The sequence below is a fragment of the Ralstonia sp. Ralssp135 genome, from assembly GCF_047304345.1.
GTDB lineage: Bacteria > Pseudomonadota > Gammaproteobacteria > Burkholderiales > Burkholderiaceae > Ralstonia > Ralstonia chuxiongensis.
Genome location: NZ_JBGLYZ010000016.1, coordinates 56,896 through 107,107, shown reverse-complemented (window position 1 = coordinate 107,107; position 50,212 = coordinate 56,896). Strand labels below are relative to the sequence as shown.

35 protein-coding genes and 3 tRNA genes are annotated in these 50,212 nt (G+C 63.2%); 10 read left to right on the top strand and 28 right to left on the bottom strand.

The window, feature by feature from the left end:
- Positions 1–264 precede the first annotated feature (264 nt).
- Positions 265–1,029 (bottom strand): SDR family NAD(P)-dependent oxidoreductase, encoded by a 765-nt coding sequence (locus ACCD03_RS13305; protein ID WP_413411939.1) that lies wholly within the window; start codon positions 1,027–1,029, stop codon positions 265–267.
- Between the two features lie 131 nt (positions 1,030–1,160).
- On the opposite strand from ACCD03_RS13305, the gene ACCD03_RS13300 reads away from it, so the two are divergent.
- Complete coding sequence (locus ACCD03_RS13300; protein WP_413411938.1) at positions 1,161–2,087, top strand: LysR family transcriptional regulator; 927 nt, start codon at positions 1,161–1,163, stop codon at positions 2,085–2,087.
- Here the strand turns inward: ACCD03_RS13300 and ACCD03_RS13295 are convergent, their stop codons facing one another.
- The 4 genes from ACCD03_RS13295 to ACCD03_RS13280 all read right to left on the bottom strand — a co-directional run bounded on the left by ACCD03_RS13295 (position 2,088) and on the right by ACCD03_RS13280 (position 12,205).
- Positions 2,088–2,981 (bottom strand): transporter substrate-binding domain-containing protein, encoded by an 894-nt coding sequence (locus ACCD03_RS13295; protein WP_413411937.1) that lies wholly within the window; start codon positions 2,979–2,981, stop codon positions 2,088–2,090. It lies immediately after the preceding gene.
- A gap of 222 nt (positions 2,982–3,203) precedes the next feature.
- Complete coding sequence (locus ACCD03_RS13290; RefSeq protein WP_413411934.1) at positions 3,204–7,097, bottom strand: autotransporter domain-containing protein; 3,894 nt, start codon at positions 7,095–7,097, stop codon at positions 3,204–3,206.
- Between the two features lie 290 nt (positions 7,098–7,387).
- Entirely contained in the window at positions 7,388–11,488 is a 4,101-nt protein-coding gene (gene purL / locus ACCD03_RS13285) for a phosphoribosylformylglycinamidine synthase (RefSeq protein WP_413411932.1), read from the bottom strand.
- A 147-nt stretch (positions 11,489–11,635) separates the two neighbouring features.
- The gene (locus tag ACCD03_RS13280; RefSeq protein ID WP_009238068.1) at positions 11,636–12,205 is read right to left on the bottom strand and encodes a winged helix DNA-binding protein; all 570 of its coding nucleotides are present in this window, start codon (positions 12,203–12,205) and stop codon (positions 11,636–11,638) included.
- A gap of 85 nt (positions 12,206–12,290) precedes the next feature.
- Here ACCD03_RS13280 and ACCD03_RS13275 point away from each other — a divergent pair, with 85 nt between their 5' ends.
- Both ACCD03_RS13275 and pgi read left to right on the top strand, forming a co-directional pair.
- The gene (locus ACCD03_RS13275) at positions 12,291–13,886 is read left to right on the top strand and encodes an NAD(P)H-hydrate dehydratase (RefSeq protein WP_413411929.1); all 1,596 of its coding nucleotides are present in this window, start codon (positions 12,291–12,293) and stop codon (positions 13,884–13,886) included.
- Between the two features lie 72 nt (positions 13,887–13,958).
- Positions 13,959–15,578, top strand: a complete 1,620-nt coding sequence (gene pgi, locus ACCD03_RS13270; protein ID WP_413411927.1) for a glucose-6-phosphate isomerase — start codon at positions 13,959–13,961, stop codon at positions 15,576–15,578.
- Between the two features lie 9 nt (positions 15,579–15,587).
- On the opposite strand, the gene ACCD03_RS13265 is transcribed toward pgi, so the two are convergent.
- Positions 15,588–16,298 (bottom strand): ABC transporter ATP-binding protein, encoded by a 711-nt coding sequence (locus tag ACCD03_RS13265; RefSeq protein ID WP_232042879.1) that lies wholly within the window; start codon positions 16,296–16,298, stop codon positions 15,588–15,590.
- Between the two features lie 73 nt (positions 16,299–16,371).
- Here ACCD03_RS13265 and ACCD03_RS13260 point away from each other — a divergent pair, with 73 nt between their 5' ends.
- Positions 16,372–16,980: an arylesterase gene (locus tag ACCD03_RS13260; RefSeq protein ID WP_413411940.1), complete on the top strand. Its 609-nt coding sequence runs from the start codon at positions 16,372–16,374 to the stop codon at positions 16,978–16,980.
- 84 nt (positions 16,981–17,064) lie between these two features.
- Entirely contained in the window at positions 17,065–17,757 is a 693-nt protein-coding gene (gene lepB / locus ACCD03_RS13255; protein ID WP_413411925.1) for a signal peptidase I, read from the top strand.
- A gap of 84 nt (positions 17,758–17,841) precedes the next feature.
- Here lepB and ACCD03_RS13250 read toward each other — a convergent pair whose 3' ends face one another.
- The 13 genes from ACCD03_RS13250 to ACCD03_RS13190 all read right to left on the bottom strand — a co-directional run bounded on the left by ACCD03_RS13250 (position 17,842) and on the right by ACCD03_RS13190 (position 34,008).
- Complete coding sequence (locus ACCD03_RS13250) at positions 17,842–19,782, bottom strand: SurA N-terminal domain-containing protein (protein ID WP_413411923.1); 1,941 nt, start codon at positions 19,780–19,782, stop codon at positions 17,842–17,844.
- Positions 19,783–19,939: 157 nt separating this feature from the next.
- Positions 19,940–20,016, bottom strand: a tRNA-Asp gene (locus ACCD03_RS13245).
- Positions 20,017–20,060: 44 nt separating this feature from the next.
- Positions 20,061–20,136 (bottom strand) — tRNA-Val (locus tag ACCD03_RS13240).
- A 67-nt stretch (positions 20,137–20,203) separates the two neighbouring features.
- Positions 20,204–20,530, bottom strand: a complete 327-nt coding sequence (locus tag ACCD03_RS13235; protein ID WP_394373637.1) for an HU family DNA-binding protein — start codon at positions 20,528–20,530, stop codon at positions 20,204–20,206.
- 103 nt (positions 20,531–20,633) lie between these two features.
- A complete protein-coding gene (lon, locus tag ACCD03_RS13230; protein WP_045206284.1) occupies positions 20,634–23,048 on the bottom strand; it encodes an endopeptidase La in 2,415 nt (804 codons plus the stop codon).
- Between the two features lie 170 nt (positions 23,049–23,218).
- A complete protein-coding gene (gene clpX, locus ACCD03_RS13225) occupies positions 23,219–24,493 on the bottom strand; it encodes an ATP-dependent Clp protease ATP-binding subunit ClpX (protein WP_009238059.1) in 1,275 nt (424 codons plus the stop codon).
- 197 nt (positions 24,494–24,690) lie between these two features.
- A complete protein-coding gene (gene clpP / locus ACCD03_RS13220) occupies positions 24,691–25,338 on the bottom strand; it encodes an ATP-dependent Clp endopeptidase proteolytic subunit ClpP (RefSeq protein WP_024975598.1) in 648 nt (215 codons plus the stop codon).
- A 41-nt stretch (positions 25,339–25,379) separates the two neighbouring features.
- A complete protein-coding gene (gene tig, locus ACCD03_RS13215; protein WP_092970246.1) occupies positions 25,380–26,723 on the bottom strand; it encodes a trigger factor in 1,344 nt (447 codons plus the stop codon).
- Positions 26,724–26,967: 244 nt separating this feature from the next.
- Complete coding sequence (gene mnmC / locus ACCD03_RS13210; RefSeq protein WP_413411920.1) at positions 26,968–28,986, bottom strand: bifunctional tRNA (5-methylaminomethyl-2-thiouridine)(34)-methyltransferase MnmD/FAD-dependent 5-carboxymethylaminomethyl-2-thiouridine(34) oxidoreductase MnmC; 2,019 nt, start codon at positions 28,984–28,986, stop codon at positions 26,968–26,970.
- A 292-nt stretch (positions 28,987–29,278) separates the two neighbouring features.
- Positions 29,279–29,473 carry a hypothetical protein gene (locus tag ACCD03_RS13205; protein WP_253539582.1) on the bottom strand — a complete coding sequence of 65 codons (195 nt, stop codon included), beginning with the start codon at positions 29,471–29,473 and terminating at the stop codon, positions 29,279–29,281.
- Between the two features lie 101 nt (positions 29,474–29,574).
- Positions 29,575–30,981, bottom strand: coding sequence for an MFS transporter (locus tag ACCD03_RS13200; protein ID WP_413411918.1), 1,407 nt, complete (start codon positions 30,979–30,981; stop codon positions 29,575–29,577).
- A 79-nt stretch (positions 30,982–31,060) separates the two neighbouring features.
- Entirely contained in the window at positions 31,061–32,248 is a 1,188-nt protein-coding gene (locus tag ACCD03_RS13195) for a CaiB/BaiF CoA transferase family protein (RefSeq protein ID WP_413411916.1), read from the bottom strand.
- Entirely contained in the window at positions 32,245–34,008 is a 1,764-nt protein-coding gene (locus tag ACCD03_RS13190; protein WP_413411914.1) for an acyl-CoA dehydrogenase family protein, read from the bottom strand. The genes ACCD03_RS13195 and ACCD03_RS13190 overlap by 4 nt, the downstream gene beginning before the upstream one ends.
- A 117-nt stretch (positions 34,009–34,125) precedes the next feature.
- Between ACCD03_RS13190 and ACCD03_RS13185 the strand changes: the two genes are divergently transcribed.
- Complete coding sequence (locus ACCD03_RS13185) at positions 34,126–35,022, top strand: LysR family transcriptional regulator (protein ID WP_413411912.1); 897 nt, start codon at positions 34,126–34,128, stop codon at positions 35,020–35,022.
- Positions 35,023–35,031: 9 nt separating this feature from the next.
- Here the strand turns inward: ACCD03_RS13185 and ACCD03_RS13180 are convergent, their stop codons facing one another.
- The 5 genes from ACCD03_RS13180 to cyoA all read right to left on the bottom strand — a co-directional run bounded on the left by ACCD03_RS13180 (position 35,032) and on the right by cyoA (position 39,719).
- Positions 35,032–35,457 carry a GNAT family N-acetyltransferase gene (locus ACCD03_RS13180; RefSeq protein ID WP_413411910.1) on the bottom strand — a complete coding sequence of 142 codons (426 nt, stop codon included), beginning with the start codon at positions 35,455–35,457 and terminating at the stop codon, positions 35,032–35,034.
- Positions 35,458–35,464: 7 nt separating this feature from the next.
- The gene (gene cyoD / locus ACCD03_RS13175) at positions 35,465–35,893 is read right to left on the bottom strand and encodes a cytochrome o ubiquinol oxidase subunit IV (protein ID WP_413411908.1); all 429 of its coding nucleotides are present in this window, start codon (positions 35,891–35,893) and stop codon (positions 35,465–35,467) included.
- On the bottom strand, positions 35,890–36,555 hold the full coding sequence (gene cyoC, locus ACCD03_RS13170) for a cytochrome o ubiquinol oxidase subunit III (RefSeq protein ID WP_045206275.1): 666 nt from the start codon (positions 36,553–36,555) through the stop codon (positions 35,890–35,892). Before cyoC ends, cyoD begins: the two co-directional genes overlap by 4 nt.
- Positions 36,548–38,551 carry a cytochrome o ubiquinol oxidase subunit I gene (cyoB, locus tag ACCD03_RS13165; RefSeq protein WP_045206274.1) on the bottom strand — a complete coding sequence of 668 codons (2,004 nt, stop codon included), beginning with the start codon at positions 38,549–38,551 and terminating at the stop codon, positions 36,548–36,550. The genes cyoC and cyoB overlap by 8 nt, the downstream gene beginning before the upstream one ends.
- 115 nt (positions 38,552–38,666) lie before the next feature.
- Positions 38,667–39,719, bottom strand: coding sequence for a ubiquinol oxidase subunit II (cyoA, locus tag ACCD03_RS13160; RefSeq protein WP_413411906.1), 1,053 nt, complete (start codon positions 39,717–39,719; stop codon positions 38,667–38,669).
- Positions 39,720–39,878: 159 nt separating this feature from the next.
- On the opposite strand from cyoA, the gene ACCD03_RS13155 reads away from it, so the two are divergent.
- The 3 genes from ACCD03_RS13155 to ACCD03_RS13145 all read left to right on the top strand — a co-directional run bounded on the left by ACCD03_RS13155 (position 39,879) and on the right by ACCD03_RS13145 (position 42,041).
- Positions 39,879–41,198: an MFS transporter gene (locus ACCD03_RS13155; protein ID WP_045206272.1), complete on the top strand. Its 1,320-nt coding sequence runs from the start codon at positions 39,879–39,881 to the stop codon at positions 41,196–41,198.
- Positions 41,199–41,338: 140 nt separating this feature from the next.
- On the top strand, positions 41,339–41,779 hold the full coding sequence (locus ACCD03_RS13150; RefSeq protein WP_413411904.1) for a VOC family protein: 441 nt from the start codon (positions 41,339–41,341) through the stop codon (positions 41,777–41,779).
- Between the two features lie 73 nt (positions 41,780–41,852).
- A complete protein-coding gene (locus tag ACCD03_RS13145) occupies positions 41,853–42,041 on the top strand; it encodes a CsbD family protein (protein WP_027681365.1) in 189 nt (62 codons plus the stop codon).
- Between the two features lie 235 nt (positions 42,042–42,276).
- Here ACCD03_RS13145 and ACCD03_RS13140 read toward each other — a convergent pair.
- The 3 genes from ACCD03_RS13140 to ACCD03_RS13130 all read right to left on the bottom strand — a co-directional run bounded on the left by ACCD03_RS13140 (position 42,277) and on the right by ACCD03_RS13130 (position 46,884).
- Positions 42,277–42,363 (bottom strand) — tRNA-Leu (locus ACCD03_RS13140).
- Between the two features lie 150 nt (positions 42,364–42,513).
- Positions 42,514–45,633, bottom strand: a complete 3,120-nt coding sequence (locus ACCD03_RS13135; RefSeq protein WP_413411902.1) for an efflux RND transporter permease subunit — start codon at positions 45,631–45,633, stop codon at positions 42,514–42,516.
- A 42-nt stretch (positions 45,634–45,675) separates the two neighbouring features.
- Positions 45,676–46,884 carry an efflux RND transporter periplasmic adaptor subunit gene (locus ACCD03_RS13130; protein WP_253539598.1) on the bottom strand — a complete coding sequence of 403 codons (1,209 nt, stop codon included), beginning with the start codon at positions 46,882–46,884 and terminating at the stop codon, positions 45,676–45,678.
- A gap of 186 nt (positions 46,885–47,070) precedes the next feature.
- Between ACCD03_RS13130 and hpnD the strand changes: the two genes are divergently transcribed.
- Positions 47,071–47,904, top strand: a complete 834-nt coding sequence (gene hpnD / locus ACCD03_RS13125; protein WP_413411900.1) for a presqualene diphosphate synthase HpnD — start codon at positions 47,071–47,073, stop codon at positions 47,902–47,904.
- A 6-nt stretch (positions 47,905–47,910) separates the two neighbouring features.
- On the opposite strand, the gene ACCD03_RS13120 is transcribed toward hpnD, so the two are convergent.
- Complete coding sequence (locus tag ACCD03_RS13120) at positions 47,911–50,007, bottom strand: glycoside hydrolase family 28 protein (protein WP_413411898.1); 2,097 nt, start codon at positions 50,005–50,007, stop codon at positions 47,911–47,913.
- Positions 50,008–50,212 lie beyond the last annotated feature (205 nt).

Genomic DNA, 50,212 nt, shown 5'->3' with positions numbered 1-50,212 from the left:
GCTTTTTGCTCGGCGTCCCGAGCTCGGAGCTCGACGCATGGAGCTTTTTGCTCGACGTCCCGAGCTCGGAGCTCGACACACGGAGCTTTTTGCTCGGCGTCCCGAGCTCGGAGCTCGACGCATGGAGCTTTTTGCTCGACGTCCCGAGCTCGGAGCTCGACGCATGGAGCTTTTTGCTCGACGTCCCGAGCTCGGAGCTCGACGCATGGGGTTCAGAACTCCACAGTTGGCGTTCTGAACCCCATGCGCGGGGAGGCGCGCCGCTTACAGGAACATTCCACCCGATGCCTCAATCCGCTGGGCGTTGATCCACCGGTTGTCCGGCGACAGCAGCGAGGCCACCACGCCGCCAATGTCATCCGGCACACCAGCGCGCCCCAGCGCCGTATTGGAAGCCACCATCGCATTCAGATTGGCGTTGTCGCGCACTGCACCGCCGCCAAAGTCCGTCTCGATTGCGCCCGGCGCCACCACGTTCACGGCAATGCCGCGCGGCCCGAGTTCCTTGGCCAGATAACGCGTGAGCACCTCCACTGCACCCTTCATTGCCGCATACGCGCCGTAGCCCGGCATCGCAAAACGCGCCAGCCCCGACGAGATATTCACGATGCGTCCACCGTCCGCCATGAGCGGCAGCAGGATCTGCGTGAGGAAGAACACGCCTTTGAAGTGCACGTTCATCAGTTCGTCGAACTGGGCTTCGGTGGTTTCAGCCACTGCGGCATGCACGCCAACGCCAGCGTTGTTGACCAGGAAGTCGAAGCGCTCGGCCTTCCACCGCGCCAGCACACCGCGCACGGCATCAGCAAAGGCGGGGAACGTAGCGATCTTGCCGGCGTCGAGCTGCAAGGCGGCGGCGCGGCGGCCCTGGGCAGTCAGTTCCGCGACGAGGGCATCGGCTTCAGCACGGTTGCTGCGGTACGTAAAGATGACGTCGGTGCCGCGCTGGGCCAGCTTCTGCACCATATTCTTGCCAAGGCCGCGGCTGCCGCCGGTGACGATCGCGATGGGGGTGTGGGTCTGCGTCATGTTTGCTCTCCGGTTGGATTTGAGATGGGTGTCGAACACCGTGAGAGCATGGTATTGGGCGATAAACAAAGAATAAATCTCGCTTATCCTATCGCTGTGTTTGTCCACAGATAACAATCCACCCGCCCGCCATGTCCGCCAATCGACTCGAAGCCATGCAGATCTTTGTGCGCGTGGCCGAACTTGCCAGCTTCACGCGTGCGGCAGAAGCCCTGAGCATTCCCAAACCGGCCGCCTCGGTGGCGGTGCAACAGTTGGAAACGATGCTCGGCACGCGCCTGCTCCACCGGACCACCCGCAAGGTGCAGCTCACGCAAGACGGCCAGACCTTCTACGAGCGCTGCCAGGACCTGCTGGCCGACATGGACGAGCTGCAGACGATGTTCCGCCAGAGCCCGCAGGCGCTGCGCGGCCGCCTGCGCGTCGACATGCCTGTCGGTGTCGCACGCCGCATCGTCATCCCCGCCCTGCCCGCGCTGCTCGATGCGCACCCCGAGCTGGAAATCGAACTCTCCAGCACAGACCGCCGTGTTGACCCGGTGCGTGAAGGCTTCGACTGCGTATTGCGCATCGGCAACCTGACCGACAGCAGCCTCATCGCGCGCCCGCTGGGCCAGTTGCATCAGGTCAACTGCGCGAGCCCCAGTTACCTCGCACGCCATGGCATGCCGAAAACGCTCGAAGACCTCGACCACCATCGCATCGTCCATTACGTGCAGACGCTGGGCACGAAGTCGCCCGGGTGGGAATACACGGTGGATGGCCGCTCCGCGTTCCGGCCGATGAAGGGTGCGGTGACCGTCAGCTCGGCGGAGAGCTACGACGCTGCGTGCCGCGCGGGGCTGGGGATGATCCAGGCGCCGGTGTATGCGGGGCTGTCATCGGCGATTGCGGACGGAACGCTGGTGGAGGTGATGCCCGACTTTCGGCCGCCGCCGATGCCGGTGTCACTGGTGTACCCGAACCGGCGGAATCTGCCGGTGCGGGCGCAGGTGTTCATGAACTGGATGGCAGAACTGCTGGCGCCGAACCTGGAAACGGCATCGAGCGGGCGATAGTCACTGTACCGGCTTGTCGCTGCGCTTCTTCAGATTGGCGCGCAGCGCGTCGCTCATCGGCATGTCGAGGTTTGCACCGGCGGGCGGGATGGGCGACTCGAACCATTTCTTGTACAGCGCTGTGAACTCGCCGGATTTCATGAGTCGCGTGATGGTTGCATCCACGAGCCGCTTGAAGGCGGGGTCGTCCTTGCGGACCATGCAGGCGTACGGCTCAACCTGCAGCGTCTCCGCCACAACTTCCAGCGCCGCCGGATTGGCCGAATTGGCCCGCAGGCCGTATAGCAGCACGTCATCCAGCGCCAATGCCGACGCTCGGCCGGTTTCGACCAGCTTCAGCCCGTCTGCATAGTCCTTGCCGGAGATGATCTGGACGTCGATGTTGTGGTCGACGGCAAATTTCTTCAGCACCTTCTCGTTCGTGCTGCCGGCAGTGCTGGCGACAGTCTTGTTCGCCAAGTCCGTGTAGTTCTTGATGCCCGAATCGCGCTTGGTCAAAAGGCGCGTTCCCGCGTAGAAGAAGTTGATCGAGAAGGCCACCTCCTTGCCCCGCGCGCTGGTGTTGGTGGTCGATCCGCATTCGAGGTCGTACGTGCCATTGACCAGCAGCGGAATCCGGTTCGTGCCAGTGACCGGAATCGCGTCGACCTGGAGAGACGGCTTTTTCAACCGGGCGCGTACATCGTCGACGATGGCTTGCGTCAGATCGACGGAGAATCCCACGGCCTTGTTCGGGCCCAGCAAGTAGCTGAACGGAACCGCCGCTTCACGATAACCAACCGTGATCTTGTCTGCCGCCGCGATCTTCTCGAGCGTCTGCGCGTGGATGCTTCCGGCAGCAACCGTTAGGCCGGCCACGACAAGCGTGGAAGCAAGTGTGCGAATCGTCTTCATTTGCGTCTCCATGGATGCGCCCCGCGTTCTGTTGCTCTGTTGCTCTGTCGGCTTTGGCTGCTACAGCGCCCTCTCTACGGAAATCTAGGCGTCAGGCCGTTTTTGCCATTGATGCAGGTCAACATGCCGGACACGCGTGGTTCAGCAAAAAAAACGCGCCGAGTTGCCCCGGCGCGTTATTCGTCGATCGGCGCAGCGTGCGCATCGGCACGCCCTGCTCCGTCAGAACCTGTGGTTGACCCGCACGTAGGCGGACTGCGCAGACACATGGCTCGTGTTGATGGTCGCATCAACGCCCAAGGACACCGTGGTTGCCTTGGCAGCCTGCAGCATGACGCTCGCCCCAGTTGTCAGGAACGAACGCGGCAGGTCGGTGCCAGGGGCGGCGAACACGGTGCCGTCCTGGCTCTGGACCTGGACGACGCGGCCGGCGTTCATCAGCTCGTGCGCGTAGCCCACGCGAAGCTGCACGTTGACGGGGCGCACGGCATCGCCGAATGCCTTGTCGAGCGTGACACCCACATACGGTTGGAGACTGCGCGCGCTGTCCGGGCCGACTTGTAGGTTCTGGCCGTTGGCACCGTTCTCGCCGAAGCCGCTGCCGCGCACGTAGGCATATCGGAGGCCCACATGCGGCGCGAGCCGGATGCCGCCTGCTTCCATCGGCAAGCTGGCTTGCGTGGCGGCGGTGAATTCGTGCGCGAGATGGTCGCCCTCGGCGGTACCAACGCTGCCGAACGGCCGCTTCTGCGAGAAGAAATCGAGCCCGTAGCCGACCGTGGCCGACAGATTGACGGCGCCCATCGGCTGCGCCCCGTAAAGCGCGATGCGCAGGGTGTCGATGGCGCCCGATGCGCCGGTGGTGTCTTCGCCGAGCGTGGTGTGCGTGTAGCCGCTCGCCGCACCCAGAGTGGCAGCGCCAAGGCGGCCCTCCGCGCCCGCGAGGAAGCCATAGGCGTGCGTGAGGAAGCCCGGCGCATTGCCCGTACCGCCCACCTTTGTGCTGGAACCGCTGGCCGTGACCCACACATCCTTGGAACCACCCGGGGCATCCTGCGGCCCCGACAACCGGCCGAGCAGCGTTGAGTTGACGCCCTGTGCCTGCAGCAGTGCTGTCGTACCCAGCGCCGTATAGATGGAGGTCTTTGTTGGCGCCACGACGGTCGGGCTGCCGGGGGTGCCGGGCCCTGTTGCTTCAGCGAGCAGCACGTCGACCGTATTCGTTCCGTAGTCCACCGATGTCTGCAGCGTGCCGAGGTTGGCTCCCGCCGTTGCTGTGCTGACGTTTGCGAAGCGCCCTGTCAGGCCACTGGCTGCGCTCAGGACGGTGTAGCGGCGGGCGGTATAGGTACCCGGATCGAACATGATGGCGAGCGAGCCGCCAAGCGCTGCAGCACCGCCCACACGCAGTTGCGATGCCTCCGTCGGGCTGACTTCGATGGCGAGCGCACCAGTCGAGCCTTGCGTGTAATTGCCGCCCACTGAGAGCGTTCCGATGGAGCCGCCCGGCGCGACCACCCCGCTGCTGCTGATATCGCCGGAAACCGTGCCATGGCCGCGCAGGGTGCCAAGCGCGTTCACCAGGACATTGCCGCCAAGCACGGCGCTGGCGTTTGCCGCATCGCCGACCGCCAGCGTGCCGCCCGCTACCGTGGTCGACCCGGCGAAGCCGCTGCTAACGCCATTGAGCGTGAGCGTGCCCGTGCCTTGCTTGATCACCGCGCCGTTGCCGCTCACGCTGCCGCTGAAGGTTTGAGAGGAATCGTCAGCCAGCGTGAGCGCGCCGCCCAGCACCACGCGGCTACCCGTGACGCCGGAGAGATGCGCCACGGTCTGGTTCACGCCAGCAGACAGATCGAGTGCCGACGTTGCCCCTGCGAGCGCGACGGTCGTAACCGACGCCAGGCGGCCGACGCCCGTCAACGCCAGCGTCCCGGCGTTGACGGTCGTTGCCCCGCTATACGTATTCACGCCGGACAGCGTTTGTGTGCCGCCATCCAGCGTGAGGCCGCCCGTACCGCCAATGGCGCCACTGAACGTGCCAGAGGCATTCGCCAAGGTGAGCGTCCGGCTGCCCAGGGCGACGGCGCCGGAGCCCGTCAGGGCATTGATGGTTGCGCCGGACGTCGTACCGGAGATGTCAAACGTGCCGTTGTTGACCACGCCCGAGGACGCAGCAATGCTGCCGGCACCTGACAGCGCGAGTGTCCCTGCATTGATGGTTGTTGCCCCGGAGAACCCATTCGCTGCCGACAGCGTTTGCGTGCCACCGCCGACCGTGAGGCCGCCCGTCCCGCCGATCGCACCGCTGAACGTCCCGGCCGCATTCGCCAAAGTCAGCGTCCGGCCGCCCAGCACGACTGCACCAGAGCCCGTCAGGGTGCTGATGGTGGCGCCGGACGTCGTCCCAGAAATATCAAACGTGCCGTTGTTGACCACCCCGCCGGAGGTCGCAATGCTGCCTGCACCCGATAGTGCTAGCGTGCCCGCGTTGATGGTCGTTGCGCCGGTAAAGACGTTTGTGTTCGACAGCGTTTGCGTGCCACCCGCCACGGTCAGCCCACCTGCGCCGCCGATAACGCCGCTGAACGTGCCGGCGGCGTTGGACAAGGTTAGCGTCTGGCCACCCAGGGCCACCGCGCCGGTGCCGGTCAGTGCGTTAATGGTGGCGCCCGAGGTCGTCCCAGAAATATCGAGCGTGCCGTTGTTGACCACGCCCGAGGACGCCGCAATGCTTCCGGCACCGGACAGCGCGAGCGTGCCAGTGGTGATGGTGGTAGCGCCCGTATACGTGTTGTTGCCCGTCAGCGTGATCGTGCGACTGCCGGTAACGGCCGCGCTGCCCGCGCCCGATATGACGCCCGACACCACGAGGTTCGTCGTGGTCGCATCGAGCGTGACGCGCGACGTGGCATCGCCCAGCGTGATGTTGTTGGACAGCGCGAGGCCTGCACTGCCGGCCGTGATCTTGGCTGCTGCCCCCGCCTCCACGTCGAGGTTGCCGATGATGTTGGAACCCGTCAGCAGTTGCAGCGTGTTGTTCGCCCCGTTGAACTGGATGGCTGCCGCGCGCGTGACGCCATCGCTGTACAAGCCGCCGCTGATGGTGCCGCCATTGACGATGACGTCACCGTTGGAAATGACGCCCGCGCCCGCGGCACCGCCATTGCCGGCCCCGCCAGTGATCGTGCCGACGTTGGAAAGCACGTTGAACCCGGCAGCCAGATTGACGCCCGCGCCGCTGGTCCCGGCCGTGCTGCCGCCGCCACCACTGGCACCGCCTACACCGCCCACGATCGTCCCAATGTTGGTCACCTGAGTGCCGGAACCCAAGGTCAGCAAACCGTCGCCGCCTCCGCCTCCGCCGCCCGGGTTTCCGCCGCCACCTCCGTTACCGCCATTGCCGCCCACCAGCGTGCCTTGGTTGTTCACGTCGGCAGCCGGCGTCACCATGACAAACGCTGCGCCGCCACCGCCGCCGCCACCGCCGTTGGAGGCCGACCCCGATGTGCCGGCACCGCCATTTCCGCCGGTTCCGCCTTGCACGGTCACGCCGCCGTTGACAGTGACGCTGGTGCCGGTGGAATACACGCCGGCGCCTCCGCCTCCGCCGCCCCCCGCGAAATTGAATCCATCGAAGCCCTGGCCAGCCCCGCCCTGCGCGTTCGCGTTGATCACGGCATCACCAGCGAGCACCACATCGGGGGCTCCTCCGGGGCCGCCTTGGCCACTGTCGTTCGCGGCACCAGTACCGCCCGTTCCGCCGGAAGTCGGCCCGCCCGGAACCTGGACGGTGGAGGTGCCGCCACCCAGAGCGGACCCACCGCCGCCACCGCCGTTGCCGCTGCCACCATTGCCGCTGCGGTTCGGGATACCGTTACCGCCAGCAGCGCTGCAGTTTGCGATCGTGCTCGACGAACAGGTCGCGGCCCAACCCGGCAGCGCCGCGCCGGCCAGACCGAGTGACACCCCGATTGAAATGATGGATGCGCGCCGACGCGCGGGCGCCGTGTCGTGGCTGGCGTCAACGCCCCCGTGCGACGCCCTCGTAAGTTCGGATACCACTTGCGGAGCACGCAAGGTGCGGCTCCAGACCAGCCGATAGACCCGGTTCATGTTGACCCCTCGTTGCATAGACCCATGGGTCGGGCGCTGGCCACTGAGAGGCAGGACCGCGGCGCAATCGACCCATTTTTGTTTGTTGTTCTCTGGCGCGCCGTCCGGTGGATACCGTCTTTTTTCGACTTATTGATGGGGGCGCATGCGCGCGAAATATAACACTTGCCTAGGAAATATTGCCCTGGCCATTGGTCATGGCTTGCCGCGCGGGGTCGATGGCTTTGGCTGGGGGCAAAAAAAACGCGCCGAGTCACCCCGGCGCGTTTTTCATTGCTGCAGCAGACAGGTCAGCCCATCCACTTGCGCGCATTGCGGAACATCCGCATCCACGGGCTGCTGCCGTCGCCGGCGGCTTCCCACTCCTTCGGATGCCAGCTCATCTGCACAGCACGGAATACACGTTCCGGGTGCGGCATCAGCGCAGTAAAGCGGCCGTCGTGCGTCGTCACAGAGGCAATACCCTGCGGCGAGCCGTTCGGGTTCAGCGGATACGTCTGCGTGACTTCGCCGCGGTTGTCGACGTAGCGCAGGCCAACGGCCACCTTGCCAATGTCGCCCTGCTGGGAGAAGTCGGCATAGCCTTCGCCGTGCGCAACCACGATGGGAATGCGGCTGCCTTCCATGCCCGCGTAGAAGATCGACGGGGACGCTTCGACCTGCACGGTCACCAGGCGGCCTTCGTATTGCTCCGACTGGTTGCGCGTGAACTTCGGCCATGCACCCGCGCCCGGGATGATCGGGGCGAGGTTCGCCATCATCTGGCAGCCGTTGCACACGCCAAGGGCGATCGAATCGGCGCGGTTGAAGAACGCCGCAAACTGCTCGGCCAGCATGCTGTTGAAGAGGATCGTCTTCGCCCAGCCTTCACCCGCACCCAGCACGTCGCCGTAGCTGAAGCCGCCGCAGGCCACGAACCCCTTGAAGCCGGCGAGCGTGGTGCGGCCAGCCAGCAGATCGCTCATGTGGACGTCGTAAGTGTCGAAGCCGGCCTTGTCCATCGCGTAGGCCATTTCGATCTGCGAGTTCACGCCCTGCTCGCGCAGGATCGCCATGCGCGGGCGGGCACCCGTGGCGATGAACGGTGCGGCCACGTCTTCCGCAATGTCGAACGTGAGCTTGGGCGAGATGCCCGGGTCTTGCGCGTCGAGAATGCGGTCGTACTCGCTCTGCGTGCACTCGGGGTTGTCGCGCAGGCTGGCGATGCGCCAGGAGACATCCGTCCACGTGCGTTGCAGTTCCGTGCGCTGCGCGCTGAACACCTTCTTGGCGTCGCGCCAGATTTCGATGTGGTCGTTGGCGTTGGGCGCGCCGATCACGTGGCTGCAGCCGGCCAGGCCGTGCTCGCGCAATACCGCGAACACCGCGTCGCGTTGGGCCAGGGGCACCTGGATGACGGCGCCAAGCTCTTCGGCAAACAGCGCACGCAGCGTCAGGTCGGCACGGCGGCCGGAGACTTGCTGCGCCCAGTTCTTGGCGTCGCCATGGTCGGCTGCGTCGTCCAGCGTGAGCATGTCGACGTTGATCGACACACCGCAGTGGCCCGCAAACGCCATTTCGCAGACAGTCGCCCACAGGCCGCCGTCCGATCGGTCGTGGTACGCCAGCAGCGAGCCGCTCGCGTTCAGTTGCTGGATGGCCGCAAAGAAGCGCTTGAGGTCTTCGGCGTCGTCCACGTCGGGCACGCTGTTGCCGATCTGCTCCGTGACCTGCGCCAGGATGCTGCCGCCCATGCGGTTCTTGCCGCGGCCCAGGTCGATCAGGATCAGCGTGGTGTCGGCCGGCGCGTTGGCCGATTCAACCTGCTTGAGCTGCGGCGTGAGCGTCTTGCGCACGTCCGTCACCGGCGCGAACGCCGAGACGATGAGCGACACGGGCGCCACGACTTCCTTGGCAGCGCCCTCGTCTTCCCACTTGGTGCGCATCGACAACGAGTCCTTGCCCACCGGAATGCTGATGCCCAGCGCGGGGCACAGCTCCATGCCGACGGCCTTGACGGTGTCGTACAGGCGGGCGTCTTCACCGCTCACGCCGCAGGCGGCCATCCAGTTGGCCGACAGCTTCAGTTGCGTGAGCGAGTCGATGGGTGCAGCGGCGATGTTCGTGATGGACTCGCCGATGGCCATGCGGCCCGATGCGGACGCGTTGATGACGGCCAGCGGCGTGCGCTCGCCCATCGTCATCGCCTCGCCGGCGTAGCCTTTGTAGTCCAGCGTGGTGACGGCCACGTCGGCCACCGGCACCTGCCACGGGCCGACCATCTGGTCGCGCGTGTTCAGGCCGCCAACGGTGCGGTCGCCAATGGTGATGAGGAACGACTTGCTGGCAACGGTCGGGTGGCGCAGCACGTCGCGCGCGACGACTTCCAGGTCCAGGCCGGTGACATCGACTTCCGGGAATTCCTGCGCGACGCGGTGCACGTCACGGTGCATGCGCGGCGGCTTGCCGAGCAGCACGTCCATCGGCATGTTGACGGGGAAGTGCTCGGCGACATCGGGTGCAGTGTCGCTGTCGACGACTTGCAGTTGCTGTTCATCCGTGGCGAAACCGACCACCGAGAACGGCGCGCGCTCGCGCTCGCACATGGCCTGGAAGCGCGGGAAATCGCCGGGGGCAATCGCCAACGTGTAGCGCTCTTGCGATTCGTTGCACCAGATTTCCGCCGGGCTGAGGCCGGATTCTTCCAGATGCACCTGGCGCAGGTCGAAGCGCGCGCCCTTTTCGGCGCCGTCCACGATTTCCGGGAAAGCGTTGGAGATGCCGCCCGCGCCCACGTCGTGGATCGAGAGGATCGGGTTGTCTTCGCCCAGCGCCCAGCACGCATTGATGACTTCCTGCGCGCGGCGCTGCATTTCAGGATTGCCGCGCTGGACGGAATCGAAGTCCAGGTCAGCGGTATTGGTGCCAGTGGCCATCGAGCTGGCAGCGCCGCCGCCCATGCCGATGCGCATGCCGGGGCCGCCCAGCTGGATCAGCAGCGTACCGGCCGGCAGGCCGTGCTTGTGCGTGTGGCCAGCGTCGATATTGCCGATGCCGCCGGCAATCATGATCGGCTTGTGATAGCCGCGCACGGTGCCGCCAACGTTCTGCTCGTAGACGCGGAAATAGCCGCCCAGGTTGGGTCGACCAAATTCGTTGTTGAACGCTGCGCCGCCGATCGGGCCTTCAATCATGATCTGCAGCGGCGAGGCGATGCGGTCAGGCTTGCCGACCGGGCCAGGTGCGGCTTCATTCGGGTTGCGATGTGCCACGGGCTGCGCCGTATCGCGGGCGTTTTCCCACGATTGCACGGCTTCCGGCAGCAGCAGGTTCGACACGGTAAAGCCGGTCAGGCCCGCCTTGGGCTTGGCGCCGCGGCCCGTTGCACCTTCGTCGCGGATTTCACCGCCGGCGCCGGTCGACGCGCCCGGGAACGGCGAGATGGCGGTCGGGTGGTTGTGCGTCTCCACCTTCATCAGCGTGTGCGTGAGCGCTTCGCGGCGGCCGTATTGCGGCACGCCCGTCTCGCCTTCCGTGCCTGCGTGCGGGAACCAGCGCTCGGCCATGCCGCCTTCCATCACGGCGGCGTTGTCCGAATACGCGACGATCGTGCCCTGCGGCGCGAGCTGGTGCGTGTTGCGGATCATCGCGAAAAGCGACTTGTCCTGCGTCTCGCCGTCGATGGTCCAGTCGGCGTTGAAGATCTTGTGGCGGCAGTGCTCGCTGTTGGCCTGCGCGAACATCATCAGCTCGACGTCGGTCGGGTTGCGTTCGAGCTTGCGGTAGGCGTCGACCAAGTAGTCGATTTCATCATCGGACAGGGCCAGGCCCATCTCGACGTTGGCGGCTTCCAGCGCACGACGTCCAGCATCATGGCCGCCGCCAATGTCCACAAAGCGCAATGCCTTAGCGGGCAACACGTCGAACAGGCCGTAGCCGGCTTCGCGCGAGTCGATCACGGTTTCCGTCATGCGGTCGTGCAAGTGCTCGGCCACGGCGGCGCGGGTGGCGTCGTCCAGGTGCTTGGCGGCACCGGTCAGGCTGCGGATGAGGCCCTTCTTGCACGTGACGGTAAATTCCACGCCGCGCTCGATGCGGTGAATTTGCGGCAGTGCGCAGTGGCGGGCAATTTCCGTCGCCTTGCTGGCCCAAGGCGAGATCGTGCCGAAGCGCGGGATGACCACAAAGCGGTCGCCCTCGACATCGGCCGGAGCGGGCGAACCGTAGGTCAGCAGCGCTTGCACACGGGCAGATTCATCGGCCGACAGCGGCGTGTCGGCGGCCACGAAATGCAGGTATTGGGCACTGACGGCATCGATATCGGGATCGATGCGCTTGAGGGTGGAAAGCAGGCGTTGCTGACGGAAGGCGGACAGCGCGAGAGCGCCGGGAAAGCACGAGAAATGCGCCATGGTGGGCAAGGCAGGCAGTAGCTGGAAGGAGGAGTTCCCGGCGTGCGCGGGGAAACCGCTATTGTACCTTGCCCTGCCCTCGTTACCGACCCTCAAATCGGCCGAAAATGGCGCTGCCTCGGCTGCAACCGACTGCAAACGCCCGTTTTACAGCGACGTGGCGGACCGGGCGGCCTGCTCGTACAGGCCCGTCAGCACCCGCAGCAGGCGCGCCAGCTCGCCAATCTCGGCATTTTCCTCGCCACTGGGCGAAATATTGCTGGTCAGGCACTGCTCGCGGATCTCGCGGTAGCGGGCGCAGGCCTTTTCTCCGGCTTCGGTGGTGGTGTACGTGACTTCCTTGCCGTTGCGCGTGCCCTCCACCAGTTCCATTCCCTGCAGCTTCTTGAGGGAATACGTCACAAGGTGGGTGTCTTCCACGTTGAGCACGAAGCAGATGTCGGCCAGACGCTTGGCGCGGCCGCGGTGGTTGACGTGGTGCACCACCAGCACATCGAGGAAGGTCAGGTCGCGCACGCCGGCGGCTGCCATGCAGCGCACGCACCAGCGGTTGTAGGCGTTGTAGGCGGTGTTGAGCGCAAACTCGAACTCCGACAGCTCCGGGCTGCGCGCCGACACCAGATGCGACGAAGACACGATCGGCCCGCCCTTGCCTGCGTCTTCATTGGCTGCGGATTGCGGCAGATCAGCTTTCGGGGTGGTCGGCGATTTGGACATTGCAACGGGCTGGGAAAGGACCAGAAACGCGGGCTATTGTAAGAGAATAGATCGTCATGTCTGCACAGTGGAAAGCGTAGTTGCCATGTCCTCACAGCCCGCTTGGCGCGAAATCCTGATCGACGGTGCCCTGGCCGCACACACCGGCGCCGACCTGCTCTTCGGCACGGCCGGCATCCGCGCACTGGAAGCGGCGGCTTACCGATCCCTCGAACCTTTCACCCTGATGGCGCGCGCGGGCGAAGCTGCCGCCGATTGGCTACAGACGCGCGCGCCACATGGGCACGTGTTGCTCGTTGCCGGCCCAGGCAACAACGGCGGCGATGCACTCGTTGCGGCGACGGTACTGCATCTGGCCGGGCGCGCCGTCACGGTGTGGCTTGCCGCAGACCCCGCCAAGCTGCCCGACGATGCGCGCCGCGCCTGGACGGAGGCTTGTGCCGCCAATGTCCCCATCGAACGTTTGCACGCGACGGCTTCGGTGCCGGCGGCCACCTCAGCCATCGTCGATGGCCTCTTTGGTATTGGGCTCGCCCGGCCGCTGACGGGATTGCATGCGGCGCTGGTCGACACCATCAACGCCAGCGGCCTGCCGGTGTACGCACTGGACATTCCCTCGGGCTTGAACGGCGATACAGGCCAGCCGCCCGCCTCAGATTCGCCCGTTATCCAGGCGCGCGCCACCATCACCTTTCTCGCCGTCAAGCCGGGCTTGCTGACGGGCGATGGCCGCGATGCCTCCGGCGACATTGCGCTGGCCGACCTGCAAGCCGCGCAGCCCGCTTATGACGGCGTGATCGAAGCGGACGCATTCGTCAATACGCCGTCACGCTGGCTCGCGCACGTGCCACCCCGCCGGCATAACGGCCACAAAGGCACGTACGGCAGTGCGGCAATCGTGGGCGGCGCGGCCGGTATGGTCGGAGCGCCGCTGCTGTCAGCGCGCGGTGCGCTCTATCTAGGCGCTGGCAAGGTGCACGTGGTCTCGCTTGCCACCGATGCACCGCGTGTCGACCCCGCGCAACCTGAATTGATGCTGCACACCTGGGGCGCCCTCGATCTGGGCGGCATGCAGGCGCTCGCCGTGGGCCCGGGCATGGGCACCGGCAAAGAGTCAGAAGCTGCGCTCGAACATCTGCTGGACCGCATGCTCTCGGCGCGCACGCCCGCCGTGTTCGATGCCGATGCACTCAACCTATTTGCGAAAACGCCGGCCCTGCTCGCGCGCCTCACGCAACTGGCCGGAAGCGGTGTCCCGCTGGTACTGACACCGCATCCGCTGGAAGCTGCGCGCCTGTTGCATACCGATGCGCACGCCGTGCAGCGCGATCGGCTGGCCGCCGCCAAGGCGCTTGTCAATCGGACGGGCGCGGTGGTCGTGCTCAAGGGCTCGGGCACGGTTATCGCGGCGCCGGGCATCTCGCCGGCCGTCAACCCCACCGGCAACGGCGGACTCGCCACTGGTGGTACAGGCGATGTGCTGACCGGCATGATCGGCGCCTTGCTTGCGCAAGGCATGGGTGCGCGCGAAGCCGCACCCGCGGCCGTGTGGCTGCATGGTCGCGCTGCTGACGATCTTGTCCAGGCGGGCGTCGGCCCCATCGGCTTGCACGCCAGCGAGCTATGCGCGCCGGCACGACGTGCTCTCAACGCCCTGCTGGCGTCGGACGTTCGCCGATAGAAAGCCGTCATACAGCGCCGTTATACTGCGCATTCGTTTTCCCGCACCAATCTCACGTCACATCCCGCCCGTATGCCCACAGCTCTACCCGCCTGGCAGTCTCTGACGCAACATGCTGAATCGATTCGCGCGACGCATATGCGCAACTGGTTTGCCGCGCCGGACGCCGAGGAACGGGTACGCGCCTTCACGCTGGAAGCGGCTGGCCTGACGGTGGACTACTCCAAAAACCGCATTACCCCTGAGACGCTCGCCCTGCTGCTGCAACTGGCCGACGAGGCTGGCGTGCTCACGCTGCGCGACGCCATGCTGCGCGGCGACCGCATCAACAACACCGAGCACCGCTCCGTCCTCCACGTGGCCTTGCGGGGACAAGCGGATGACGACTATCGCGCAGACGGCGAGCCCGTCATGCCCGAAGTGCTGCGCGTGCGGGCCCAGATGCACGACTTCGCCAACCGCGTGCATAGCGGCGCGTGGACGGGCCATTCCGGCCAGCGCATCACGGACATCGTCAATATCGGCATCGGTGGTTCGGACCTCGGCCCGCGCATGGTGTGCCGCGCGCTCGACCACCTTGCCGTGCCGCAGGTGCGCGTGCATTTCGTCTCCAACGTCGACGGCACGGACTTGGCCGAAACGCTCGACCATCTGAACCCGGACACCACGCTCGCCATCGTCTGCTCCAAGACGTTCACCACGCTCGAGACAATGGCCAACGCGCACAGCATGCGCCGCTGGTTTGTCGAGCATGGCGTGGCGGAAAGCCAGCTCAAGCACCACTTTGTCGCCGTCTCTACCAACCGCGAGGCGGTCGTCCAGTTCGGCATCGACCCGGACAACATGTTCACGTTCTGGGATTGGGTTGGCGGGCGGTTCTCGCTGTGGTCGGCGGTGGGCCTGTCGATCGTGCTGGCGATCGGGCCGCGGCAATTTGAAGCGATGCTCGACGGCGCGCGCGCGATGGACCGTCACTTCGCCACAGCCGCGCCGCGCGAAAACTTACCGCTCATTCTCGGGATGTTGTCGGTCTGGTATCGCGGCTTCTTCGACGCGGCGAGTGCCTGTACCGTGCCGTACTGCGCGCCACTGGGGCTGCTGACCGACTTCATGCAACAGCTCGAGATGGAGAGCAACGGCAAATCCGTGCAGCGTACCGGCGCAGCCATCGATACCGACACCGGTCCCATCGTATGGGGCACGGCTGGTACCAACGGACAGCATGCGTATTTCCAGCTGATCCACCAAGGCTCGCAGATCGTGCCGGTGGATTTCATCACCACGCTGGAGCCGGTGCGCAGCCTGCCCGGCCACCACGCCAAGCTGCTCGCCAATTGCTTCGCACAGGGCGAGGCGCTCCTGCTCGGCCGCACCGCCGATGAAGTCCGCGCCGGCGGCGTCACCGACGAAGCGCTGGTGCCACACATGGTGTTCGAAGGCAATCGTCCGAGCACGACCATCCTGATGGAACGGCTCGACGCCGCGTCCTTCGGGGCACTCATCGCCTGCGCCGAGCACCGCACCTTCGTGCAGGGTGCGGTGTGGAACATCAACTCGTTCGATCAATGGGGCGTGGAGCTTGGCAAGAAGCTCGCCAAGCCGATCCAGGCAGAGCTGGAAGGTGCGCCCGCCTCTGTGGCGCACGATGCGTCGACGGCGGCGCTGATCCGCCGCGCCAAAGCCACGCTCTGACGCAAACGTTCAGAGTTCGGTGACGGTCTCGTCGCCGACAAGATGCCCGGCTTCGATGGTGAGAATGCGGCTGCAACGCGCTGCAACGGAGCGGTCGTGCGTCACTAGAACCAGCGTGGAGCCGGCACTGCGGTTGAGTTCGAACATCAGCGCGATAACGGCCTCGCCGGTCGCGGTGTCGAGACTGCCCGTCGGTTCATCGGCAAAGAGAATGTCGGGCTCGGTCACGAACGCGCGTGCGAGGGCCACGCGCTGTTGCTCGCCACCGGACAGCGTCTTGGGATAGTGCGACAGCCGTGCTCCCAGGCCAACGCGCTCCAGCAGAACCGTGGCGCGTCGGCGCATTTCGGCGGTGCTGACATCGCCACGCAACTCCAACGGCAGCATCACGTTCTCAAGTGCCGTCAGATGGGGCAGCAGCTGAAACGATTGGAAGACAAAGCCCACGTGGCTGCCGCGCACGCCCGCACGGCCATCCTCATCCAACTTGAACAGGTCGTTGCCCAGCAGCTTGACGGAACCCGACGTCGGCAAGTCCAGGCCTGCGAGCAACCCAAGCAGCGTCGATTTGCCCGAGCCGGAAGCGCCAACAATCGCCAATGTCTCGCCCCTTTCCACACGGAAGGCAACATCGCTCAGAATAGGCAACTCACCGGTGGCATCGCGCACAGTCTTGTGCAGCGAATCGACTTCAATCACCCAGGTAGCGGAAGACGACATGATTGGACTGGTAGGTAGTAGAAGACGCAGCGTGAAGTCACTTGTAGCAGCGCTTGGCTGCGCAGTGTTCGGCATGCTGCCACTCGCGCAGACGGCTGCAGCACAAGGCGCGCCGGCATCGCATCGCGTGGTGGTGCTGGGTGACAGCCTGTCGGCGGGATACGGCCTTGCGCAAGGCACAGGCTGGGTCGCGTTGCTCGACAAGCGCCTCAAAGAACGGAAGCCCGATTATAGCGTCGCCAATGCAAGCATCAGCGGCGACACCACGGCCGGCGGCCGCTCACGCCTGCCCGCCGTGCTGACACGCGAAAAGCCCTCTGTCGTGATTCTCGAACTGGGCGGCAACGATGCGCTGCGCGGCCTCTCGCTTGCATCCAGCGAGGGCAACATGAAGGCAATGATCGAAGCCTCGCAAGCAGCCGGCGCGAAGGTGTTGCTGGTGGGCATGCGCATCCCGCCCAACTACGGCCCGGATTACAGCGAGCGCTTCTTCGCCATGTTCGGCAAGCTGGCGCAGCAGTACAAGCTGCCGCTCGTACCATTCCTGCTTGATGGCGTTGCACAGCGGCCAGATTGGTTCCAGGAAGACCGCATCCACCCCATTGCCGCAGCGCAACCGACGATGCTCGATAACGTGTGGCCCAAACTGGAACCTCTTCTCAAAGCCCGGGTCGGAAGATGACAATTCTGCCGCGCCGACTTGCGCCACCAGGCGCATTGGGTTCCTAAGTCGCATGCGCGGCCACATCTCACACGGGCGGACACCATGAAGCTTCTGGCAAGCGGGCTGCGTGCAGCGCGCGACAACAAGCGGTTCCTGGTCGGCATGTCGTTGCTCTTCGCCTTCCGCGCCTGCATTGCCGACTGGGCAGTCGTGCCCAGCGGCTCAATGAACCCCACCCTCATCGAGGGCGACTACATCCTGATGAACCGGTTGGCTTACGGCGTGCGCGTACCGGCCACCACCGTCTGGCTCAAACGCGGCAACGAGCCGCGACGTGGTGATGTCGTCGTCTTCTCCTCGCCGGAAGATGGCACGAAGCTCGTCAAGCGGCTGATCGGTCTACCTGGCGATGTCGTTGAAATGCGCGGCGAAGCGCTCTACATCAATCAGCGGCGCATCGCCTATACCCCATTGCCGGACGTGGCACCGGGAGCGTTGCCCCAAGCGACAGCGACGCTGCCGCACGAACTCTGGTCCGAAGCCCTGCCCGGTCGCGAGCACACGGTGATGGTCTTGCCGGAAGTGCGAGCATTGCGCAGCTTCGGCCCTATTACCGTCCCTCAAGACCACTACCTGATGCTGGGCGACAACCGCGACAACAGCCGAGACTCGCGTTATTTCGGCCTCGTGCCGCGCAAGAACCTGATTGCCCGCGCTTCCCACGTGGCACTCTCATTCGATCCGGACCACTGGTACATGCCGCGCCTCGCCCGCATCGGCAAGCCGCTGGACTAGTCGCCCCCCAAAGAAAGTACGCAAAGAAAAAGCCCCCTCAACATCGAGGGGGCTTTTTCGTCAGGCTACCCGCAGCGTGCCGTATCAGTCCTCTGCCGTATTGGCAGGTTTGCTGGCGTCAATCACGTTGCTGTTGATCTTCACCTTCGAGCGCGCCTTCAGTGCTTCGTAGTAGGCATTGAACTCGGTCTGACCAGCAGCCTGAGCCAGTTGCTGAGCATCGGCAGCGCGGCGCGCCTCGTCCACGTTGGCCGGCGGCAGCACCTTGTTGATGCGATACAGCGCGTAGCCTTGGGCACCCAGGTCCACGCCGATGGTGACCGGAAGCTTGGTCGCATCTGCACGCAAGATTGCCGTCAGTGCAGCGGGAGACGTGCCCTGTGCCTGCTGGCGCGAGACAGTCTGTGCTGCGCTGAAGCCATCGGCGCTGTTGCTCTGCTTCACTGCGGCCAGTTTCTCTTCGCCAGCCTTCTTGGCCAGCGCAGCCGCTTGCTCGGCGATCACCTTGGCCTTGACCTGCTCACGCACGTCGGCCAGTTTCTTGACCGTGGCGGGACGATACTCCGCCGCCCGCGCCGCAACCAGCGTGGTCGGTCCCACCTGGATGGCGGCCGTATTGCGGTGATTCTTGATCACGTCGTCTGCAAACAGCGCCTTAAGTACCTTGTCGTTGCCGATCGGGCTGCCTGACTGCGCCGGGCTCGGTGTGCGGGTCACGTTGTCGGCCGTCTGAATCTGCAGCTTGAGCTTGTCAGCCACCGGCTTCAGGCTGTCGGACTGGTCTTCCACCGTGTTGGAAAACGCATCAGCCAGCTCCGAATACTTCTTGTTGGCGAGTTGCGTACGCAGTTCGCGTTCAAGCTCCGGCTTGACGGCTTCCAGCGGCTGCACGCCGCCGCCCTTCACTTCTTCCAGCTTGATGATGTGGAAACCGAAATCGCTTTGGACCACATCGCTGATATCACCCGGCTGCTTGAGCGCAAACAAAGCGTTCTCGAACGGAGGCACGGTCGCGCCCTTGCCGAGGAAGCCCAGTTCACCACCCTGCGCAGCCGAACCCGGATCGCCCGAGTACTTCTTGGCCAGTTCGGCAAAGCTCGCGGGGTTCTTGCGCACCTCGGCAAGCACTTCTTCGGCCTTCTTCTTGGCGGCTTCCTTGTCGGCGGGCTTGGCGTTGTCGGGCAGCTTGATCAGGATGTGCGCGGCGCGGCGTTCTTCCTGTGTCTTGAAGCGCGCAGCGTTCTGGTCGTAGTACTCCTTGATCTGCTCAGGCGTGACCGGAATCTGCTTCATCATGTCTTCGCCCGAGAACACGACATACTCGGCCTTGACCTGCTCCGGCACGGAGAACTCCTGCTGGTGCGCGTCGTAATAAGCCTGAATCGCCTTGTCGTCCGGGTTGACCTTTGCTGCGTAGTCAGCCGGCTTGAACAGCAGCGCCTGCACTTCGCGTTGCTGATCGCGTACCTGGATCAGTCGCTCCACCAGCGACTTCGGCACGAACGCCGACGACACGATCGATTGCGGAATCTGTTGCTGCGACAGCTCAAAACGCAGATTGCCTTCCAACTGCTCGGGCGTCATGTTTTGCGCGGAAAGCAGGCGGACGTAGGCTTCCTGATCGAACGAACCATCCGGCTTGCGCAGCGCTGCCACGGCCGGAATCTGCAGGATCGTGTCGCGAATCTTCTCGTTCGAGATGGTCAGGTTCGCATGCACGACCTCATTGGCCAACACGCGTTGCTGGATGATGCCGTCGAGCACATCGCGGCGCATCTGCGGACCTTCGAACTGGCGCGGATCATATTGCGCACCAAGCATCTGGCGCAGACGCTCCGTCTGCTCGCGCACGCGCGCGTCGACTTCGTTGGTGGAGATGACCTTGCCGTCGACCTTGGCCGCGTCATGCGAGCTGTCCATGAAGCTCGAATAGCTCTGAACGCCGAAGAACACGAACGAAGGGAACACCAGAATCAGCAGCACCAGAAACATCAAGCGCCGATGCGTACGTACGAAATCAAGCATGCTGGACCGGAGGTGAATGGAAGATGGAAAATCCGGCGATTCTATCAGGTGCCGCCGACATTCCGGACAATCGCGGCACAGCGTGCAAGCATGACCTGCAACGCATTCGCCGCTGAAAAGACAAAGGCCCGAACGAATCGGGCCTTTGCACAGGATTTGGCGGAGCGGACGGGACTCGAACCCGCGACCCCCGGCGTGACAGGCCGGTATTCTAACCGACTGAACTACCGCTCCAAATTGGGTCGGACCATCCGACGCTGGAGCGGCAATACGAACGATGGTGGGTGCTGAGAGGCTCGAACTCCCGACCCGCGCCTTGTAAGGGCGCTGCTCTACCAACTGAGCTAAGCACCCGTTCGTACTGCCGGCGTGAGCCGGACTGTCCGGCGCCCGCGTTGTCACTCACGAGCACCAAAGCCCGCTAGTTTAGCGCATCTTTTAGCGCTTTGCCAGGTTTGAATTTCGCAACCTTGCCACCTTCGATCGTGATGGCCGCCCCCGTACGCGGATTGCGTCCATTACGTGAGGATCGCTTGCCGACGAGGAACGTACCGAAGCCAACCAGCGTGACCGACCCACCCTCGCACAACGCATCTTTGATGCCGTCGATCAGCGCGTCGATGGCGCGCCCCGCCGCGGCTTTTGACATGTCAGTTTGCGCCGCCACATGGTCGATGAGATCTGTCTTGTTCATCGTGCCACCTCCCCGAACACCCGCTAGTGTGGATTCATTAAAGTGGCCGCCAATCGACGTGTCAAGGCGAAGAACTGTGTGCCACACGTCGCAGCCTGCGCAAAGAAAAAGGGCCCGAACATGTCGGGCCCTTCTTCAACCTTGGCAGGCTACGGTATCAGTGATGCACCATTTCCTGCGACTTGCCGTCGTCGCCCTTGGCGGGTGCCGGCTTGGCTTCCTCTTCCGGCAGCGGCTCCGGCTTGCGCACCAGCGCGAGTTCCAGCACCTTGTCGATCCAGCGCACCGGCTGAATCTCGATGCTGTTCTTCACGTTGTCCGGAATGTCCGCTAGGTCCTTGACGTTCTCTTCCGGAATCAGCGCCAGCTTGATGCCGCCGCGGTGTGCTGCCAGCAGCTTTTCCTTCAAGCCGCCAATCGGCAGCACTTCACCGCGCAGGGTAATTTCGCCGGTCATCGCCACGTCAGCGCGCACCGGAATACCGGTCAGCACCGACACCAGCGCCGTCGTCATCGCAATACCCGCCGACGGGCCGTCCTTGGGCGTCGCACCTTCGGGCACGTGGATGTGGATGTCGCGCTTCTCGAACATCTCATCCTTGATACCCAGCCGCGCCGAACGCGAACGCACCACCGAGCGCGCAGCCTCGACCGACTCCTTCATCACGTCGCCCAGCGAACCCGTGCGGGTGATGTTGCCCTTGCCCGGCATCAGCGCGGCTTCGATGGTCAGCAGATCGCCGCCCACTTCGGTCCATGCCAAACCGGTCACTTGGCCGACTTGGTCTTCCTTGCCGGCCAGACCAAAGTCGAAACGACGCACGCCAAGGAATTTGTCCAAGTTCTCCGAATCGACCTTCACAGACGTATTGGCTTCCTTCTTCAGCAGCAATTGCTTGACGACCTTGCGGCAGATCTTCGAGACCTCGCGCTCCAGCGAACGCACGCCAGCTTCCCGCGTGTAGTAGCGGATGATGTCGCGCAGCGCGGCTTCGGTCACCTCGATCTCGCCGTCCTTCAGACCATTGTTCTTGATCTGCTTGGGCAGCAAGTAGCGGCGGGCGATGTTGACCTTTTCGTCTTCCGTGTAGCCCGACAGGCGAATCACTTCCATCCGGTCCAGCAGCGGTGCCGGAATGTTCAGCGAGTTCGACGTCGCTACGAACATCACGTCCGACAGATCGAAGTCCACCTCGATGTAGTGGTCCTGGAACGTGTGGTTCTGTTCCGGGTCCAGCACTTCGAGCAAAGCAGACGACGGGTCGCCGCGGAAATCCGCGCCCATCTTGTCGATTTCGTCGAGCAGGAACAGCGGGTTGCGCACGCCGACCTTCGTCAGGCTCTGCAGGATCTTGCCCGGCATCGACCCGATGTAGGTACGACGGTGACCGCGAATCTCAGCCTCATCACGCACGCCACCCAGCGCCATGCGCACGAACTTGCGGTTCGTTGCACGCGCCACCGACTGCCCGAGCGAGGTCTTGCCGACACCCGGCGGCCCCACGAGGCACAAGATCGGCGCCTTCAGCTTGTCGACGCGCTGTTGCACTGCGAGGTACTCAAGGATGCGTTCCTTGACCTTCTCCAGGCCGTAGTGGTCTTGATCCAGCACCTGCTCGGCGTTCGACAGGTCATTGTTGACCTTACTCTTCTTGCGCCACGGCAGACCGACCAAGGTGTCGATGTAGTTGCGCACCACCGTTGCCTCGGCCGACATCGGCGACATCAGCTTGAGCTTCTTGAACTCGGACTCGGCCTTCTTCTTGGCCTCCTTCGGCATGCGGGCGGCCTTGATCTTCTTGTCCAGCTCTTCGAGATCGGCACCTTCCTCGCCTTCGCCCAACTCCTTCTGGATGGCCTTGACCTGCTCGTTCAGGTAGTACTCGCGCTGGCTCTTCTCCATCTGGCGCTTGACGCGGCCGCGGATGCGCTTTTCCACCTGCAGGATGTCGATCTCGCCTTCGAGTTGCGACAGCAGGCTCTCCAGACGTTCGGTCACGTTGAACATCTCGAGAATCTTCTGCTTCTGCTCAAGCTTGATCGGCAGATGCGCGGCGATGGTGTCGGCCAGACGACCCGGCTCATCGATGCCCGACAGCGAGGTCAGGATCTCAGGCGGGATCTTCTTGTTCAGCTTCACGTACTGATCGAACTGCGACACGATGGCGCGACGCAGCGCCTCGGTCTCGGCCGATTCAGTGGGCTCCGGACCGACGGGCACAGCTTCGCAGAAGAAGTGCGATTCGTCGTCGGTAACGGAAAGGATGTTGGCGCGCTGCGTGCCCTCGACCAGCACCTTCACGGTGCCGTCCGGCAACTTCAGCATCTGCAGAATGTTGGCGATACAGCCGACCTCGTAGAGATCCTTGTCGGTCGGCTCGTCCTTGGCGGCGGTCTTTTGCGCCACGAGCATGATGCTCTTGCCCGCCTCCATCGCAGCTTCCAGCGCCTTGATGGATTTGGGGCGACCCACGAACAGCGGAATCACCATGTGCGGAAACACCACCACGTCACGCAACGGCAACAGCGGCAGGCGAATCTGCTCAGCGGGTAAAAGTTGGGTTCCGGACATTATTTTCCCCAGAAAGTCATGTAAGGGCTAAATTGGGCACAGCGACGGTTTTACAAGACCGCTGCTGCAAGTCGCATGCCGACCCGGTTTCCCGAAGCAAAAAAAGCCGCTCGCGAGCGAACGGCTTCCTGCATGGGACGCATACGGCGCATCCCGGCCGGGCATTCGCGTCAGTTGGAACCTGCAACCTTGGGTTGCTCTTCGTAAATCAGCAAGGGCTTGCCTTCGTCGGAGATCGTACTTTCATCGATCACCACCTTTTGCACACCCTTGTGGTTGGGGAGGTCATACATCACATCCATCAAAGCGTGCTCGACAATGGAACGCAGACCGCGCGCCCCCGTCTTGCGCTTGATTGCCTTGCGGGCAATTGCCGTAAGCGCGCTCGGACGAATTTCCAGTTCCACCCCTTCCATTGCCAGCAGCTTCTGGTACTGCTTGACGATTGCATTCTTGGGCTCCACCAGGATTTCCATCAAGGCAGCCTCGTCGAGCTTGGCCAGCGTCGCCACAACGGGCAGGCGGCCGATCAACTCGGGAATCAGACCGAACTTGATGAGATCTTCTGGCTCCACTTGCGGCAGCACTTCGCTGACATCGCGCTCTTCCTTGCTCTGCACCTCCGCACCAAAACCGATACCGGTCTTGTCGGAGCGCTGCATGATGATCTTCTCCAGACCATCGAACGCGCCACCGCAGATGAACAGGATGTTGGTCGTATCCACCTGCAGGAAGTCCTGGTTCGGATGCTTGCGACCACCTTGCGGGGGCACCGACGCCATCGTTCCTTCGACGAGCTTGAGCAGCGCTTGCTGCACACCTTCCCCAGAAACGTCCCGGGTGATGGAAGGGTTGTCAGACTTGCGCGAAATCTTGTCGATTTCGTCGATGTAGACGATGCCACGCTGGGCCTTGTCTACCTCGTAATTGCAGTTCTGCAGCAGCTTCTGGATGATGTTTTCGACATCCTCGCCCACATAACCGGCTTCGGTCAGCGTAGTGGCGTCGGCGATGACGAACGGCACGTTCAAGAGACGCGCCAGCGTTTGAGCAAGCAGGGTCTTGCCCGAGCCAGTCGGCCCGATGAGCAGGATGTTGCTCTTGGACAGCTCGACATCGTCCTTCTTGCCGAGGTGCTTCAAACGCTTGTAATGGTTGTAAACCGCAACCGCCAAGATCTTCTTGGCTTGCTCCTGACCGATCACATATTGGTCCAGGCTTTGGCGAATTTCATGCGGCGTGGGCAGATCGGACTTGACCGCCAAGCCACCTTCCTTTTCGGAGATGGCAGCTTCGTCCCGGATGATCTCGTTGCACAGGTCGATACATTCATCGCAGATGAAGACCGAGGGGCCGGCAATCAGTTTCTTGACCTCATGCTGACTCTTGCCGCAGAACGAGCAATACAGCAGCTTTTCGCCAGTCGAGCCTTTCTTGTCCGCCATAACGATTACCAGTAGTTCTTGGCAGCATCATACGCCAAATTATCTGGCGACGATCCGCAGGTGTTGTTCAAAGCAAAAACGAGGCGCGAGGCCTCGTTTTTGACACCGCTTGACATGTTTGACGCGGTTAACCGGTGTGCCGTGGAACGCACCGGCAATACCGCCTACCGCGCACATCGACGCGTGATTTTGACACTTCAGCGCTTGGCGATGACTTGGTCAATCAGGCCATATTCCTTGGCCTGTTCGCTGCTCATGAAGTTGTCGCGATCCGTGTCGCGCGCGATCTTGTCGACTGGTTGACCGGTCGCTTCCGAAAGCACGGTGTTCAGGCGCTCACGCAAGTACAGAATCTCGCGCGCCTGGATCTCGATGTCCGAGGCCTGGCCACGTGCACCGCCCAGAGGCTGGTGAATCATGATGCGCGAGTTCGGCAAGGCTAATCGCTTGCCCTTCGCGCCGGCCGCCAGCAGGAATGCGCCCATGCTAGCCGCCATACCCATGCAAAGCGTGGACACGTCCGGCTTGATGAACTGCATCGTGTCGTACATCGCCAGACCGGACGATACCGAACCGCCAGGCGAATTGATGTACAGCGAGATGTCCTTGTCCGGATTCTCGCTTTCCAGGAACAGCAACTGTGCCACCACGAGGTTGGCAGTCTGGTCGTTGACCTCGCCCACCATGAAGATCACTCGCTCCTTGAGCAGGCGCGAGTAGATGTCGTAGGCGCGCTCGCCGCGGCCAGACTGTTCGACCACCATCGGCACCAGACCAAGCCCCTGCGTTTCGAGCGCGGAAGCCTGAGTGCGGGCAAGTTGGTCGATCAGTTCATTGCGGATCATGCGGTTCTCCGGTGCTTATTTCGGAAACTCTATCGATCGAATCAGCCTTGCGCCGGCGTGGCGGTCAGCTCTTCGAACGACACGGCCTTGTCAGTAACCTTGGCCTTGTCGCACACAAAATTTACCACGTTGTTTTCGAGCACGTAGGCCTCCATCTCGGCCAGGCGCTGTTGGTCGCCGTAGTACCAGCGGATGACTTCCTTCGGATCTTCGTAGCTCTTGGCGAACTCTTCGATCTCGGCCTTGATCTGCTCCGGCTTGGCTTCCAGGCCGTTGGCCTTTACGACTTCGGCGAGCACCAGGCCCAGCTTCACGCGACGCTCAGCTTGCTGCGTGAACATCTCGGCCGGGATCGGCATGTTCTTGGCGTTCGGCATGCCGCGCGACTCGAGGTCACGACGAGCCATTTCGACCAGACGCTCTTGGTCTTGCTCGACCAGCGACTTCGGCACGTCCAGCTCTGCCACCTTCAGCAGCGCTTCCATGACTTGGTCCTTGAGCAGCGCGTGCGTGCGGCGCTTGACTTCACGCTCGAGGTTTTCGCGGATGTCGGCGCGCATCTTGTCGAGGTTGCCGTCGGCGATGCCCAGCGATTGCGCGAAGGCTTCGTTGACTTCCGGCAGGTGTGCCCACTCGACTTGCTTGAGCGTGACGGTGAACTCAGCCGTCTTACCGGCGACGTCCTTGCCGTGGTAGTCCTCGGGGAATGCCAGCGGGAATTTCTTCGACTCGCCTTGCTTCAGGCCCAGCGTGGCTTGTTCGAACTCGGGCAGCATGCGGCCTTCGCCCAGCACGAAGCTGAACCCTTCAGCCTTGCCGCCGGCAAATTCCACGCCATCGATCGTGCCCACGAAATCGACCGTCACGCGGTCGCCATCCTGTGCAACGGCTGCACCGCCGTCGCCGTGCTCGCCGGCTTCGCCGCGCGGGTGGTAGTGCACGCGTTGCTTGCGCAGGATGTCGAGGGTCTTGTCGATCTCGGCATCGGTGATCTCGGTCTTGGTGCGGGTCAGTTCTGCGCCGGCCAGATCGCCGAGCTTAACTTCCGGATACACCTCGAAGGTGGCGTCGAACGCGACTTGATCATCGGCCACGCCTTCGGTCTTCAGCTCGAAGCGCGGTTGGCCGGCAACCTTCACGCCTTGCTCATTCGTGATGTCGAAGAACTGACGGGCAGCCTTGTCGTAGCGAACTTCGAATTCGACTTGCTGGCCGTATTGCTTCTCGACCATCTTCATGGGGACCTTGCCCGGGCGGAAGCCGGACATCTTGACGGTCTTGGACAGACGCGCCAGACGGCTTTGCTTCTCTTGCTCCACTTCGGCCTTCGGGACAGCCAGGGTCACTTTGCGATCAAGCTTGCCGAGGTTTTCGATAGTCGACATGGTCGTAATTCCAGATTCAGAAAATGGTTGCGTCGAACGGCGCAGCGCCAGCAGCAGCCGTGGTTCAAAGTTCTTGGTCTTGCCGGGCTTGCAGGAATGCGGCGCGAGGGCCGCTCGACTGCACAATGCACGGCACAACGGGCGCGTTCAGGCTGGCAAACGCAAAACGCATATTATGGCATGGAACGTTCGGCGGCCCTGCTTTTTTGGGTCAGAACGCTTGGAAAACCCTTCAAACGGCGCGTTAATCCAGCGGCCTCGCGATTTCGGTTTCCGCGGGTGAGGCGCACTGCTCCTGCGCGCGTCGATGCTGCAATGCACGCAGGATAAAGCGGCCGGGATCCAGCGCTGCGGCCAGATCGGATTCCAGCGGCAGCGGACCACCGTCGATCTGGGCCGCCAGCATCTCCGCGCCCAGTACCGACCACGTGAGGCCCCGCGAGCCATACGCAAGTGCGGCATACAGCCCGGCGAGGCGAGGCAATTGCGCATGCGGGCCGCGCAAACGGAAGTCGGGCGCCATGGCCGCAGCCTCATCCACCAGCGGGCCGATCAACGGCAATCGATTGGCGGAGACGCACCGCACACCAACATAACCACACAGTTGTGCAGGATCCAACTGCGCCAGCGCGCCCGATTGCTTTGGCTGCAACCTGGCCAGTCGCCCGAGATTGGCTGCGTGATCGGCGACACGCTCGGCCAGATCAGATTCGCCCGGCTGGAACGACGAGCCTGTACGCACCGTCTCCGCACCCGATTCGGCGGGCAGCAAGTAGCCATCGCCGCAGACAACCGCCTTCGGCCACGCGGCAGCCGGCTCCAAACTGCTCATGGGCACATCGGTGAGTTGACCCCGCACTGGCTTGAGCGACGCAGATGTGAGCGGAGCCAGGCGTGCGGCACCAAGACTGTTGGCGAAGACGACGACCGGCGCGCTCGCAATCACCTCGCCTTGGGAATCCAGCGCATTCCATTGATCACCGACTTGGCGCAGCGATTCAACGTGCGTATTCCAACGCGCATCAACTGCGGTGCCAGCGGCGGCGAGATTGGCGCGACAAACGTCAGGCGGCGCGACCCAGCCGGCTTGCGCAAACCACCAGCCGCCCTGTGGCACGCTGGCACCGACGCGCCGGGCGGCTTCGTCCACGTCGAGCCAATCGATGTAATCGGTCGGATAGCCGAGCGCTTGCACAATGCGCTGCTGCTCGACGGCGTCGTCGGCGTGTTCGGCGAGTTGGAGCACACCGGTGGATTGGAAACCTGTGGTGAAGCCGGCACGATCGAGTGCGTCCCAATGGCGGCGTGCGAGCAGGTTGCCGGCGCGCGATAGGCGCGAGAGCACGCTGTCGTCGATGGACACATGCGGGTGCATGGCCGCTGCGCGATGCGCCGACGTGCCCAGCGCGGGGCCGTCGTTTGCGTCGATGAGCGTGATGCGCCAGCCGCGCGATGCGAGCCGCTCCGCAACGGAGCAGCCCGCGAGCCCGGCGCCAAGCACGATGGCGTGATGTTGGCTCCAGCCGGGCGCTTCAGTTGGTCCGCGCCTGGTGCGCCAATGGGTCGGAAACTGCGCGACGGTCATGTCGCGCTTGGAGCCGAAACCGGGTGCCTTGCGCGCCTCGAAACCAGCCTCCTGCAAGCCGCGTCGCACAAATCCTGCAGCGGTGTACGTGGCCAATGTCGCACCGGCGCGAGCGACCCGCGCGAGCTGCTTGAACACGCGCGGCTGCCACAAATCAGGGTTCTTTGCAGGAGAAAACCCGTCGAGATAAAACGCGTCGGCGGCGCACGACAGTTGGGGCAGCGTCTCCATCGCATCCCCAAACAGCAGCGTGAGCGTCACGCGGCCGCCATCGAACTCCAGGCGATGCGCTCCGGGTACTGGCACGGGCCATGATTGACGGAGCGTCTCGGCCAGCGGGGCCAGCGCGCCGCTTTCCGGATGCACAGTCGACAAGCCAGCGCGATCGAACGGATGCTTCTCGATCGAGACGAAATCGAGCCGCGCACAACGCTGCGGATCGTCGCGCCATGCAGCCCACGTGGCCAGGAAATTCAGGCCCTGGCCGAAGCCGGTCTCGACGATGGTGAAGGTGCGTTTGCCCTGCCATGCGGCCGGCAAGCGGTTGCCGCCCAGGAACACGTGATGCGCCTGCGCCAGACCGCCCCCAGAGCTGTGATAGACGTCGTCGTATTGCGCGGAGAACGGCGTGCCGTCCGACGTGAGCTGAGGCGTGGCGAGAACGAGGCCGCGTGGCATGAAACACCCTGGGAGGAAGCGGCGAATTGTAACGCCGCCCTTCCCTTGCGCCTTGATCTGAAGCAGTCTGCCTGCCGTCTTTAGGCCGGAGGCCGGGTCGTCCAGACTCACCATCTGCACGGTCATCAGATGCTTGGTTATCGCGGCCGGATATGCGTGCGGTTCGGCCCCTCAGCCGGTCTCTACGGCGCTGCCCGCCCATGCATGAGGGTGTCGGACAGCACCTCTGCCGGGGCCGGTAAATGCCAACCCAGAAGGGCGCTAAGAATTGGCGTGGAGCAGCACGATGGCGCTAGGCCGGATCGTCCGGGGATCGGCGCTGCCATGCCATAAACGCAACCGCCAGCGCGGCCACAGACAGACCGATTGCCAGTCCAGTCAACCTCCCCGCGCGACGGGCCTCATCGGCTTGGTGGCGCGCCTCAATGGCCTGGCGCACGGTTTCCCAGAAGGCCTCGCGATGTTCGTTCTCGTCAAAAATGGACATGACACGCATCCCCGTTTCGTATGACTTGCCTTGCCATCGTAGGGAACGCGCGGCAGGTGCGCCACCGCACATTTCGTGTAGGACACGGTGCCCACAGCAACTCAGACAGCGGGCACCGGCTTGCGCACGGGGCCGTTGAGCGGCCGGGAGACATCGGCGTCACCCTGCCCCAGATCCATTGCATCTGCGCGTTCGGCGGTGGACAACTCGTCTGCGCGATGGCCCGTGCGGTTTAGCAGCACCAACGTGCACGCCAGCGACACCAGCGCATAGAGCGCCGACGACACCGCCACGCCGACGATATTGCCGCTGCTGTTGAGCATCCACTGCGCAAACACGGGCGTGCCGCCGCCCACCACGAGCGAACACAGTTGATACGCCAGCGACAACCCCGTATAGCGAATGCGCGTCGGGAACACGCGCGCCAGAATGCCGCCGATGGCACCGTAGAACATCGAATGTGGAATTGTTGCCAGGCACATGCCGAGCAGCGCAATCCAGACCACCTTGGTCTCGATGGCAAAGAACATCACCGGCATGAGCAGGAATTCGGGTAGCACCATCAGGCAGATGGCTCGACGCATGTCCATTCGCGAGACCAGCCATGCACCGATTGGCTGGGTGATGAACTGCACCACCAACGCAATCGCGATGATGCCGAGGAAGGTCTCCTGCGCGTAGCCGAGCTCCTTCGTCGCCCATGCGAGCGCGAAATTGCTCTTCAGGTACGTCACGTGAATGAGCGGCAGCGTGCCCGCACCCAGCAGCACCAGGCCCCAGTGGTCTCGCACCACGTCTTTGAGCGGCAGTTTGACGGTCTTCTTCTGCGCCAGCACGCGTTTCATGTCATCCGACTCTTCCAGCTTCAGGCGGATGACCATGCCGACAATCACCAGCAGTGCGGACAGCAGGAACGGCACGCGCCAACCCCACAGCATGAACTGCGGCGTCGGCAACGCGCTCAGTGCAAAGAACACCAGCGTCGCCAGCAGGTTGCCCGTTGGGGAACCCTGCTGTGCAAAGGCCGAGTACAGAATGCTCTTGCGCTTGGGCGCGCTCTCGCTGGCGATCAGCACCGCACCGCCCCACTCGCCGCCCACCGCCACACCCTGGATTACGCGCAGCACCACCAAGCCCACTGGCGCCCACATGCCGATCTGCGCGTAGCCCGGAAGCAGGCCGATTCCCATCGTCGCCACGCCCATCAGGATGAGCGTGATGATGAGTGTGGTCTTGCGGCCGATCTTGTCGCCAAGGTGGCCGAAGATGATCCCGCCGATGGGTCGCGCCGCAAAGCCTGCCCACAGCGTGACGAACGACAGCAACGTGGCGATGCCCGGGTCCAGCGTCTTGGAGAAGAACACCTTGCCGAAGACAAGCGAGGCAGCAAGGCCGTAGATGTAGAAGTCGTACCACTCGATGGTGGTGCCGATAAACGCAGCTACCGCAGCGCGGCGCGGTTGCAGGTTTGCGGCCGCGTCGGTCTGGGGCGCAGGCTGGTGAGGCATGTTTGTCTCCTTGGTGGTACTGCCGGTTTGGTGCAGCCTCTGCTGGGCTGTCTACCTTGTGTGGTGAATCTGCTTTATTTCATTTCAGAACGCCGGCCTGGAACAAGCGCTGACGGGTGTCTGCGTCAATGCCGAGCGACGCGAGCACGGCATCGGTATCGGCACCGAGCGCAGGTGGTGGGTTGCGATACGTCGCCGGCGTGCGCGACAGCTTGATCGGCGAGCCGGTCCCACGGTACGCACCCAGCTCGACCACCATCTGCCGGTGCAGCGTATGCGGATGGCGCGCCACCACATCGACACTCAACACGGGCCCGCACGGCACGCCGCCATGGATCAGATCTTGCGCAAGCGTCTCGCAGTCGAAGCGCGCCAGTTGTGCTTCCAGCGCGTGCTTCAGCTCCGCGCGATGCGCGCAGCGGCTGCGGTTGTCGGCAAAGCGCGGCTCTTGTGCCAATTCCGCCGCGCCGATATGCGCGCACAGCTTGGCGAACTGGCGATCGTTGCCCACCGCCAGAAAAATCGGCGCGGTGCCGGTCTGGTAGCTGTCGTACGGCGCGATGTTCGGGTGCGCATTTCCGCTGCGCTGCGGCACCTCGCCCGAGCCAAAGTAGTTAGGCAGATGCGGATGCAGCAGCGACACGCCGCAGTCATACAGCGCAATATCGATCGATTGCCCGCGCCCGCTCTTCTCACGCTCGGCCAGTGCGAGCAAGATGCCGGCGAGCGCGTTGAGCCCCGTCACCATGTCGACGATCGGCAGACCGACGCGCATCGGGCCGCCATCGCGCTCGCCATTGACGCTCATCAGGCCAGCCATCGCCTGGATGGCGGCGTCGTAGCCGGGTAGGCCACCGAGCGGGCCGTCAGGGCCAAAGCCGGAAACGGCGCAGTGGATCAAGCGCGGAAAGCGCGGTTGCAGGTCGCGCTCGAAATCCATGCCCCAGCGAGCGAGCGTGCCAGGCTTGAAGTTCTCGACCAGCACATCGGCGTCTTCCAGCAATTGCCAGAGCACGGCGCGGCCCTCTTCGTTCGACAAGTCGACCGAGATACCGAGCTTGTTGCGGTTGACCCCGTTGAAGTACCAGGCGATATCGCTCTCGTCGAAGGGCGGCCCCCAGGTGCGCGTCTCGTCGCCAACGGGTGGCTCCAGCTTGATGACCTGCGCGCCGTGATCGGCAAGTGCCTGCGTGCAATACGGGCCGCCGAGCACCCGGCTCAGGTCGATGACCTTCAGGCCGTGCAATGCGCCGTGGATTGCGCTCATTGAGCGTCTCCGGTCGGCAAGGCCTGCATGGCCAGCGCATACGACACCTCGCGCTGCTTGACGAGTGCATCGAGCAGCAATGCTTCATCGTTCTCGGGCAAGGCCAGCGGATCGACCGGCAGCAGCTTGTGGCGCAGCACCAGATGCGCAAGCGCCAGCCGGCGATGGTCGGGCGCCAGACGCACGCCTTCCACCGCCATGAAGATGGCCGTGGTGATGTGATACAGCGCGGAGCCGGCTTGACGCACCAGTTCGTCGCTGCTGTCTTCAGCCACCTTGGCGATTACGCGGCATACGCGGTCGAGCGTGGCGCGCAGCAATGCGTCGCTCTGCGGCGGCAGCGTGACACCATCGAGCATGCCGACGAGATAGGCGCGCAGCGGCTCCAACGCGCCTTCGCGCTTCACAGCACGTGCAATGTCCAGCGCGACGATGTTGCTCGTACCTTCCCAGATGGAGCCCAGATGGGCATCACGCACGAGGCGCGCATCGCTCCACTCTTCGATGTAGCCAGTGCCGCCGCGCACCTCCATCGCGTCTCCAGTCACGCGGCGCGCATCGCGGCAAGCGCGGAACTTGATGAGCGGCGTCAGGATGCGCACGCATTTGGCAGCTTGCGCGTCGCCTGCATCGGCCAGTGGCAGCAGTTGCGCGATCTGCATGAACATGGACCGCGCCTGCTCCGTCGGCAGCAGCATCTTCAAAAGCTGGCGCTGCATCAATGGCATGTCGATCAGCTTGCGGCCAAAGGCTTGGCGGTTGCGCGCAATGTGCAACGCTTCGGTAGTGGCGCGACGCATCAGGCCGGCAGCGCGCACGCCGTTCGAGAGGCGCGACATATTGATCATGTCGGCCATCTGGTGGAAGCCTCGGCCGATCTCGCCGATCAGGTGTGCGGTGGCGCCCTCAAGCACGATCTCGCCGCTGGCCATCGAACGCGTGCCCAGCTTGTCTTTCAGGCGGACGATGCGGTAGTGGTTGCGCGAGCCGTCGGGCAGCGTCTTGGGCAACAGGAACAGCGCCAGACCGTTGATGCCGGATGGCGCACCGTCCGGCCGGGCGAGCACCATGGCGAGATCGGCATCCGCGTTCGAGCAAAACCATTTGTCGCCGTACAGCCGCCACGTTTGCGTACCATCGGGCGCGGTTTCCACGGCGGCACGCGTGGCGATGCGTGCGACGTCCGACCCGGCCGCCTGTTCGGTCATGAACATCGCGCCCTGGTACAGCACATCAAAGTCGCGCGAAGCGAGCATCGGCAGATAACGCCCCACCAACGCCGTATCACCGAACTTGCGCAGCGTGCGCGTGAGTGAATCCGTCATGCTGACCGGGCAGCACAGCCCGAACTCCGCCTGCACGAAAAGATAGGTGAGCGCGTATTTGACCAGCGGAGGCGGTGCGTCGCCGACATGGCTCATCGATGCGAGACCAAGCTCGGCATAGGCGACGCGTTCGAGCGCAATGTAATCGGGGTGCTTGTCGATGCTCTGTAAAGGCTCGCCGCGGCGGGTCCGGTGGCGAAGCTGCGGCGGGTTGTGATCCGCGCTGATGGCCCAGGCGTCGAGTTCGTCCGAGGCGCGTTGGCCGAGCGACTTGAGCTGGGGCTCCAGCTCGCGGTATCGGGCGTCGCCCAGATGCAGACGCAAGAGGCGTCCGAGGTCCGGATCGACGTGGAAGAAATTGATGCCCCGGCTGTCGGGGATATTTTGATGGCCGCTGGGATGGGTCGTAAGCGGCTCGCGGGCGATATCGTTCATGCGGGTGGCCTCGCTGTCTCCTGTTTTGTCCGGCCAGCATAGGAACGCCATCGATAATCGTCCAATACAGGTTTTGTCCGGTACGATAGATATCTCTTATCGTTCAACTAGGTGGCCATGGACCTGAAACAGCTGCGCTACTTCGTTGCCGTGGCGGAAGAGCTGCACTTCGGGCGTGCAGCGCAACGGCTGTTCATCTCGCAGCCCGCGCTGAGTTTCGACATCCGCAAGTTCGAGGATCAACTTGGCGTGCAATTGCTCGCGCGCACCAACAAGAGCGTGGCGCTTACCAACGCCGGCCAAGTGCTATTGGACGAGGCCCGCAAGCTGTTGCAGCAAGCGGCGGAAGTCGAGCGCATCACGCAGCGCTCCGCCCATGGGCTGGCGGGCCGGCTTCGCGTGGGCTTTGTCAATTCGATGCTGTATCGCGGCCTGCCCCGCGCGGTGGAGCGCTTCGAGGCCGATCACCCCGCCGTGGAAATCATCCTGCGCGAGATGAACACCGGCGAGCAGGTGCGGGCGATCCAGCGCCAGCAGATCGACCTGGGCTGCGCCTACTGGGGCACGTTTCCCGCCGAGGTCGTTTCCACGCCAATCTTCTCGGAGCCCTTCGTGGCCTGCCTGCCCGCTGGTCACGCGCTGGCGCGTCGCAAGAGCCTGGGGCTGGACGCGCTCGCGCAAGAGCCGTTCATCCTCTTCCCACGCACGGTGTCGCCGCACTATCACGACCTGATCATCGCGCTGTGCGTAGATGCTGGCTTCAGCCCCGTGATTCGTCACGAGGCACGGCTGTGGCAAACGGTGGTGACGATGGTGGGGTTCGGCATGGGCGTGGCGCTCGTACCCAAGACGCTGCAGCACGCTGGCGAGGCGCGCGTCAGCTTTGTTCCGCTGGCCGGCGGCAAAAAAGAATCGCCCGTGCTGTCATTGCGACGCACGGGCGATGCAGAGCCGGTAGCAAGCCGCTTTCTTGAGTACCTCGAAGCCGCTGCGCAAGAGAACGTGAAGCCTTGAGGGCTTAACTCACAGCGTCTTGCTGAGGAAGATCCGGCTCGTACCGGGCGGGTCGCAAGGGACCTCTCCAAACCGTACCCAGCCGTTGCGTTCGTAAAACTGCGGTGCCTGAAAGCTGATCGTATAGACCACTGCCGAGCGGCAACCGCGGCGGCGGCCCTCCTCTTCAAACCTGCGCAAAACCTCGGTGCCAATGCCCATGCCGCGCAACGTCTCGGGCAGATGGAACAGATCGAGAAACAGCAACCCCAGCGATGTCCGCCCGCTCGCGCCTCCCACCACGTCGCCGCTCTGCGGATCGCGGACCAGCACCGCAAGCGGCTGCCGGTCGCCATAGCCGACGTGTTGATCGTTGAAGTGGTTCAGCCCGTTGCCAATGACCTGGATCGATTCGTCATCCGCCGCGTCGGTGACGATGATTTCTGGAATGTGCATACCAGCCCTACTGTGTTCGGGCCGGCAGGCTGACGGGGCTCGACTGCACTGGCGCACGCATATGCGGCATCATGTTCGCGTTCAGGTGGTACATCACCCAGAGCGAACCGCTGAGCGTAATGACCACCAGCACCAGCGTGAACATCAGCGACAGCATGTTCCAGCCGCCCTCGGACTTGGCGTTCATGTGCAGGAAGTAAATCATGTGCACCACGATCTGCACCGCACCGATGAGCAGAATCGCCACCGCCGTGGTCGATGAACTGTCGAAGACGTTCCCCATCACCAGCCAGAACGGAATTGCCGTCAGGAAGACAGACAATACAAAACCCGTCAGGTAGCCGCCCAGCGTGGCGTGCGGTCCGATCTCTTCTTCGTGGTGATGACCATCGTGGGTATCACCGTGTCCGTTCACCGTTTGATCTTGAGCGCTCATGGCAGCGTTCCCATCAGGTAGACGAAGGTAAAGACACCGATCCAGACAACGTCCAGAAAGTGCCAGAACATCGACAGGCACATCAGCCGGCGCTTGTTGGCTGTGATCAGCCCGTGCTTTGACACTTGAAGCATCAGCACGATCAACCAGATGAGGCCAAACGTGACGTGTAGCCCGTGCGTGCCAACCAGCGAGAAGAACGAGGTCAGGAACGCGCTACGCGTGGGCCCCGCGCCCTCGTGTATCAGGTGCGCAAATTCGTAAAGTTCCACAGCAAGAAACGCAGCGCCGAAGACCCACGTGATGGCCAGCCAGATCTGCATGGCCGAGACCTTGTTCTGCTGCATCTGCAGCATCGCAAAGCCGTAGGTGATGGACGACAGCAACAGGAACGATGTATTGAGCGCCACCAGCGGAAGCTCGAACAGCTCTGCCCCGGTGGGCCCGCCTGCATACTCGCGGCCGAGCACGCCATACGCGGCGAACAGGCACGCAAATATCAAGCAGTCGCTCATCAGGTACAGCCAGAACCCGAGCAGCGTGCCATTTGGCACATGCGGTTCTTCGGTGACGTGGAACTGGTAGCCGCCTGGCGGTACGTCATCCACCGTGGTGGTACCCGTGGGGCCGGTCACATGCAGAGGTGCGGTCGTGTCAGCCATGGCCTGCCATCAGTTGGGTGCGCGATGCTTCGGTCCGGATCACCTCTTCCGTCGGGATGTAGTAATCGCGCTTGTAGTTGAAGGTGTGAATGATTGCCGAGACGATCGTGGCCCCGAATGACAGGATGGCCAGCCACCAGATATGCCAGATCAGCGCAAAGCCGCACACCGTTGACAGCCCCGCGAGCACGATCCCTGCGGCGGTGCCCTTGGGCATGTGAATGGGCTTGAAGCCCTCCTGCGGACGCCGGTAGCCGTACTGCTTCATTTGCCACCAGGCATCGGCGTCATGGACGAGCGGCGTGAATGCGAAGTTGTACTGCGGCGGCGGCGACGACGTTGACCATTCCAGCGTGCGGCCATTCCACGGGTCGCCTGTCGTATCGCGCAGTTCCTCGCGGCGCCGGAAGCTGACCACGAGCTGGATCAGGAAGCAGGCGATCCCGATAGCGATCAGCAACGCGCCAAACGCGGCGATCTGGAACCAGATTTGCAAGGAGGGATCATCGAAATGGTTCATGCGGCGCGTTACGCCAAGCATGCCCAGCCAGTACAGCGGCATGAAGGCGAAGTAGAAGCCGACAAACCAGAACCAGAACGAAGCCTTGCCCCACGACGATACGAGGCGGTACCCAAACGCTTTGGGGAACCAATAGGTGATGCCCGCCATAAGGCCGAACAGCACACCGCCAATGATGACGTTATGAAAATGCGCAATAAGGAACAGGCTGTTGTGCAGCGAAAAGTCTGCCGGCGGCACCGCCAGCAACACGCCCGTCATGCCGCCCACCACGAACGTGACCATGAACCCGATAGTCCACAGCATCGGCGGCTCGAAGCGGATCTTGCCGTGATACATCGTGAACAGCCAGTTGAAGATTTTGGCCCCGGTTGGGATCGAGATGATCATCGTCGTGATCCCAAAGAAGGAGTTGACGCTGGCGCCAGACCCCATGGTGAAGAAGTGATGGAGCCACACTAGGTAAGACAGCACGGTAATCACGACCGTCGCGTACACCATCGACGCGTAGCCGAACAGGCGCTTGCGGCAGAACGTGGCGACCACTTCCGAGAAGATGCCGAACGCGGGCAGCACCAGGATGTAGACCTCGGGATGGCCCCAGATCCAGATCAGGTTCACATACATCATCGCGCTGCCGCCCTGCTCAACCGTAAAGAAATGGGTGCCTACGTAGCGGTCCAAGGCGAGCAGCGTCACGGCGGCCGTCAGCACTGGAAACGCTGCAACGATCAGCGCGTTGGTGCACAGCGCCGTCCACGTGAAGATCGGCATGCGCATCAGCGTCATGCCGGGCGCGCGCATCTTCACGATGGTGACCAGCAAGTTGATGCCCGATAGTACGGTCCCGACGCCCGCTATCTGCAACGCCCATATGTAGTAATCGACGCCCACATCGGGGCTTGCAAGGATGCCCGAAAGCGGCGGATAGGCCAGCCAGCCAGTGCGTGCGAATTCGCCCACGAACAACGACATCATCACCAGGACGGCGCCGCCCGTGGTCATCCAGAAGCTGAAGTTGTTGAGGAACGGGAACGCCACGTCGCGCGCGCCAATCTGCAGCGGCATGACGAAGTTCATCAGCCCCGTCACCAGCGGCATGGCCACGAAGAAGATCATGATCACGCCGTGCGCGGTGAAGATCTGGTCGTAGTGATGCGGCGGCAAGTAGCCGAGGTTGTCGCCAAAGGCCACCGCCTGCTGAATCCGCATCATGACGGCATCGGCAAAACCGCGCAGCAGCATCACGATGCCCAGCACGACGTACATGATGCCGATCTTCTTGTGGTCGATGCTCGTGAACCACTCACGCCAGAGGTAGCCCCAGAGCCGGAAATACGTCAGCGCCCCGACCACCACAAGGCCGCCAAGCGCGACGACCGCAAAGGTAGCGAGCAGGATGGGTTCGTGATACGGAATGGCCTCCCACGTCAGGCGGCCAAAGATCATGTTGGCGAGTTCGGAACGCTCGGGCATGGATGTCACCTGTGCCTGTATTGACCAATTCTGGCCGATCAATGTTGGCGAAAAACGTCAAAGGGACTGAAAGAGCTGAAAAGCGCAAAGGGCCGAAACGACTCGGGGCCCTCGGCTACCGCAACAGCCTTCGACCATCGTTGATGGCCGCATCCGGCGCAAACATCGGCATGGCATCGGCCGTGTTGCTGGCGGTACAGATTTCCGCCGACGGGTCGAAGCGCCTTACGTTGCGGTTGCTCGCCATGGTGTCTGCCAGGCATGCCTGGCCATCCACACAGCGGTTCAGGATGCGGTCATACAGGTCTGGCGCCACGCTGGCGTAGCGCTGCACGGGTTCGCTCTCGCTAGGCTTGGCAAGCTTCAGATAGGTGTCCTTCGACAGCGACGTGCCCGACGACTTGACCTGCTGGACCCACCGGTCGAACTCTTCGTTCGACAGCCCATGGAACTTGAACCGCATGTGCGAGAAGCCCGCACCGCTGTAGTTGGAAGAGAACCCGTCATAAACGCCGGGCCGGTTGATCACCGCATGAAGCTTTGTTTCCATGCCCGGCATCGCATAGACCATGCCTGCCAGCGACGGCACGAAGAACGCGTTCATGACCGTGGTGGCCGTGATGTGGAACGAAATTGGGCGGTCAACAGGAGCGGCCAACTCGTTGACAGTGGCAATGCCTTGCTCGGGATAGACGAACAGCCACTTCCAGTCCATTGCCACCACTTCCACGGTGAGCGGCTTGGTCTCGGCAGGCACCGGACGGTTCCGATCCAGCCGCGTCAGCGGCCGATATGGATCTAGCTGATGGGTGCTGACCCAGGTGATGGCGCCCAGCGTGATGATGATGAGCAGCGGCGCAGCCCAGATGGCCAGCTCCAGCACAGTGGAATGGTCCCAATCGGGGTTGTAGTTCGCGTTTTCGGCGCTCTCCCGATATCGCCACGCAAACAGCAGCGTGAGAAAGATCACGGGCACGATGATCAGCAACATCAGGCATGTTGCAATGATGATCAAATCCCGCTGTCGCACCGCCATGTCGCCAGCCGGCGACAACAGCACGGCGTTGCTACAACCAGCAAGGGTCACCAACAAGGCAATTGCTGCACCTCGCCAAAGCGACCTTCCCGTAATTCCAAGGGGTGTCACTACTGCATTGAAGCGTGGCATGGGTCTCGGAAGTGGCGTTTGGTTAACGTCGCGCTGGGATGGCCCAACGATCTTTCGACTTGTCGTTGCAGTTTAGGCGCTATTCTGGTCTTGTGATGACGGACTTTTAGATCGCCGTACGACATCCCCCTCCCCCGAAATCTCGATGGAGACTCCACGATGGCAAGTCTGACCCACCAGCATCGCGCGTCGCCCACTGCACCTCCGGCACCAGGACACCATGAAGTTGCACCGGCAGAGATCGCCATAGGCGTCGTGATCGGGCGAGCGTCGGAGTACTTCGACTTTTTCGTCTATGGCATTGCCTCGGTGCTGGTTTTCCCTACGGTCTACTTTCCGTTTGCGAGTGAACTGGCTGGACTGTTGTTCAGCTTCACGGTCTTCTCGTTCGCCTTTATCGGCCGCCCCTTTGGCACGGCGCTGTTCATGCGCATCCAGCGCCGATGGGGGCGCAGCACCAAGCTGACAGCGTCGTTGTTCCTGCTTGGCACGGCCACTGTCGGCATTGCGTTCTTGCCGTCGTACGCATCGATCGGCCACTCGGCGATCTATTTGCTGGCGCTGTTCCGCTTCATGCAGGGCATCGCGTTTGGCGGTTCGTGGGACGGTCTGCCATCGCTGCTGGCATTGAATGCGCCAGAAAACAAGCGCGGCTGGTACGCCATGGTCGGGCAACTGGGCGCGCCCACCGGCTTCATCATTGCTGGCGCGCTGTTCCTGTTCCTCTACACCAGCTTGAGTTTTCAGGAATTTATCGATTGGGGCTGGCGTTATCCGTTCTACGTCGCTTTTGCCATCAACGTGGTGGCGCTGTTTGCGCGGCTGCGGCTGGTGGTCACGCACGAATACACGCAACTGCTGGAGGAAGAAGAGCTCGAGCCCATTAGCACCCTGCAGATGGTGAACGCGCAGGGTTTCAACATCTTCCTGGGCGCCTTTGCCGCACTGGCAAGCTACGCGCTATTCCATCTGGTCACCGTGTTTCCGCTGTCATGGGTGTCGCTACGCAAGACACAGACGGTGCCTGCCGTGCTGACCGTCCAGATCATCGGTGCTGCGATTGCGTTTGTGGGTACGCTGGTCTCCGGCCTGATCGCAGACCGTTTCGGCCGACGCACCACCTTGGCAGCCATGGCCGTGCTGATCGGCATCTTCAGTCTGGCCGCGCCGTGGCTGCTCGATGGCGGTGTTGCTGGGCAGGACATCTTCATTCTGGTCGGCTTTGGCCTGCTGGGGCTGTCGTACGGACAGGCAGCCGGCGTGGTGACGTCCAACTTCGAAAGCCGATTCCGCTACACCGGGGCTGCGCTGACGACCGATTTTGGATGGCTGTTCGGTGCGGCATTCGCGCCGCTCGTGGCCCTAGGTTTGTCGTCGCTGTTCGGGCTCGGAGCGGTGAGCCTGTACCTGCTCTCAGGCGTGGTGGGGACGCTGGTGGCGCTGCGGATCAATAAGGCGCTCGGAACGCCGGATGCGTAGTGCCGTTGTCTGGACAAATCTCAGAATGAGGTGAGCGGCGCGAGGGGGCTCGAATCCCCCATGGTTTGGCTTGCCCATGCGCCAAGAACTGAAACACTGGCAAAGTGCTGGCAAGTCAGACTTGCAGCCGAGGAACCCGCATGACCGTGACGCGTATGGACAACGTCGGTATTGTCGTTGCCGACATCGATGCCGCCATAGAATTCTTCGCCGAACTCGGCCTCGAACTTGAGGGGCGCGCCCCGATCGAGGGAGACTGGGCAGATGGCGTCACGGGATTGCCCGGCATGCGCGTTGAGATCGCCATGATGCGCACCCCGGACGGTCATAGCCGCGTGGAGATTTCCCGCTTTCTGAACCCGCCCGTGGTCGCCGATCATCGCGTCGCGCCTGTCAACGCACTCGGTTATCTGCGGATCATGTTCACCGTCGACGACATCGACGATACGCTCGCCCGGCTCGAGAAACGCGGCGCCACCATTGTCGGGGACGTCGTCCAATATGGCGACGTCTATCGGTTGTGCTACATCAGGGGCCCAGAGGGAATACTTCTCGGGCTCGCCGAGCAACTGGGCACGTAACGCTCTGGCCGCCGGGCACGCCAGCTGCTACCACTCCGCAGTGCGCAAGGGCGCATTTTCAAAGGAGCGGATCATGAACAAGGATCAAGTGAAAGGTACTGTCGAGAAAATGAAGGGCAAGGTAAACGAGGCCGTGGGTAAAGCGACGAACAATCCTGCGCGGGAATTGAAGGGCGACCTTCAGCAGGCCGGTGGTCAAGCGCGCAAGGATGCGGGCGACGTCAAGGAAGCGGCGAAGGACATTGCAAAGAAGTCCCGTTAACCCGGCATGCATCGGCACAGCATCCTGGCGCTGATGCGCATTGCGAAAAGAAAGGGCGACCGGTTGGTCGCCCTTTTTTTTCCGCTCGCAGCGGAGCAGATATTCGGACGTCGCACGCGCAACTGCCCACGGTCTCGCATCCAAGATGCAGGCAAACCGCGCGTAAATCTGACAAGAGAACGGCTAGATTTTTATTGATCTAAAAATCTAAGTCGTTGATCTTCAAAGGGAGTTTTGGTGCGAGGGAGGGGACTCGAACCCCTACACCATTGCTGGCGTCAGGACCTAAACCTGGTGCGTCTACCAATTTCGCCACCCTCGCCGGATGGATCGCGGCGCCCCTGAGCAGGAGCGCCGGAAAGGAAGCCCGCGATTATATCGCAGTCGCTCGGGGGTTTCCATCCCCCGCGCTGCGTGGCTTGGTGGAGGGGCTCGAGTCCCCTCCCTGGCACCTGCTCCAAGAACGCAAACGTCAGGCTGCCGGCGCAGCCGCCTCCGCCTCGGGCCGCTTAACGCGGAACCACGCCGCATAGAGTGCCGGCAGGAACAGCAGCGTCAACACCGTGGCGATGATCAGCCCGCCCATGATGGCGGCGGCCATGGGGCCCCAGAACACGCTGCGCGACAGCGGAATCATTGCCAGCACCGCCGCCGCCGCGGTCAGGATGATCGGACGGAAGCGTCGCACTGCCGCCTCGACAATGGCATTCCACGTTGGCACGCCGGCCGCCACGTCCTGCTCGATCTGGTCCACCAGAATGACCGAGTTACGGATGATCATCCCCATCAACGCGGTAATGCCGAGCTGCGCGACAAAGCCCATCGGCGCCCGCAGCAGCAGCAACGTGGCTGCCGCACCAATCAACCCCAGCGGACCGGTCAGGAACACCATCACCGAGCGCGAGAAGCTGTGCAGCTGCAGCATCAGCAGCGTGAAGATGATGAAGATGCACAGCGGCATCTGCGCAGCGATGGACGCACCCGCGTTGGCACTCTCCTCTTCCGCGCCAGCAATCTTGATCTGATAGTCCGGCGGCAAGTCAGCGCGAATCTTGTCGAGCAGCGGGTTGATCTGCGCCGTCACGGTCGGGCCCTGCACACCGTCCACCACGTCGGACTGCACGGTGATGCCGTAGTCGCGGTTCTCGCGCCAGATCACACCGGGTTCCCACGCAAAGCCAACTCGCGCCACTTGCGTCAGGGGCACCGTACGGCCACTGCTGGTCGGGACTTGCACACGCTGCAGGGCGTCGAGCGTATTGCGCTCGTCCTCCTGCGGACGCATCACGATGTCGAGCAGCTTATCCCCGTCGCGGTATTGGGCGATGGGCGCGCCAGACATCACCGTCTGCGTGACCTGCGAGATGGACCCAGTCGACACACCCAGCGCGCGGGCCTTGTCCTGATCGATGTCCAGGCGCAGCACCTTGACGTTCTCGTTCCAGTTGTCGTTCACGCCGACCGTGTTCGGGTTGGCGCTCATGATGGCCTTGACCTGATCGGCAATCTTGCGCACCCCGCCAATATCAGGGCCCATCACGCGGAACTGCACCGGATACGGCACCGGCGGCCCGTTCGGCAGCAGCTTCACGCGGCCACGCAGATGCGGGAATTGCGACTTCAGCAATCCGATGACGTGTTGCCGCACACCCTCACGCGCCTCCAGCGAAGTGGGCATCACGATGGCTTGCGCCACGTTGGTCTGCGGAAGAATCTGGTCCAGCGGCAGATAGAAGCGCGGCGCGCCGGAGCCGATGAACAGCGTAACGCTGCCAACGTTCTGCTCCTTGCGCATCAGCGCCTCAAAGCGTTTGGCTTCGGTTTCGGTCTGGTTGAAGCTGGAGCCTTCCGGCAACCACAGTTCCACCATCAGCTCCGGGCGGCTGGAATCGGGGAAGAACTGCTTCTCGACATACTTGAAGCCGAACACGCCGAGGCCAAACGCCACCAGCGTGATGACGATCACGGTCTTGCGGTACTCCACGCACCAGTTCACCCAGCCGCGGAAGCGGTTGTAGAACGGCGTGTCGAACAGTTCGTGATGGCCACCGCCTTCCACATGCGATTTGGTCCGCAGCAGCAGGAAGCCGAGGTACGGCACAAACACCACCGCCGCAAACCACGACAGCACCAGCGCCAATGCCGTCACGGCAAAAATGCCGAACGTGTATTCGCCCACCGTCGAGCGCGCGAGCCCCACCGGCAGGAAACCCGTGGCGGTGATGAGCGTGCCGGTCAGCATCGGCATGGCGGTCGAGGTGTACGCGAAGGTGGCCGCCTCCATCTTGGAGAAGCCTTCTTCCAGCTTGCGCACCATCATTTCCACCGCGATGATCGCGTCGTCCACCAGCAGGCCCAGCGCGATGATCAGCGCGCCCAACGAAATCTTGTGCAGCCCGATGTCGAAGATGTTCATGAACAGGAACGTCACCGCCAACACCAGCGGGATCGTCAGGCCCACCACCAGGCCCGGCCACACGTCAATGCGCAGCTTGGGCTTGGTGTGAAGACCCAGCGAGAGGAAACTCACGCCCAGCACGATCACCACGGCCTCGATCAGCACATGCACGAATTCGCCCACGGAGCTCTGCACCGATTTCGGCTGGTTCTGCACCTGCTCCATCTCAACGCCCACGGGCAGCTTCGCGCGGATCTTGTCGACCGTCGCGCGCAAGTCCTTGCCGAGCTGGATGATGTCGCCGCCCTTGGTCATCGAGATGCCCAGGCCGATCACCTCCTTGCCGTTGAAGCGCATCTTGGCGTGCGGCGGGTCCACGTAACCGTGCTTGACCGTAGCGATGTCGCCCAGACGAATGTTTGTCGTGCCGCCGGGGCCGCGCAGCGTCAGGTTCTCCAGATCGCGGATATCCGAGAACTGGCCTGAGAGGCGAATCTGCACGTTGTCGGTGGGCGTGACCAGCACGCCGCTGGGGCCGATGTTGTTCTGCTGGCTGATCTGCGTGGCGATGCTGTTGATGTCCATCCCCATCTGCGCCAGCTTGGCCTGCTGGAACTCGATGTAGATCTTTTCGTCCTGGTCGCCCAGCAATTCGACCTTGGCGACGTTGGGCACGCGCAGCAGTTGCTGGCGGATCGCGTCGGCATAGTCGTTCAGCTGCCGGTATGTAAAGCCATCGGCGGACAGCGCATAGATCGAGCCATACACGTCGCCGAAATCATCGTTGAAATACGGCCCGCGCACGCCCTGCGGCAACGAGGGCGCGATATCGCCCACCTTCTTGCGCACGGTGTACCAGAGCTGCTGCGTTTCCTTGGCGGGCGACGTGTCAGCCAGCTGGAAGGTTACGAGCGTTTCTCCGGGCTTGGAGTAGCTGCGGATCTTCCAGGCGTACGGCACTTCCTGCAGCGCCTTCTCGATCTTGTCGGTCACCTGGCGCGACATCTGCTCGGCCGTGGCGCCGGGCCAGAAGGCCTGCACGACCATCGCGCGGAAGGTGAAGGGCGGATCTTCATCCTGCCCCAGCTTGGAATACGCAAAGATGCCGCCGAGCAACAGCGCCACCAGCAGGAAGCGCGTGAGCGGTTGATGTTCAAGCGCCCAGCGTGACAGATTGAAACGGGAGTGTTCCATACGCGCGAAGGTTGGCGTGTTGGGGCGGAAGCCGGATGCGGCTTACCGGCGCGGCGTGATGGCGGACTGCGCCGACGGCTGATCGGCCGGCGCCATCGGCATCACCTTCTGGCCGGCCTTGAGCAGGTGCACGCCAGCGGTCACGATGGTCTGGCCGGGCTGAAGCCCGCTTGTCACCAGCAGCACGTTGTCGCGCGGCGCGCCCACCGTCACCGGCACGGGCTTTACCGTTTGCGATGCGGCGTCGTACAGCCACACCACGTTCTTGCCTTGATCCTGCAGCAGCGCGCTGATCGGCACGCGCACGCCCATGCCTCCGCTGTCTGCGCCACCGCCGGGCCGCACAAACGTGGCCACTGCCGTCATGCCGAGCCTCAGTTCAGGCGGCGGATTCGGTACCGAAATCTTCACGGTATACGTGCGCGTGAGCGGGTCGGCCGACGGAGCAATCTCGCGTACCTTGGCCGGAATGCTGCGCGACTGATCGGCCCACAACTTGACGCTCACCTCGGGCGATTTGCGCAGCGTATCAACCTGATCCTCAGGGATGCCAACCACGACTTCCTTCTCGGCCGTCTGCGCCACGCGCACGACCGGCTGGCCGGCGGACACCACCTGCCCGACTTCGGCGTCGACGCCCGTCACCACGCCATCGGCGTCGGCTTCAAGCGTGGCATATCCGGCTTGATTCACCTGGTTGCGATAGCCGGCCCCGGCTTGCTCGTAGCGGGCTTGTGCGGCGTCATAGTTGGCTTGATGGCGTTGCTGTTCGGCAGCGCTGATGAAGCCCTTGGCGAACAGCTCGGAATAGCGCTTGAGATCCGCCGCAGCCAGATCACGGTCAGTCTTGGCGGCGGACAACTGCGCCTGGGACGATTGCTGGGCGAGGGCCAGATCGGTCGGGTCCAGCCGCGCGAGCACCTGGCCTTTCTTGACGGTGGCGCCCACGTCCACCAGACGGACGATGATTTTGCCCGGCACGCGGAAGCCCAGGCGCGATTCAATGCGTGGGCGTACGTCGCCTGAGAACTCCGCCGTGCCGGCGCCCTGCTCGCTGGTGACGGTCATGGTGCGCACGGGGCGCACTTCGGGCGCCTTGGGGGCCTCCTTGCTGCATCCGGCCAGCAGCGCCACGCCGATCAACAAGGCGGCCGATGTCGTCATCGGCAATGAACGCCTGCGCGGCCGAGACCGCGTGTCGGAGAAACCGGTGGAGTCGGAATGCGGGTACGGCAAACGCAACGCTGGCATGACACGCTCTCAGTAAATAACTGACCGGTCAGTAATATACCCACGGCAATGCGCAGGGTCAACGACACGGCCGCGTCTGATTGACTTTTCGTGGCGAGGGTGCGGGCAAGGCTTTACGGCATGCTGCACTGCAACGCACTGTAGAATGGCCGCCCTGCTTCAAACCTCACCACGACGGCCCTTTCCGTGACCCCCGACGATTACTGCGCCGACAAAGCGGCCCCGCCCGGCAGCGACGTGTACTACAGCGTATTGTTTCTGGCCCCCGAACGCCGCCGCGCGACTATCGCCCTGGAAGCCGTGCGCCGCGAGCTGGAAGACGCCGTGCGCGATGCGAGCGATCCGGCGGTCGTGCAATCGAAGCTGCAGTGGTGGCGGCAAGAACTGGCGCGGCTGTTTGACTGCCGCCCTGAGCACCCTGCGGCCAAGGCATTGCAGCCGCATCTGGCCCACTACGATATCGGCGCCGTGCATCTGGGTGAATTACTGGCCGGCGTCGAGGCCGATGCCATGCAGAACCGCTATCTGGATTGGCCCAACCTGCGTCGCCACGGCGATCAAGTGGCTGGCGTGGCAGGTCGGCTGACGGCTCGCATTGCCGGACAAACGCATGCGCGCACGCTTGAATTCGCGCGGCTGATGGCGCTGGCCGAGCAGCTCGTCCATTTCGTCCGGAACCTGGGCGAAGACGTGCGCCACAACCGCGTCTATATCCCCGTGGACGAACTGCAGCGCTTCAACGTACCGGCCGCCGATCTGTTCAACCGCCGGTATGCGGAAGGCTTCAAGCCGTTGATGGTGTTTCAGGCCGAGCGTGCCCGCGCAACGTACAAGGAAGCACTGGCCGCGCTGCCGGCAGAGGATCGCCGCGCCCAGCGTTCGGCGCTGATTCGCGGCGTGCTGGCTATGCGCCTGCTCGACGAGGTGGAAGCCGACGGCTTTCAGGTGCTCACGCAGCGGACGGACCTGACGCCGCTGCGCAAGCTGTGGCTGGCCTGGAAGACGCAGATCCGCGCCTGACGCGCCTTATTGCGAAGCCCAGGTCGTGCCAAAAATGCTCGACTGATCGATCCCCGGAAAGTCCACGTACGCCTTCGAGCAATCAAGGTACTGGCTCGGATCGATCGACTGCGTTGGGCTGCCCGTCAATGCCACGCGATTTGCCGTCGATGGGAACAGCGGCAGGTTCGTGTTGCTGAGCGTCAGGTTGGCGTCCGACGACGTCACCGCAATGCTGGCTGGCGTATCGGCAATCACGTTGGTCAGCGACATCCCGAGCGGGAATGCCGGCTCGCCATATCCACCGGTGTTCGCTTCAAAGCCCTGCAACTTCACCCCCGCGCTGCCCTGAATGACCACGTTGTTCAGCGAAATATCGTGGAAATTCGGATACAGCGGCCCGCCCGACGGCACGGCCTTCGTGCTGTAGTACGGCGTGAACAGCAGCGCGTTCGTCGCATCTCGAATGCAGATGTTGGCGTATTGGATGTTGCTGACTTCGCCGCCGCGCGCGTAGTCCGATTTGATGCGCAGGCCCTCTTCCGAATTCCAGAACGCGTTGTCGTAGACCTGCACGTTCGTCACGCCGGCATTCGTTTCGCTGCCGATCGAGATGCCGTGGCCCCAGTAGATATGGTTGTGCGCGATCACGATGCCGTATTTGCGGTCTGATCGCACACCACGGTTGCCATCCACGCCGAACAGGCCCGAGCCGGCCGGCGACGGGTTGGCGCTTCCCTTGAGCGCGATGTCGTCGTCACCGGTGCTGACGTAGTTGTAGGCAAACACGAAGTTCTTCAGGTAGCCATCAAACGAGATGGGCCCGGCTGATGTTGTCGTGCTGCCGGTCGACAACTTGCCCGAGATCGCCTTCGAGGCCGAACCCGGATCAAACGCGTCCGTGTTCTTCACGTTGTCGCGCGTGAACGTCGCACCGGTGTACAGCGGGTTGCCGTTGCCGGCCGGATTCGCAAACGCGGCAAGGTTGGGCGTCTGCACCTTCACACCCCAGACAGTGAGGCCATCGACGCCACTGGGAACGACGTGAAAGTTCGGGCTGTTGCTCAGCGTGACGCGATACAGCGTGAGGTTCTTCGCATAGTTGAAGACCATCAGGCGGAAGTTCGACTGCGATCCGACGCCCGTCGTGCCGTTGTCGACCATGTTGCCGAGATAGGCCAGATCCCACCACGTCATGTTGCGCGCCGGCGATTTTGAATCGACCAGCGTGCCGCCGTTGTCGCAAGGCGTACCGTCAGCCGCTACGGTGCCGGTCTTATACGCGGCATACGTGTTCGAGCAGGTCAGGTCGACCTTCATCAGCGGGTACTTCGCATTCGACGTGACGATTTCTGCGTAGCCTCGGCCATCGATCCGCCCATCGCCAACAACGGCGGAGTTCACGATATTCGTGCCGGTGATCAGCGCCGTGCAGTTGCTGGAGCTACCAGCCTTTGTCGCGCTGACGGCCGTGTTGCCGCAGTACGGCCCTGCCGCGTTAGGCGAATACGCCATGACGTCGCGCGACGCATACAGCGTGACGCCCTTGTCGATCCACAACGTCACACCCGAGGGCAATGTCAGCGGGCCGCTGATGAAGGCGTTGCCCGGACCGCTCGGGTTCACAACAAGACGCACGGCAAACTTGGACGCGCGGTACTGCGATTTCGCAAGCTCTTCGCCAGTCGCACCGGCGATGTTGACGTTGGGAACTGCAGCCGCCGTCTGTGCAGCCGTGGCAGTCGCATCCGCCGCGGCGATGGTTGCACCGACTTCCGCGTCGACCGACGCACCGCACGCATCGAGCGCGGCCTGGATGCGTGCCTGGTCTGGGTTCGCCTTCGCCGTCGTCACTGCAACACCCACGCCAACTGTCGAGGGATCAGCCTCCGGCGGCAGCGCACCGTCCGGCCGGCTCACGAGTGAATTGCTCGCCTGCAGCGTCGCGCAGACCTGCGCATCGGTCGGCAGCGTTGGCTCGGGCGGCAGGTTCGCATCGGTGGTTGCCGTGCCGACCTGGAAGACGGCGGCTGCGGGGCTGCCGGTGCCGGCGCCCGATGTGTTCGACGATGTCGCATCGCCGCCGCCGCATGCCGCCAGCCCGATTGCCGTTGCAACCAGCATCGCTATCAAGCCAGCCGATTGTCGGCGCCGCTTTTTCATTGTCTGCAATGCACTCACGAAGATCTCCTCATTGTTTTTGTGGCCGCCAATCTGGTCGACACACGCCTTTTTGATATATCAGAATCTATTTATTGATATATCAATGGTCAAGGCAGGGTTTTCCCGCGCGTTGCCGTGGCAAGTGCGAAACCCCTTAGAGAAGATC

What these genes read in the sequence shown, in the direction of transcription:
- ACCD03_RS13305 (WP_413411939.1), bottom strand. Translation starts at nt 1,029, where the DNA reads ATGACGCAGACCCACACCCCCATCGCGATCGTCACCGGCGGCAGCCGC.
- ACCD03_RS13300 (WP_413411938.1), top strand. Translation starts at nt 1,161, where the DNA reads ATGTCCGCCAATCGACTCGAAGCCATGCAGATCTTTGTGCGCGTGGCC.
- ACCD03_RS13295 (WP_413411937.1), bottom strand. Translation starts at nt 2,981, where the DNA reads ATGAAGACGATTCGCACACTTGCTTCCACGCTTGTCGTGGCCGGCCTA.
- ACCD03_RS13290 (WP_413411934.1), bottom strand. Translation starts at nt 7,097, where the DNA reads ATGAACCGGGTCTATCGGCTGGTCTGGAGCCGCACCTTGCGTGCTCCG.
- purL (WP_413411932.1), bottom strand. Translation starts at nt 11,488, where the DNA reads ATGGCGCATTTCTCGTGCTTTCCCGGCGCTCTCGCGCTGTCCGCCTTC.
- ACCD03_RS13280 (WP_009238068.1), bottom strand. Translation starts at nt 12,205, where the DNA reads ATGTCCAAATCGCCGACCACCCCGAAAGCTGATCTGCCGCAATCCGCA.
- ACCD03_RS13275 (WP_413411929.1), top strand. Translation starts at nt 12,291, where the DNA reads ATGTCCTCACAGCCCGCTTGGCGCGAAATCCTGATCGACGGTGCCCTG.
- pgi (WP_413411927.1), top strand. Translation starts at nt 13,959, where the DNA reads ATGCCCACAGCTCTACCCGCCTGGCAGTCTCTGACGCAACATGCTGAA.
- ACCD03_RS13265 (WP_232042879.1), bottom strand. Translation starts at nt 16,298, where the DNA reads ATGTCGTCTTCCGCTACCTGGGTGATTGAAGTCGATTCGCTGCACAAG.
- ACCD03_RS13260 (WP_413411940.1), top strand. Translation starts at nt 16,372, where the DNA reads ATGCTGCCACTCGCGCAGACGGCTGCAGCACAAGGCGCGCCGGCATCG.
- lepB (WP_413411925.1), top strand. Translation starts at nt 17,065, where the DNA reads ATGAAGCTTCTGGCAAGCGGGCTGCGTGCAGCGCGCGACAACAAGCGG.
- ACCD03_RS13250 (WP_413411923.1), bottom strand. Translation starts at nt 19,782, where the DNA reads ATGCTTGATTTCGTACGTACGCATCGGCGCTTGATGTTTCTGGTGCTG.
- lon (WP_045206284.1), bottom strand. Translation starts at nt 23,048, where the DNA reads ATGTCCGGAACCCAACTTTTACCCGCTGAGCAGATTCGCCTGCCGCTG.
- clpX (WP_009238059.1), bottom strand. Translation starts at nt 24,493, where the DNA reads ATGGCGGACAAGAAAGGCTCGACTGGCGAAAAGCTGCTGTATTGCTCG.
- clpP (WP_024975598.1), bottom strand. Translation starts at nt 25,338, where the DNA reads ATGATCCGCAATGAACTGATCGACCAACTTGCCCGCACTCAGGCTTCC.
- tig (WP_092970246.1), bottom strand. Translation starts at nt 26,723, where the DNA reads ATGTCGACTATCGAAAACCTCGGCAAGCTTGATCGCAAAGTGACCCTG.
- mnmC (WP_413411920.1), bottom strand. Translation starts at nt 28,986, where the DNA reads ATGCCACGCGGCCTCGTTCTCGCCACGCCTCAGCTCACGTCGGACGGC.
- ACCD03_RS13205 (WP_253539582.1), bottom strand. Translation starts at nt 29,473, where the DNA reads ATGTCCATTTTTGACGAGAACGAACATCGCGAGGCCTTCTGGGAAACC.
- ACCD03_RS13200 (WP_413411918.1), bottom strand. Translation starts at nt 30,981, where the DNA reads ATGCCTCACCAGCCTGCGCCCCAGACCGACGCGGCCGCAAACCTGCAA.
- ACCD03_RS13195 (WP_413411916.1), bottom strand. Translation starts at nt 32,248, where the DNA reads ATGAGCGCAATCCACGGCGCATTGCACGGCCTGAAGGTCATCGACCTG.
- ACCD03_RS13190 (WP_413411914.1), bottom strand. Translation starts at nt 34,008, where the DNA reads ATGAACGATATCGCCCGCGAGCCGCTTACGACCCATCCCAGCGGCCAT.
- ACCD03_RS13185 (WP_413411912.1), top strand. Translation starts at nt 34,126, where the DNA reads ATGGACCTGAAACAGCTGCGCTACTTCGTTGCCGTGGCGGAAGAGCTG.
- ACCD03_RS13180 (WP_413411910.1), bottom strand. Translation starts at nt 35,457, where the DNA reads ATGCACATTCCAGAAATCATCGTCACCGACGCGGCGGATGACGAATCG.
- cyoD (WP_413411908.1), bottom strand. Translation starts at nt 35,893, where the DNA reads ATGAGCGCTCAAGATCAAACGGTGAACGGACACGGTGATACCCACGAT.
- cyoC (WP_045206275.1), bottom strand. Translation starts at nt 36,555, where the DNA reads ATGGCTGACACGACCGCACCTCTGCATGTGACCGGCCCCACGGGTACC.
- cyoB (WP_045206274.1), bottom strand. Translation starts at nt 38,551, where the DNA reads ATGCCCGAGCGTTCCGAACTCGCCAACATGATCTTTGGCCGCCTGACG.
- cyoA (WP_413411906.1), bottom strand. Translation starts at nt 39,719, where the DNA reads ATGCCACGCTTCAATGCAGTAGTGACACCCCTTGGAATTACGGGAAGG.
- ACCD03_RS13155 (WP_045206272.1), top strand. Translation starts at nt 39,879, where the DNA reads ATGGCAAGTCTGACCCACCAGCATCGCGCGTCGCCCACTGCACCTCCG.
- ACCD03_RS13150 (WP_413411904.1), top strand. Translation starts at nt 41,339, where the DNA reads ATGACCGTGACGCGTATGGACAACGTCGGTATTGTCGTTGCCGACATC.
- ACCD03_RS13145 (WP_027681365.1), top strand. Translation starts at nt 41,853, where the DNA reads ATGAACAAGGATCAAGTGAAAGGTACTGTCGAGAAAATGAAGGGCAAG.
- ACCD03_RS13135 (WP_413411902.1), bottom strand. Translation starts at nt 45,633, where the DNA reads ATGGAACACTCCCGTTTCAATCTGTCACGCTGGGCGCTTGAACATCAA.
- ACCD03_RS13130 (WP_253539598.1), bottom strand. Translation starts at nt 46,884, where the DNA reads ATGCCAGCGTTGCGTTTGCCGTACCCGCATTCCGACTCCACCGGTTTC.
- ACCD03_RS13120 (WP_413411898.1), bottom strand. Translation starts at nt 50,007, where the DNA reads ATGCTGGTTGCAACGGCAATCGGGCTGGCGGCATGCGGCGGCGGCGAT.